Origin of the sequence: uncultured Caldilinea sp., from assembly GCF_937128415.1 — a bacterium.
GTDB lineage: Bacteria > Chloroflexota > Anaerolineae > Caldilineales > Caldilineaceae > Caldilinea.
The window spans coordinates 1-42,758 of the sequence record NZ_CAKZMJ010000094.1 but is presented as its reverse complement, the minus strand read 5'-3'; the positions used below and the strand labels follow the sequence as shown (position 1 = coordinate 42,758).

Sequence of the window (42,758 nt, the reverse complement as noted above, 5' to 3'; positions counted from 1 at the left end):
TCGCGCTCCGCCGCCGGCGCAGCGGCGGATTCCTGCAGCACCTCGTTGAGGGCGATCCGCTCCACGCGCACGCCGAACAGAGCCTGGAGGTCGTCGGCGTCGTAGGCGCAGGTGTCAAAACCGGTGGGGTGTTCTCCGACCAGTCCGATGACGGCGCCGTTGAGCGTGCGCAAAGCTCGTCCGGCGCGCGCCAGCGTGATGATCTTGGTGAGCGCCGCCGGGTCGTCGGGAGGCGCCAGCACGTAGTCGTAAGGAATGCGGCGCAACGTCAGCGCATGGCCCGCCAGGTTGACGCCACAGAGGCTGTTGAGGCGCAGCCTGCCGCCCGTGCGCGCCTCCGGCGCCGCCCACAGCAACACGGGAATGCGCCGCGCCGCCGCCATCTCGGCCAGCGCCGCCGCCATGCTGCTGTCGGCGAAACTGGCCTGCAACAGGATGAGGAGATCGCACTCCAGGCTGCGCAGTGCGTCTTGCATCTGCGCTGCGCCGTCGGCGTCCATGATCAAAGAGGTGCGGGTTCCCACCACGCACAGCCCGCTGCGTTCCAGCCGCGCCGCCGCTTCGTCGGCGACCGACTGCGCCAGTGGAACGTCGAACGTAGGCCGCGCGATCGCCGCCATCGCCACGGTCAGCGGCTCCATTGCCTCTCTCCTCATGCGCTCTCCTCCTCCAGAAACGCCGCCACGTCGATGGGCTTGCCCGTCTGCGCCGAACGGTTGGCCGCCAGCACCGTCGCCGTCGTCATCAGCCCATCGCGCAGGGTGGTGCGCACCGGCGAGCGGTCGCCTGTGCGCACGGCGGCGATGAAGGCGCGGTTGATGGCGCGATGCGGCGGCTCGGTGTTGGGCCAGCTTTCGACGCCGGTTGGAGTGTAGCGCTGCACCTGTTTGTCGGTGATGCGCACCAGACAATCGCGCACGGCGAAGTCCGCAGTCGGCGCCAGCTGAATCTCCGGAAAGAGCGCATAGGTGCCTGCGCAGACGCCCACTGCCCCGCGCCCAAAGTGCAAGGTCAACGCATAGCCATCCCAGTTGTGGAACTCCGGCTCGTGGTTGGCCTGCCGTTCGTTGTACGCGGCGTAGACCGTCTTCACCCCGCCCGCCAGCGCCGCGCCGACGTCGATCAGGTGAATGTTTTGATCGACGATCTGCCCTCCGGCCTCGCTGCGATCCCACATCCAGCGGATCGGCGGCCGCGTCCAGTACCAGCGCAGGTTGACCAGCGCAATCGCTGCGCCGTCCAACATCTCCTCTGCGCGGCGATAAGCCTCGGTGTAGCGCCAGTGAAAGCCGGTCATGGCCAGCGCGTCGCACGCTTCGGCCTTCTCCACAAAGCGCCGGGCGCGGCGCAGGTCGAGGTCGAGCGGCTTTTCGACGTACAGCGCAACGCCGTGCTCCAGGCAGTCCAGGCCGATGTTCGTGTGCGCCCGCGTGGGCGTGCAGATGTAGACGGCGTCGAGCGGCGTTGCTTCTAACATGGAGCGGTGGTCGGTGAAGGCGCGGCCACCCCATTTTTGCACGAACGCCTCCGCCCGTGCAGGGTCGATGTCGGCTGCGGCGACGATCTGCACGTCCGGCTCATCGGCGATCATGCTGGCGTGCACGGCGCCCATGCGCCCGGCGCCGATAAATCCCACTCGTAGTTTGGAGGCCATGGTGTTTAGCTCCTCAATTCAAATAGGTTTGACGCCCGCCACGCGCTCCGGCGCCACCGCCTCAACGGCAGGCACTTCGACCGGATCGGCAAGATATTGTTCGAGATAGCGCTTACTGAGCAGTAAAGATTGCAGGATTTCCCCCTCGCTGCGATCCCAGGCGGCGTCTTCATGTTCGATGCTCAGGCAGCCGGGGTATTGGACGCGGCGCAGCTCGGCGAGGATGCGCGCCCAGTTCAGCTCTCCCCAGCCGGGCAGCGTGTAGCGCCACCAACCTTCGCCGTCGATGCCCTCGCGGGCCAGTCTCGTCCGGTCGACGAGCGCGTCCTTGACGTGCACATGGCGCACGCGAGACGCATATTCGTGCAGGGCGGCGTAGGGGTCGATGAACTGCCAGACGAGATGGCTGGGGTCGAAGGCCAGCATCAGCTCCGGCAGCGCCTTGTCGAAAAGCTCCAGCCACATGGCCGGGCTGGTGGCGATATTGCCGACGGCGGGGCAATTCTCCACGGCGATGGTGACGTTGCCCGACTGCGCCAACGGCAGCACTTGCCCGGCGAACCATTCGACCACGTCGGGCAGGTTGGCGCGCAAGCTTTTGCCCGGGATGCGTCCCGTCGCCAGCACGACCAGCGGAATCCCTTCGTCGCCGGCAAAGCGCACGCGCTCGAGCACGTTGCGCTGATGCAGGGCGCGCTCCTCTGGGTCGCCCGCCAGCACGTTGCGGCCGTAGGTGAGGCAGAAAATCTGCGCGCCGATGCGGCGCGCTTCGGCGAAGTCGGCGGCCTTGAGGGGCACGGCGGGGCCGACCTCCAACCCGTCGAAGCCATTTTCCACCGCCCAGCGCGCCAGCTTGGGCAGGCTCCACGGTTGAAAGCCTGGGAAAATCGTCAAAATGTTGGTGTGAAAGGCGATGGGCGGGCGAAAACCGGTGAACAGCGTCATAATCAGTCTCTCCCTGGTGCAGATGATGCGCCTTGCGCTGGTTCGCTGTGCGGATTGGGAATCAAGATTTCGTCTTTGTATTTTACACGCTCCGGCGGCGAACTGTCATTTGCGCATAGGGATGGAGGAAGTTCTCGACCATCCCTCGACCCTCAGTTGACAAGCTTCAATCGCTTGGTCTACAGTATCTCTGAAAATCCTACAAACACCAGCGCTGAATCTCCCTGATCTTGAGGACGATGAACTGCATTTCAACCATCGAAGGAGGAGCGAACCATGTACGATATCGGCGTTGCCATCACCGGCACAGGCTTCATGGGGCCGGCGCATACGGAGGCGCTGCGGCGTCTCGGTGTGCGCGTGGTGGGCGTGCTCGGCTCTTCACCTGAAAAATCGCAGCGCTTCGCCGCTGCGCATGGCATCCCCAAAGCCTACGCCTCTTTCGACGAAATTTTGGCCGATGACGACGTGCAGGCGGTGCACATCACCACGCCGAACCGCTGGCACTACGAGACGGCGAAAGCAGCTTTGCTGGCGGGCAAACATGTGCTTTGCGAGAAGCCGCTGACCATGAACTCGCGTGAGTCGGCGGAACTGGTCGAGCTGGCGAAATCGGTCAAGCTGGCGGCGGGCGTCAACTACAACTACCGCTTCTATCCAACCAGCCTCGAGGCGCGGGCGCGCGTGCGCTCCGGGCAGATCGGCGAGGTCGTCTCCATCTTCGGCAACTACGTGCAGGACTGGCTGCTTTACCCGACGGATTACAACTGGCGCGTGCTGGCTTCCGAGGGGGGCCGGCTGCGCGCGGTCGCCGACATCGGCACGCACTGGATGGACCTGGTGCAGACGATCACCGGCCTGGAGATCGTCGAGGTCTTCGCCGACCTGCGCACCGTCTTCCCCACGCGCTATCGGCCCAAGGGCGAGGTGGAGACGTTCAGCGCCAAGACGGTCGTTCACCAGGAGACGGAGGCGATCCCGATTGAGACCGAGGACATGGGCGCAGTGCTGCTGCGCTTCAACAACGGCGCGCGAGGGGTGCTGTGGGTTTCGCAGTTGACGGCGGGCCGCAAGAACTGTCTGCGCTACGAGATCGCAGGCACGCAGCACGCCATCTGGTTCGACGGCGAGCGCCCGAACGAGCTCTGGATCGGCCACCGCAATCAGCCCAACGAACATCTTTTCAAAGACCCCAGCTTGATGGACCCATCGGTGGCGCGCTACATCGATTATCCCGGCGGCCACAACGAAGGGTATCCCGATTCCTTCAAGATGTGTTTCCGCGCGTTCTACGACTACATCGCCGCCGGCGACTTCAGCGCAGCGCCCTTCTTCCCCACCTTTGAAGAGGGCCACAAGGAGATTTTGCTCTGCGAAGCGATCCTGCGCAGCCACGACGAGCAGCGCTGGGTGAAAGTTGGAAAGTAAGAGCGTTGCGTGGGGCGTCATGCGCCGCGCAACACACGAAACACGCACCACACAACACACGAAACATTGCAGAGTGCATTTTTCGTATAGGGATTACCACTTAGGAGGCGCCAATGAAACTTGGATTTGTCAGTGCGATTTTGCCGGATCTCTCGCTGGAGGAAGTGGTGGCCTTCGCCGCCGAGACGGGCTATGGCTGCGTCGAGCTGATGTGCTGGCCCAAAGGCAAGGCCGAGCGTCGCTACGCCGGCGTGACCCACATCGACGTCGTCGGCTTCACCGCTGACGACGCAGCCAGGGTGAAGGACCTCATGGCGCAATACAACGTCAGCATCAGCGGGCTGGGGTACTATCCGAACCCGCTGGCGCCGGACGAGACGGAGGCGCAGGTTTACGTCGAGCACATCAAGGCCGTCATCAAGGCGGCGAGCTTGCTCAACGTCCCGGTCGTCAACACCTTCATCGGCCGCGATTGGACCAAATCGGTCGATGAAAACTGGCCGCGCTTCCTCAGCACCTGGAAGCCGCTGATCGCCTTTGCGGAGGACAATGGCGTCAAGATCGCCATTGAAAATTGCCCCATGCTCTTCACGCGCGATGAATGGCCCGGCGGCAAGAATCTGGCGCACTCGCCCGCCATCTGGCGTCGCATGTTTGAGGATATTCCCAGCAAAAATTTTGGCCTGAACTATGATCCTTCGCATATGATTTGGCAGCATATGGACTACCTGGCGCCGATGCGCGAGTTCAAGGATCGTCTGTTCCACATTCACGCCAAGGATGCGCGCATCGATCGACACAAGCTTGACCAGGTCGGCATCCTCGCCTTCCCCAACCACTATCATACGCCCAAACTGCCTGGCCTGGGCGATGTGGATTGGGGCAAGTTCTTCTCGGTGCTGACCGACGTCGGCTACGCGGGGCCGGTGGCGGTGGAGGTGGAGGACCGCGCCTACGAGGGTTCGCTCGAGCTGCGCAAGGCCTCGCTCACCCAGAGCCTGGCGTACCTGCGCCAGTATTTGACGGTGGATCTGTGACGGCGGTTCTGGGATGTCGTCAGGGATTTGCAGAGGACGCTGACCTTCGGGAGGGGTGCGATGAACGGTCTGATGATGAACTGGCAGCTGACCATCGATAAAATCCTGGAGCACGGCAATCGTCTCTACGCCCACAAGCGCATCACGACGATGCAGCCGGATGGCTCGCTCTTCCGTTACACCTACGCCGACCTCTACCGTCGCTCGAAGCGGCTGGCCAAGGCGTTGGTGAAGCTCGGCGTCGAGCCGGGCGACCGCATCGGCACCTTCGCATGGAACAACTATCAGCATCTGGAGCTGTACTATGCGGCGCCGGGCGCCGGGGCGGTCTGCCATACGCTGAACATCCGCTTGTTCCCTGACCAGCTCGCCTATATTGTCAATCACGCCGAAGATAAAATTGTCTTTGTCGACGGGACGCTGCTTCCCCTCTATCAGAAGGTGGCGCCGCAGACGCCCGGCGTTCAAATGTACGTCCTCTTCAACGCCCCGCGCGAGGCGAAGGACGCCTTGCCCAATGCGCTTTTCTACGAGGATTTGATCGAAGAGAGCGACGAGGACTTCGCCTGGCGCAGCACCGACGAAAACATGGCGATGGGGATGTGCTACACCAGCGGCACGACGGGCGAGCCCAAAGGCGCGCTCTACTCGCATCGCTCGATGTTCCTGCATACCATGGGGGAGAACGCCGCCAATGCGTTGGGCGTGCGCGAGTCGGACGTGGTGCTGCCGGTCGTGCCGCAATTTCACGCCATGGCCTGGGGCTTGCCCTACGCGTGCGTGGCGTCGGGCGCCGACATCGTTCTGCCCGGCCCGCATCTGCGGCCGCAAGCCCTGGCCGACCTGATCGCCAACGAGCGCGTCACCATTGCGGCCGGCGTGCCGACCATTTGGAACGGCCTCTACCATGAGCTGAAGCAGAACCCTCGCGACATCTCCTGCATCCGCGCGCTGGTCGTCGGCGGCTCGGCGATGCCGCGTTCGCTCATCAAAGCCTACGAAAGCGAGTTGGGCGTCAACGTCCTGCACGCATGGGGCATGACCGAAATGTCGCCGCTTGGGACCGTGTCGATCCCGCTTAAGGCCCACGAGGCGCTCGACGATGAGGCGCGTTGGGACATCAAGGCCAAACAGGGGTATCCGGTGCTGGGCGTGGAGATGCGCATCGTCGACGAGGTGGGGCGAGAGCTGCCCTGGGACGGCAAGACGATGGGCGAGCTGCAGGTGCGCGGCCCCTGGATCATCCGGCAGTACTTCAAGCGCGAGCCGACGCCGGACTACATGACCGCCGATGGTTGGTTCCGCACCGGCGACGTCGCAACGATTTCGCCGGACGGCTACATGACTATCACCGACCGCACCAAAGACCTGGTCAAGAGCGGCGGTGAGTGGATTTCCACCGTGGAGCTGGAAAACGCCATCATCGATCACCCGAAGGTGCTCGAGGCGGCGGTGATTGCCATCCCCGATGAAAAGTGGTCGGAGCGGCCGCTGGCGTGCGTGGTGCGCACGAAGGAGGGATGGGATCTGACGGCGGAGGAGCTGCAGGCTTACCTCGCCACGCGCGTCGCCAAGTTCTGGATTCCAGAGCGGATCGTCTTCATCGATGAGGTGCCCAAGACCAGCGTGGGCAAGTTCGACAAAAAGGAGCTGCGGCGCCGGTACGCCGAGGGACGGTTGACATAAATGGAGAGCAGTGACGAGTTTTCATCCCGAGAGGCTCGGAGGACGCAGAGAAAATTGAGCAACTATCGTGGCGCAATCGTCAAGTCGGTGCAACGGCGACTTTTCTGGATGGTTCTTTGTCTTGTCCTATCCATCGGCGCAACGACGCGTTTTGCAGCGGCGCAGACGACCGACGTCCATGTCGTGGCCCCCGGCGAGACGTTGACTGCCATCGCCCGGCGCTATGGCACCGACGTCAACACGCTCATGCGCCTCAACGGCATTCAAAATCCGGAGTTGATTCGGGTTGGTCAGCGGCTGGCGGTGCCGTCGCACGCAGCGGGCAGCGGCGTAGGGCGCGCTTCATTGCAAGGGTCAAGCCCACAGCCATCGATTACGTTAGGCCTTGAAAACACGCGCATCTATTTTGCGCTGCCGGGCGACACGCTCTCTAGCGTCGCCGCCCGGTTTCACACCACGCCGGCGCACCTGGCGGAAATGAACCTGCGTTCACCCTCCGCACCGCTGCTGCCGGGCGAGGCGCTGCGCGTTCCCGTCAACGATGGCGCTGCGCCGATCTTCACGGCCAGGAACATGGTTCCGCTGTCGGGCAGGTCCTATGTCCACGTCGTCCGAGAGGGCGAGACGCCGGCCTCGATTGCCAGGGACTATGGGACGTCGCTCCGCCGCATCCTGGAGTTGAACAAAATTGCCGACGCCAGGCAGGTCAAAGCCGGTCAGCGTCTGATTGTGCCGCCGCCTTCCCTCGCCGAACTCTTCGCCGCCGCGCCGATGGGCGCCGACGGCGTGCCCCTCTATCCGGTCGTCCCCACCGAAGGCAAGTGGATCTCTGTCGATCTCGACCATCAGCGCGCCTACGCCTGGGAAGGCAACAAGCTCATCAAGCGCTTTGTCATTTCATCGGGCAAGGCGAAAACGCCCACCGTCACCGGCGTCTTCCGCATTTGGGCGAAGGTCTCCTCACAGGTCATGCAGGGCGGCAGTCGAGCGGCGGGGGATTACTATTACCTTCCCAACGTGCAGTGGGTGCAGTATTTCTATCGGGACTATGCCTTCCACGGCGCGTACTGGCACAACAATTTCGGGACGCCCATGAGCCGCGGCTGCATCAACATGACCAACAGCGACGCCAAATGGCTCTGGGACTGGACGACGCCGACGGTCGGCCCTGGCTGGCATGTGTTGGATGAATCCAACCCGGGCACGCTGGTGATCGTTCATCGATAATGGTGGATAGATTCTTGAACAAAGTTCTTTTTATGGAACGCCTTATCGTGAATTGAGGAGAACTTATGGTGTATCAAGCAGATGCGCAACGTTACGATGGTCGGATGGTCTATCGCCGCACGGGGCGCAGCGGCCTGTTGCTGCCGGCTGTTTCCCTGGGACTGTGGCACAACTTTGGCGGCGTCGATGTGTATGAGAACGCTCGCGCCATGGTGCTGCGCGCCTTCGATCTGGGCATCACCCATTTCGATCTCGCCAACAATTACGGCCCGCCTCCCGGATCGGCGGAGGAGAACTTCGGGCGCATTCTGGCGCAAGATTTGCGACCTTATCGCGATGAGCTGATTATCTCCACCAAGGCGGGCTACTATATGTGGCCCGGCCCTTATGGAGAATGGGGGTCGCGCAAGTATCTGATCGCCAGCCTCGATCAGAGCCTCAAACGCATGGGGTTGGAGTATGTTGACATCTTCTACAGCCACCGGCCTGACCCCAACACCCCAATGGAAGAGACGATGATGGCGCTCGATTACGCCGTCCGTTCGGGCCGTGCGCTCTACGTCGGCATCTCGACCTATTCGCCCGAGCAGACGCGCGAGGCTGCGGCCATCTTGCGCAGCCTGGGCACGCCTTGCCTGATCCATCAACCCGCCTACAGCATGTTCAACCGTTGGGTGGAAGATGGCCTGTTGGACACGCTTGGCGAGCTGGGCATCGGATGCATTGCTTTCTCGCCGCTGGCGCAGGGACTCCTGACGAACAAATATCTGGCGGGCGCCATCCCGCCCGATTCGCGCGCGGCCAAGCCTCATGGTTTCTTGAAGGCGAATGAAGTCAGCGCAAAGCGCATCGAACTGGCCCGACGGTTGAATCAGATCGCCGAGGCGCGCGGTCAGACGTTAGCGCAAATGGCGATCGCCTGGGTGTTGCGTCATCCTCAGATGACCTCGGCGTTAGTGGGCGCCAGCAAGGTCAGCCAGATTGAAGACAACGCGGCGGCGGTCAAAAATCTCACGTTTACGCAGGAGGAACTGGCGGCCATTGAGGCAATCTTGCGCGAAGACGACGAGCCGCCGGTGTGGTGATCGAGCGCGCCTAGAGCGTGTGATGAACTTTGAGTCATGATGAGCGTATCATGTTCACTGCTTTAAAGTGCATAATAGCCTCCAAGAGAAAGGCGCAAAGTGTGAGGAGCAAGAGAATCGGCGGCCATGTGAATTAATTGTTCCTCCATTTTGACAAAGATCGGTAGACCGATTATAAAGGTTGCGAAAATTGAATGGCCGTTAGGTGAGGCTCCTGGTTGAACACAGGCTGCTGCCCGGAAACGTCGAAAGACGCCAATGGGTAGAACAGGCCAAATCGGCTTAAGGTTTGGCATAAAGCAGCTGATCCTCTTTCGATGCAAGAGAGAATCTACGTCAACCAGTGCCAAAGCTCAACGAGAGGCGCTCATGCAGGACAGATTTGTCCTGTATTTGATGGATAAGTGTGAAGACAGCCTCTCGTGGGCTGTCTTCTTTTTTTCATTGCTTCTGCAACGCCGAACAGGCGCTCAGGGCGCAAGCTGCGAGGAAAGGGGGTGAGACGTCATGCAGGACACGGAAAGTAGTCTAGACCTCGATGCAAGAAGACGATGCGAGAGACCTTCATGGTGTCGATCTCGGGAGGTGGAACATGCTGAAGATGAAGTGGGTGTTGAACGAGCATGGACGTCTCACAGCTCGCTGGGAGAGGCTCGCAGTTGCGCCGATGCAACCGCACGCCATCGCTCAGCCTCATTTCCGAACAACTGAACAGCCTCATTCTTTGCGAGCGCGTCCAGATCACTCCATGCAGGCAGTCGGTGGGACGCTCTTGCACACTTGCGACCGGCGGCTGCAGCCGGTGACGTGAAACGCGGAGCGCGCACGCTCTGCACTATCGCCGCACTTGAAGTGATGTGCGTCGCTTTCCCCGGCGTTGGTCGCTCTCTTCGCCGGGGAGAGCCTTGCCGGCGTCCATGCGCTCTGCAAGAGCGGAGGACGTTTGTCCTGGCGTTGACGCGCCTCCTTTCGGGAAAAAAGCGGCAGGCGCCAATCAACGGGGTGAATAGCGGGAATGACTTTACAGAATGGAAAGGAACAGACCATCATGGCCAACCTGAACCATCCTTTGAAGGAAAAGCTCAATTTGCAGAAGCTGTTGAACAACGGGGAGTTGAACACGATCAAGGAGCAGCAGGCGAGTTGGTCCGTCTATGAGGTGATCAAATTGATGCAGGAGCTTCCTTCGGCGCAGCGTATCTTGCTCTTTCGATTGCTGGACAAAGATCGCGCCATCGACGTGTTCGAGCGGTTGGACACCACCCAACAAACCGACCTGGTGCAGGCGATGGCCGATCCGGAGGCGGTGCAACTGTTCGAGAAGCTCGATCCGGACCTGCGCGTGCACCTGTTCGATGAGTTGCCCGCCAAGGTCACAAAACGTCTGCTGGCTGCGCTCAGCCCCGAAGCGCGAGAATCTGTAAATGTGCTGCTGAACTATCCGCCGGAGAGTGTGGGCCGGATCATGAATCCGCGCTATCTCGCCGTGCGCAGCCACAACACGGTGCGAGAGGCGCTTGCCGTGCTTCGTTCCTCTAATTTGGAAGACGATGAGCTGCGCGTGATCTTCGTCATTGACGAGAAACGCTATTACAAGGGGGTTGTCTCGCTCACCAGGCTTGTGCGAGCGGAGCCGGATGCAAAGATCGAGACGTTGCTCGAAGGTTCAGACGTCTTCGTGCGAGCGTCGGAAAAACGCACCGTCGCCGCGCGTTTGCTGAAACAGTATGACCTGGTCGCTTTGCCCGTCGTCGACGGAGAAGGTCGTCTGGTCGGCGCAGTCTCCTTTGACGACGTGATCGATGTGTTGGAAGAAGAGGCCTCTGAGACGATGTACCAGATGGCAGGCATCGTGGATGTGCGACGTCAACGCGACATCATTCATAGCGAAAAGCTTACCCGCGGCCCGATCCTGTACGCCGTCTCTGTGCGCATCGTATTCTTGCTGGTCACCGTCGCCGGCGGCCTGGTGACCGGCGGCCTGATCGACCAGTTTGAGGAGGTGCTGGCCAAGATCCTGGCTGCGGCTGTCTTTATTCCGTTGGTCATGGATATGGGCGGCAACGTCGGCACGCAATCCACGACCATCTTTGCGCGCGGTCTGGCGTTGGGGCATATCGACCTGGCAAAATTCTGGTGGCATGTGCGCCGCGAGGTGGGCATCGGCCTGGTGATGGGGCTTCTTCTCGGGGTCGTTACTGGAGTGATCGCCTGGCAGTGGCAGGGGATCCCCAATGGGTTTCCACAGATCGGCATTGCGGTTGGCGTTTCGATTTGCGCCGTCGTGACGTTGGCCACCTTCCTGGGCTTTTTGCTGCCCTATACACTGACGAAGCTGGGCTTCGACCATGCGCCGGGAGCCGATCCTTTTATCACCACCATCAAGGATTTTACAGGTCTGGCGCTTTACTTTTCCTTGGTGAACTTCTTGCTCGCTGTTTAACAGTGAAAGAGCAGGTGGAGGTCGCAAACCACGCTTGCGACCTCCACCAAGAGAGATGGAATGCAGCGACAACCGGAAGGTGATGCATGTGCAGCGACTACAATCTGGATGCGCGAGGGCGCAGCGATCGCTTACAACGGGTGCACGCAGTTCGGATGCGTCTCATCGCCTATGTCGAGCAAGTGTATTGTCACAGAAAGTTTTTCAATCAGCTCTATCGAGACCTGGCGACGATCGCGGCGGAGCCGCATAAGCGCGACCTGCTGTTGCACCTCGCCGATCTCGAACAGCAGGGCATGGACCGATGCGTCGTCGTCCTACGCCGGCTGCAGGGGCGCGTTCCTGAATTTTGTGACAACGCGCTGCAACGGACGTGGCGCCGCATGCTTGTTTTGGCCGGTCCGCGCATCGCATGGACATGGATCGATCACATAAAGCGTACAGACATGCGGCGACGCGCGGACTTGCTGCGATGGCTCAAGGCTATGAAAATGTCCAAAGCGTGAAAGATTGACCACGGTCGCCATTCTGGCGCAATCATTTTGATGAAGCAGGAAGCTGATTTGACCGTCCACCGTCGAGGTGCGCCATGAATTACGAAGTGTTTACGGATGCGCTCAACCAGCTTGGAAAAGACTTCGCCTTAAGAATAGCGCAAACTTCTGGGGAGATCGTCGGCCCCTTTGATTCGATCCTCGTCGGACGCCTGTTGGTGGTGCTGTTGCTGTGCGGCCTGATCGGATGGGAACGCTCGCAACATGAGCGCGCCAGCGGCTTTCGTCCGCATATTCTGGTGGGACTGGGCGCCTGTTTGATGACCATGGCCGGCGCGTACGCCCTACCCGATATGGGCGTGCGCGACCCGATGCGGGTGGCCAGCTACGTGGTTTCGGGCATCGGCTTTCTCGGCGCCGGTGCAATCCTGCGCCATGGCTCAACAGTGCGCGGCCTGACTACGGCCGCCAGCATTTGGGGCGTGGCGGGAATTGGCATTGCCGTTGGGGTGGGGATGGCCGGGTTGGCGACGGCGACGACGTTGCTCATTTTGTTCACATTGGTTGTTCTGGAACGCGTGGAAGCCAGGCTTGGCCGCAATCATGAAGTCAATATGCTCAAGCTCCACCTGAAAGACAACCATCGCGCAGTTGGCAAGGCGCTGACCGCACTCGACCGGCTGGGGGCGCCGGTCAAACGCGCGACGATGTTGCCTTCGGCCGGCGAAACTGCAATCTTGCGCGTCGATCTCACTCGACCCTTGACTTCCCATCAGCTAGAACGGCTGGTGAAACAGTTGCTGGTCGTTAAATCCATTCAGCGCGTGGACGTCTCAGACGTTGAGGTGGAAGCGTCAGATGAGGCCGGACTGGCGACGAGGCAAGGTGTAGATGTCCAGCATCAAGAGCAAATGAATCTGGATGACGAAAATCTGTTGGTCGATCTCAATGAACCTGAAGGGCAGGATTCAGACGCTTCCAAACGTTAGCCTGGCCATAGCGCAGATGGCGTTGAAGCGCAGGCGCGTTCGCCTTTCCGCCAACGCCATCTGCATCCCTGGGCTTTACGCAACGTCTTGCAAATTGCTCTTCAGCCACGCCTCGATGAACATATCGATCTCGCCGTCGAGCACGGCGGTTGTGTTGCCCGTCTCCACGCCGGTGCGCAGGTCTTTGACCAACTGGTACGGATGCAACACATAGCTGCGAATCTGGCTGCCGAAGTTGGCGTCGTCCACCTTGCCCTTGAGCCTGGCTTTCTCCGCCGCCAGCCTTTCTTGTTCCAGCTCGTAGAGCTTGCCGCGCAGCACGCGCATCGCCATCTCGCGGTTCTGCGTCTGGCTGCGCTCATTCTGCGAGGTGACGACGATGCCGGTCGGCAGGTGACGAATGCGCACGGCCGTCTGGTTTTTCTGCACGTTCTGGCCGCCGGCGCCGCTGCTGAGAAAGACCTCCACTTCGATGTCTTTGGGGTCGATCTGGATTTCGATGTCTTCGTCCAGCACCGGCATCACCTCGACCTTGGCGAAGCTGGTGTGGCGGCGGTTGTTGGCGTCGAAGGGGCTGAGGCGCACGAGCCGGTGCACACCCTTTTCCGCTTTGAGCAGGCCGTAGGCGTTGGGGCCGTTGACCTCGACGGTCACGCTCTTGATGCCCGCCTCTTCGCCTTCGGTCTCGTCGGTGATAAAGGTTTTGAAGCCATGTTTCTCCGCCCAGCGCAGGTACATGCGCAGCAGCATTTGCGCCCAGTCCTGCGCTTCGGTGCCGCCGGCGCCGGCGTGAATGCTGAGGATCGCCGAACCGCTGTCGTAAGGGCCGCTGAGCGCCAGCGTGAACTCGCGCTCGTCGAGCTCCTTTTCTAACGCGTCCGCCTCCGCTTCCAGCTCGGTCAACATGGCCGGGTCGTCCTCGGCCATCTGGTAGAGCTCGAGCGCGTCGTGGGCGCGACGGGCCAGCCCCTCCCAAACTTCCACCTTGTCGCGCAGCGCGCTCAGCTCCTGCATGATCTTTTGAGCGTTCTGCGGATCATCCCAGAAGTCGGGCTGTTGGCTGCGCTGCTCCAGCTCCTGGATGCGGTTCACTTTGCCGGGGATGTCAAAGACGCCCCCGAATGGCGTCCACGCGTTCGACGATTTGGTTGAGTCTGTTTTCCAACTCGCTCATATATTCTTGTTCCTTTTGAAATCTCCATCACTCTATTCGTAGCTGCGCTTCTCCTCGCATTCTTCAAGGCCTTGCGTTCCACCGAGAATGTGCGGCTGAGAGCCGCACCTACGATGAATCCGGCGCATCCGCCTGGATAATTGTACTACAAGCTTTCTTTCTGGATGAGTTTGGCGGCGGCCGGATTGCGCAATGTTGCGATCGCGGCCCCGACCAGCGCAGAGGCCATCGCCACCCCGAACAGGGCCGTCAGCCCCCACCGCTGCAAGACGAAGCCCAACGTCCACACGCCCATGCCGTTGCCCAGGTCAAAACCAAGGTAGAAGGTGGAAACCGCCTGCCCGCGCAGCGAGGCCGGCATGTGACGCACATGCAGCGCGATCAGGAGCGGATGCAAGACGCCGCCGCCTGCAGCCACCAATGCGGTTGCTGCAAGAAAGGTGGGCAGCGACGCCGTGAACGCAAACAGGCCCAGCCCCAACGCCATGATGCTAAATCCAGAAAACAGAAGCAGCCGCTCTCGTCCTTTGTCCTGCCAGGGCGCCGTCAGCAGGCGCGTCAACACGATCGCCAGACCGTAGACGCCGTAGAGCATGCCCACCGGCTGGACATCGCGACGCAGCGCCAGCAGCGGCAAAAATTGCAGCCACACGCCAAAACCAACGCCCAGCAGCGCGGCCCAAAGCCAGGGCCGCCGAATCTCTCCAGGCAGAATCCAGAAGTGCAGGAACGCGCCGCGCCCTTGCGCCTCGACCGGACGCTCGCCGAAGCGCAGCGCCATCCACCCACACAAGCCGGCTGCCAGCGCAGCGGCGATAAAAATCTGTTCCGCCGTGGCGCGCCTCAGCGCCAGGTCGACGGCGGCGGGCGTCATCGTCATGGCCAGATTGGCGGCGATGCCGAAGCGGGCGATGGCTGCGCCTCGGTGCGCAGGAGGCGCCAGATCGGTGATGCGCGCGGTGGCCGCCGTGGTGACTGCCACGTAGCCCAACGCCTGCAAGGTGCGCGCGGCCATGAGCCAGAGCACGTGGGCGCTCGCCAGCACGGCCAGCACGCCGACGACGAAGCTCAGCACGCCGGCCCAGACGACGGTGCGACGTCCCAAGCGGTCGGCGGCCAGCCCGGCCAGCGGCCTGCCCACCAGCGCCGCCACGCCGAACGTCCCCAGCACCAGCCCCACCTGCCAGTCCGCCAGCCCCGCCTTCACCAGATAGGGAGGCAGCGGCACGAGCAACATGTAGAATGCAACAAAAAAGAGCAGGGTGGCGACGAAGACGCGGGTGGATTCGGCCATCAGCGGGATTGGACGAGGCGTCGAAAGCGAGGATGGCCAGCCTTGCCTTCGACGCCTGTCGTCTGGGTTCAATCGCCCACCAGACCGGTGACGAAGCTCACCGGATCGAAGTAGGCGAAATCGTCGATCTTCTCACCGGTGCCGACGAAACGGACGGGCACGCCCAACTCGCGTTTGATGTTGAGGATGGCGCCGCCCTTGCTGGTGCCGTCCAGCTTGGTGAGGATGATGCCGGTGACGCCGGCCGAATCTTTGAACGCCCGCGCCTGGGAAATGGCGTTCTGACCGGTGGAGGCGTCGAGCACAAGCAGCGTCTCATGGGGCGCTTTGTGCACCTGTTTGGCGGCGACCGTGCGCATCTTTTCCAGCTCTTTCATGAGGTTGTACTTGGTTTGCAAGCGCCCCGCCGTGTCCACGATCAGCAGGTCGGCCTTGCGGCTCTCCTGGCTGGCGCGAATAGCGTCGAAGACGACTGCGCCGGGGTCGGAGCCGGGCGCCTGCGCAATGACCTCAACGCCGGCGCGCTCTCCCCAGATTTTGAGCTGATCGATGGCGGCGGCGCGGAAGGTGTCGGCGGCGGCGAGCACGACCTTCTTGCCTCGACGCTTGTAGTAGGCCGCCATCTTGCCGATGCTGGTGGTTTTGCCCGAGCCGTTGACGCCGACGACGAAGACGACGGTGAGGATGCGCGGCTCCTCGATGTGCAGGGGTTCGTCGGTCTGGAGGAGCTTCACCATCTCCTGTTTGAGCACGAGATAGGCGTCTTTGGCGGCCTTGATGCGCTCTCGCTCCACACGGGCGCGCGTGGTGGCGAGCAGCTCCTGCGTGGTCGCCGCGCCGACGTCGCCCATGATCAGGATGTCCTCCAGCTCCTCCCACAGTTCTGGAGTGATCTCGTTTTCTTGAAAGATCGAGCCAATGCGTCCCAGGATGCCTGCGCGCGTCTTCTGCAGGCTCTGCTCCAGCTTGAGATCGTCCTGGGTCTTTTCTTCTTGCTTTTTGCCGAACAATTTGCTGAACACGTCTCTGCTCCACCGATTGGATGACGGTGCGTCCCTCGTAGTTTAAGCGATAGGACTGGCCTACGCCTGAAGCGCAGGCCGGTTGCTACTGACAGTGTACCACACTACCGCATCAGCAGCGGCAAATAGCTGTTCGACGGCAGTCTTTCGCCGACGAACATATCGATGCCCGCCGTCGTCTGACCGGCGCGCACCTCGACGTTCGCCGCCTGGTAGGGCTCGATCGATCTCGGTGGCAGGCCGAAGCACGCCAGCAACCCGCCAGGGAATCTTCCTCCGGGCCCGGTGCAAAGGCGATAGGAGCCTGCTCGAAGGCCCCCGAGCCGGTAATTTCCATTTTGATCTGTGGTTGCGCGCTGAATCAGTGGGAAAAGCGTGCCGTAAGCATATTCAGCGCCTGGATTCTGTAAGACATACCAGGCATACACGTTGAATCGAGCCGCCGGCCTGTTGTTGTCTGCTATAACCCGCCCTGTGATCCAGCCGCCGGGTTTGAGTTCGATATCCACATTCATTCGTTGCTGGCTTGCCTCCAAAGAGACTAACGAGGCGTCTACCGGAGAGATGCGATCGGAGTAAAATGTCGTCGCATAAATCTCCAGTGGATCGACGACGCCAATGCGATACGTTCCTTCTGTTAACCCTCCAAAAAAGTAACGGCCCTCGGCATCAGCCTGGAGCTCAACCAGCGGAAGCTCCTTATCAGACGAAGCGTACAAAGAAACCCGGGCGGATGGCAGCGGTCGCCCCTCGGCCCGAATTTGACCGCCGATCGCTCCATCAAACATTCCTGCCTCGCCTAGATCGATGTTGATGTTGTCTATCACGGCGCCGGGGGTGATCGTGATCGGGGTCGCCTGCTCTGGATCATAGCGACCTGCACCTTCACCGTAATAGGCCCCGAAAGTCATGTGATTCAATTGACCTTCGACCCGCATGCGGTAGATGCCTGGCGGAATTCCAGAGACTCGATAAGCGCCGGTCGCCGGGTCATAGTGGCTATACCCGAGGGGAAACCACCATGAAGGGGGAGGAGCGCCCAACAGTTGGATATAGGCGTTGTCGGGTTTCTCGTCTCCAAGGACGCTTAGTTTGCCGCCGATAGCGCCGCCCAGGCTTAATCTTGCATCCACATCCAGGCGCTTTTCGTACCGATTCACTGTGACCACCGTGGCGTCGGAATACGAGACCGAGTCATCGTAAAATTCGCCGAGATAGGGGCCTCCTAAGTCAATAAAGAGCAGAACATAGTTTCCTGGCCGCAACCATCGAAATTCATAGCGACCCGCTGCATCGGTTCGCGTCATAGCGCTGTATTGTGAAGATTCAGAGGAGTTTCTGCTGAACAGATGAACTAGGATGCCTTCCAACGCGGAGCCGACCGATGAGCGCACGACGCCGCCGATCGTTGCGCTGTCCCCTTCTACTCCGAACGCAAGGTCAATGTCCGTCGTGGTGAGGCCCTCGGTGACCGTGACAGGCCAGGCGTAGTCGATGGACGAATAAACGTCGGGATAGCAAAGCGTTGGATAAGATTCGGATGGTTTGTCGCCTGCGCTATCCCAAAAGACGTTATATGCGCATATTGCATAGACGCCAGGCTGAAGGCCAGGAAAGCTGTAAACGCCGGAACCTTCAATCCAGAGGGAGGCGACAGTTTGCCACTCCTCTTGAACGCGTGCAAGGACATTAATGCGACTGGACTGAACAAAACCGCTGACGAGATAGCTGATTTGGCCCTGAATGGCGCCAGCCTTGGGCATTGCTACATTCAGGTCGGTCACATTCGAGCCCGCCACGGCGATCGGCGTTGCGCTTTGTAACGTCAAAGCGTTGGAATAGAAGGTCTGAGCGTAAACGGAGGATTGGTCTCTAAAGGAAAGAGCGTATGTGCCTGCAGGCAGCACTCCAAAGCGGTAAGCCCCCTGGGTGTCTGTGCGTGTGGAGCGCCAATATGAATAATAACCATTGGAATCGCGTCGGTGGAGAGTGACATCGATGCCGGAGAGCGGCGCGCCGCTTGAATCGGTGACGCTGCCGGAGATGCTGCCGGGTGCGTCTGGGGCGAGAGGAGGAGACTGCGCAAGGGCTGAATTGAAGGCGCCCAATCCACAGAACAGGGCCAGCAAAAGGCTCGCGGTGAGAAGAAATGCGGCCGCCGGAAATATCTTGGGCTGCATAGCGCCTCCGAGAGCAGATTCCCTTGTCAACAACCTTGACAACCGGCTTGTGTACAAATCGATTCTTATCGTTGATTCAGCTCGCGCTGCGCAAGGAGCTCAAGCAGCCGCGTCAGCACCTCCTCGCGGTCGTCGCCGGTGAGCGCCAGCGCCAGTTGCGCCGTGAGCAGCCCATACTTGACGCCGACGTCGTAACGGCTGCCCGCCAGCTCGAGCGCAAGGTATTTCTCGCGCTGCGCCAGCTCCACCAGCGCTTCGGAGAGCGTGTAGCCGCGCTCCGGGTGATCGACGGGCGCGCCGGCGGCGATCTGCGCGTCGAGGATGCTCATCACCGTGGGCGTCAACACGTGCATCCCGAAGAAACAAAGATAGTAGCCGGCGCGCAGCCCGGGCACGATCAGGCGCTGCTCGGCCTGTGTGGGCGTGGGTTTTTCGATCACGGCGTCGATCTCATAGAGGCCGGCGGCTCCGGGCACGCGACGCCCGCCCACCGCGCCGTAATAGGGGAGCAGACTCTCGCGCGTCGGCTGCACGGCGGAGATGGCGCACTCCTGCGCTTCCGCCATCGCCACCAGCGCCTGTGCGCAGCGCTGTGCGCCGTTGCTCACATAGAGGTGGTCGCCCACGAGGTGCAGAAAGGGGTCGCGGCCGACGAATTCGCGTGCGCAGAAAACGGCGTGGCCATGGCCCAAAGGTTCGGGCTGATGCACGAAGACGAGCCGCCGCGCATGATCGCCCGCCACCTGCGCGTACGCCTGCTCGTCGCCCGGCCGCACCACGACGGCGATCTGGTCGATGCCGGCCGCCAACACTTCTTCGATCAAAATGGAAAGCACCGATTTCTCTGCGCCGTCGCGGTCGATCAGCGTCTGCAGCGGCAGGGTGCGCTGCCTGCGCCCTGCGGCGGTGATCACTGCTTTTTTGACGTTCATCCGTTTGCATCCTTGCTTGTTGATGGTCGGGTGAAAGGTTTGCTTCCGGTGTGTTGCGCGTCCCGTGTCGGAGAGGGAGCTGTTCGACAGTGCGCCGTGAGCGCATAGCCGCTAGGTCCGTCCCACCACCAACACGACGTTATGCCCGCCGAAACCAAAGGCGTTGACGATGGCTGCGCGTGCGTCCACGCGTTCGGCCCGATTGCCGACGATGTGCAGATCGATCGCCGGGTCGGGCGTGTAGTTGATCGTCGGTGGGACAATTCCTTCGCATAGCGTGCACACGGCGGCGACCAGCGACTGTGCGCCAGCTGCGCCGAAGCTATGGCCGATCATGCTCTTGATGCTGGTGACGTACAACCTATCTGTCCAATCGCCGAAGGCGCGGCGCAAGGCGAGCGCCTCGGCCACGTCGTTGAGCGGCGTGCCGGTGCCATGCGCATAGACGACGTCAACCTCTTCCGGGGCGATGCGCGCCTGTTGCAGCGCGCCGACGATGGCGCGCACGGCGCCGTCCGACTGTGGGTCGGGCGCCGTGACGTGATAGGCGTCGCCGGTCAATTTGCCCCCCAGCACTTCGGCGTAGATTTTCGCCCCGCGGCGTCGTGCGTGCTCTTCCGTCTCCAACACGACCGCCGCCGCCCCCTCCGCAGCCACCAGGCCGTCCCGGTCGATCGAAAAGGGGCGACAGGCGCGCTCCGGCTCGTCGGTGCGGCTTGACATGGCCCCCATGCGCCCGAACGCGGCCAGGGTGATCGGCGTAATCGAGGATTCGACGCCGCCTGCAATGAAAACGTCCGCTTCCCCCCGCTGCAGAAAGCGATACGCCTCCAGCACCGAATAGTGGCCGCTGGCGCAGGCCAGCGTGTGCGTCATCGCCGGCCCCTGCGCCCCGAGTTCAATGGCGACCGCAGCGCTGACTTCATGCGTCAGCATGTGCATCAGGCTCAGGGGCTCAAGCACATCCCATCCCTGGCGCGCCATACCCATGATGTAATGCTCCACCATCGCCAGGCCGGCGCCGCCGGTGGCCATGAAGACGCCGACGCGCTCGCAGTTGTCGGCGTCGATCGTCAGCCCGGCGTCGGCGACCGCCTGCTGCGCCACCGTGAGCGCAAATTGCGTCGCCCGCGGCCAGCGCTCGATCCCTTGTTTCGAGGGCGGAGGCGCATAGTCTTTCACCTCGCAGGCGATGGAGTAAGGCATCTCGCCGGGGTCAAAGGCCGTGACGCGCGCAGCCCCCGATTTTCCGGCCACAAGGCTTCGCCAGTAGTGCGCCACGTCGTTTCCAATCGGTGTGACGGCGCCCATCCCGGTGATGAAGACTCGCGTCATGGCTCCTCCTCGCTCAATGATGCATGCTCCATTGCGTCGGTTGCTTTGTCGGTGAATATGTGATGTATTCTACTGGTTCCATCGGTTTTCGTGAAGGTGAACATGAGGGCGAAAATGCATCTGCCATCGACCTTCATTCATACGATTTGCACTACATTTGGGGCAAAGGGTGAAGATTTTCTGCGAAACTTGTCCGCTCTTCTGGCCGAATATGCTCAACGTTGGCGACTGACGCTGGGGCCTCCTTTTGAGAATCTCTCCTATAACTACGTAGCGCCCGCCGTGCGCGCCGACGGACGCGAGGTCGTATTGAAGCTCGGCGTCCCGCATCGGGAGCTGTGGTCGGAAATCGAGGCGCTGATCTTCTTTGCCGGTCGCGGCTGCGTGCAGCTGCTAGAGGCCGACCCCGCCGGCGGCGCCTTGCTTTTGGAGCGCCTTCGCCCCGGGCGTCCGTTGCGCGCCCTGGTCGAAGAAGATGACGAGAGAGCAACCGCCCTTATCGCCGATGTGATGGCGGCGCTCTGGCGCCCTGCGCCGTCCGACCATGCGATGTTGACGATCGAGGCGTGGGCGCGCGAGTTAGAGACGCTGCGCCCCACCTTCGAGGGCGGTTGCGGACCATTTCCGCCCCATTTGGTCGATGCAGCCGAACGCCTTTTTCCGGAGCTATTGGCGTCGAGCGGCTCGACGGTGGTGTTGCATGGAGACCTTCATCACGAGAACATTCTGTCGACGGCCGAAGGCGCGTGGCTCGCCATTGACCCCAAGGGCGTCGTCGGCGAGCGCGAGTTCGAGGCGTACGCCATGCTGCGCAATCCTTTAGGATGGCCTTTGGCGCAACCCAACCCTGCGCGCGTGCTCAAACGGCGCATCGATCAGCTCGCCGAACGGCTCACGCTCGATCGCGAACGCATGCGGCTGTGGAGCATAGCGCAGTGCGTGCTCTCCGCCTGGTGGGATTACAGCGAGGACGCAGGAAGGGACTTCGGCGCTAAGAACGATGATCTTCAGGTCGCACAGATTTTGTGGGAGATGAAGGCATAAGAGATGGCGCCTGGATGCCGTTGAACGATGGATTTATAGGAGTTGCGCAGTTCACACGATAAAACGGTGCATCCGCGTACGGCGCTCCCCCTCTCCCAGCATTGGGAGAGGGGGGCGGGGGGGCTGGCGAGCATCTGCGGCTGCGAGCTGCGGCGACGGCGTTCCCCCTCTCTCCCGGTGTTGGCTGCGGCGACGGCGCTCCCCCTCTCTCCCGGTGTTAGCTGCGACGACGGCGCTCCCCCTCTCCCAGCGTTGGGAGAGGGGGTGGGGGGTGAGGGCCTTCCCCACGGCTCTTTGCACACGTCTCAGGTGGAGGGACGTCCATAAATGGCCGCCAGCGCGCTCTCGAGGGTGGGGTGTTTGAATTGGAAGCCTTCCGCCTCCAATCGCATGGAGACGCAATAGCGGCCGTAAAGGGCAAGCTCTGGATCGGTTTTCAGGATCAACGGCGCAGCCAGCTTGATCATCCAGCCCGGCGAAGGCAAACCGATCGGCGCGCCCAACGCTTTGCGCAGCGCCTTCATGAACTCGGCGTTCGAGACCGGATTGGGCGCCGTGGCAATGTACGCTCCCTGCATGGTTTCATCCCTGATGGCGCGCAGAAACAGCCGGTTCATATCTTCTTCATGCAGCCAGCTGATCCCTTGTTTCCCACTTCCAATCTTTCCACCGAGCCCGAGTCGGACGGCGAGCTCCATCCGCCGCAGGGCCCCGCCATTTCGCCCCAAAACGAAGCTTGTCCGCAAAATGACCTGGCGCATTTCGGGCAGCACGGCGCTGTGGTACGCGTCTTCCCATGCCTTGCCTACGAAAGGAGCCAGGCCATAGCCGAACGATGAGTCCTCTGTGCAGACGATCTCCGGCGGATCGCCGTAGATGTGCGCCGTCGACATCTGCACCCAGACCGGCGGAGGCTGCTTGATTCTGCGAAGCGCCCGTCCGATCAGCTGCGTCGCCTCCACTCTGGAGCGCAGAATTTCGTCGCAATGATCGGGCGTTTTGATGCAATCGACCGAGCGCCCGGCAAGGTTGACCACAGCGGCTGCGCCGTCCAGCTCGTCCGCCCAGGCGCCGAGCGTCTGGGCGTCCCAGCGCACGCACCGCCAGTCGCCCTGGTTGGAGGGCGGATGCCTTGAGATGATGCAAGCCTCGAATTCAGCGCTTTTGGAAAGGGCGCGCGCCAGGTTGAGTCCTAAGAAGCCGGAGCCGCCGACGATGACGACTTTACGCCTTGATCCGTGCATCGGTCTTTCTCCACCATACGTTTTGCTTTTATCCAAAGGCGAGCAAAATTTTGCTGTAAGAAGGCTGCACTCCAACGGCGCGCAACAAAGGGCCAGGATGGCGCAGCGCTTCCCGGATCAGCGCCAGGCGCAACTGCATGGGTGCAGCGAGAAAGACGCGGCCCATCGTCTGCATGACTTCGGCGGTGGTCAGTGTGTTGGACAAATAGCCGCCCCAGTAGCGCACCGGCAACTGAAAGAAGACGGCAAAAAATTGCTGCAACTGCGACTCATTTAGAGAGAGCAGCGTCTGCAAGCCGAAGAGATAGAGCTGATGTTTGCGCAGCCGCTCCTGCGGCCATAGGGTCTCCCAACCCGTCCGGGCGACGCCGGACGGAGAGGCGTTCGGCGCGCTCAGCGCGTGCGCAATTTGCTGCGCCAGTGGCGCGGCAAGCCGCAGCGCCGCGCCAACCTGGTAGCCGGAGGCCGGGTGCACCATACTCGCCGCGCCGCCGTAACCGAGCACCGGTTGGTCGAGATAGGGCACGGGCATGTTCATCGGGAAGAGGCAGTGCTCTTCGTGCTCCATTTCGGCTACGGCGCAGCCCATGTGAGCCAGCCGACGATGCAGGCGAGCTTTGAGCAAATCGAAGGGAACGGGGGGCGCATGCGCCAGCGAGGTCTCTTCGACGAAATAACGGCCGCCTCCCAGGTCCATTGCGTACAAAAAAGTTGGCGGCTCAACGCGTCGCTCCTCGGCGCTCAGATGCTCGGAGCGATAGTCCATCAACACCAGCTGTCCTGGTCGCACCGGCGCTTGGGTGAAGGCGCCCACCACGCCATAGGCGGCCTGATAGGCGATTGCGCTCGCAAGGGGGCGTTTGACGAAGACGGGCGTATGTCCGCTGGCATCCACCACCAGCCGCGTCTGCACGAGGCTGCCGTCCTCCAGCGTGACTTCAGCGCGTCTGGCCGTGTGCTCGACCAACCTCGCCGAGCCGCGGCGCCAGCGCATGCCCGCGCGCGTGCAGCGATCCAACAGATGCGTCTGGAGTCTGACGTTGTCGAGCAATCCATAGACCCGCTCCAGCCGCAGCGCTTGACCTCCTGCATACGAGACGCAGTCGCTCCAGCGATGACCAAGCATGGCGACGAGCTCGGGGGAAGGCAGCTCGTCTTCCCAGATGCCATAGGTGTTGCTCCACGGCGTCGCCGGGTCGGTGGGAGCGACGCCTTCGACGCAGAGACCGGCGTCGCACAGTGCTGCGGCCAGCGCCAGCCCGGCGGGCCCTGCGCCGATAATCAATACATCGGTTTTCATATTGCCTGTGCTTTAGCAAATCCTCCAGGGGCAACCCGATGCCTCTGGCAACTGGGTGATTGTCGCCTGTCTGAGGAATACCCTACCCGGCCTCGATGGCCCTGTCAAGTGGATTGTGCGCAGACAGCTCCTGCTGAAGCGTCAGCGCAGGCGCAAAGCTCGGCGCCAACTCCAACGCGCGCGCCAGCGCCTCCCGCGCGGCCTCGGCGTCCCCCACTGCCAGGAACGCGCGCGCCCGCCAGTAGAACAGCTCCTCGACGCTCTCCGTCTCCTCAAAGACGGCGTCGGTCAGCGCCAGTGCGTCCTGGGGGCGCCCTTCGGCGATATACGCCTCCAGCGGCGTGAATTGATACCAGAGCATGCGCTCCGGCAGGCCGATCTCCCGTGCACGGTCGAACGCAGCGGCGGCCTCGGCGGTGCGCCCCTGTCGCGTCAGGCTGCTCCCCAGGTTAAACCACGCAAAGACATCGTTGGGGGCAATTTCCAGCTCACTGCGCGCGCGGGCCTCAGCCTCTCTCCACATGTGTTCCGGCGCAAAGCCGTGCGCCGCCAGGATCGCTCGGACTTGCGGCGTCTGCTCGACGGGATGCACAAGCAGGAAGGTGCGATTGAAGACTTTCCAGAACCGGTCGAGGCGGTCGTAGCTCATGCGGATGCCGGCGTAGGGTTGCGCCGAGATCAGCCCCGTATAGTCGAGCGAGTCGTAGAGCGTCCACTGGCCGGCGGCGTCATCATAGCCCACCGCCAGTCGATAGTGGCCGATGCCGTCCCCGGGCGCGCGTTCATGCCAGGTTTCGAGCAACACGGGGAAACCGTTGCTGATCAACGTTTTCAGGAGATTGGCGTTGCCGTTGACGTAAAGGTCGGCGGCGTATCCCTGCGCCCGGGCAAAATCGACGAGCTCGTGAGGGCTGACGTTTTTGTCGTCGGGCGAAGTGCGCAGGACTGCGCCGATCGCCGCCTGATCGAGCGGGCTGCCGTAGTAGCTCAGGTTCATTGCCAGCGTGGCCGGGCCGCAATTGTTCCAGGTCTGCCATTCGTGGCGGAGGCCGCTGAGCAAGGCGGACGGCTGCGCCGGCGCGATGAGGAAGGACGGCGTCGGAACAGGCGTCGCCGTGGGCGTGGATGTCGGCGTCGATAGGGGCGTGGCTCCAGGCGGAGAAACCGGCTCAATGGACTGCACAGGAGTGGAGGCTGAACGTTCGACGAGAGATGCATCGAGGATAGGCGTCGAGGCGGGCAATGCGAGAACGGCAGGCTGCAGTGCGCCGGTGCGCGGCGGGGGAAATGGATCGTTGAACCACAAGCCAAGACCGATCACCGCCGCCGCCGCTGTTGCGGTCATGAGCATTGCCCATGTCAGCGCATTGAACGTGGGCGCATCGAATGGGGCAACTTTGCCTTTTCGTTTTCTTCCCTGAAATTGTGGTTGGTTCTTCACTCCTCGATCCGGAATGTCGCAAGCTCGACCAGCTCCGCGCCGTCCATTGTCCGAATTCGCGGCAACCCTTCGATCGTCGGATCGTACAAGACGGCGATCAAACGATAGCCGCCGGGAGGAAGTTCCGCCGGCAACCGCAAGCCATAGTTGCGCGTCATCGTGCGCCCATCGCCTCGACGCCATTCCGTCAGCGGCAGATCTTGTTGCGTCGCCAGCGCGCCGTCGTCGTTGAGCAGCTGCACCGACAGTTTCAGTGCGCCGACGTCGCCAGGCGGGCGCATCCCGACGAGCGTAAAGGTGAGCAGGCCGCCCGGAACGAGCTGTTGCCCTTCTAGCCCGGAGACGCCGTGCAGCAGAAAACCGTTTTCAAACAAGGCGTTCATCTCCGCCTCCACGCGCGGAGAAGGTTGACCGGCGTAGAGGAGCAACGGCCAGACGCCGACGCGTTCTTCGTCCACCCGATCATACGGACTTTGCGCCAACGCTGCCACCGCAAGGTCGCGGTCGTCCCAGTTGGCTGCCGGCTGCAACGGCAGCAGGATACGGCGCACGCCCGCTTTCGCCAGCGCATCGACCGCAGCGCGTGCACCCGCTTCGTCATGCGGGCCGGGCGGCAACACAATGTGCTCGACCGCGCCTCGATAATAGTACCACAATGTGGGATCGGGAAAATTTTGTGCAATGCGCACCTGTTCGGCGGGCAGGCCGGCGGAGAAACGCTCCAGCGCGGCGGCCAGATCTCGCCAGCCGCGCGTCTTGCTGTAGGCGGGGTCTGCATAGTGGCGATAGAGCGAGAGCGTCATGCCGGCGAGCAGCGCCGCCAACAGGAGCAACGCTGCGCCGCGCAAAAGCGGCTCGCGCGGGCCGGAGAAGCGGCGCCCGTCGAAGGCTGCGGCGATCAACAGGGCGAAGGCCGGCGCGCTGACGGCGAGATAGCGCTCATTGAAGATCGGTCGCTCCCAGGCGCTCCACCAGATGATGAGCACGGGCAAGGCGAAATAGCAAATCAGCAGCCAGAGAGTGCGGCGGTCGGTCGGCGAGCCTGCGCCGAGGCGGAGGACGGCGATCGCCAGCAGCAGCCCTCCCGCGACCGCCCATGCCGTGCGCTGTTCGGCCGGTGCCGTTTCCCCCACTGCAAAAACGCTCAAGGAACGCTGCGCCATCGACCAGAAGTCGGGCGAATCGCCGTTGCCGCCATAGCTGCCGATGATTCCCGCAACGCTGAGCAGCCAGGGCAGATAGAGCGCAGCGACGATCGTCTGCCACATGAGCCAGCGCGCCAGGCTGCTGCGTGCATTGGGGACAAAGAGCGCCCGCGTCGCCACGAAGAACGTGAGCGCAGCCAGTGCAAAGGCGGCGTAATAGTGTGTGTGCAGCGCCAGCCAGGCGACGGCGACGTACGCCAGCCCCCAGCGGCTGCGCTGCCGCTGCAAGGTCTCGACGCCCAGCCACACTGCGGCGACCGTCAGCGCCATGCTCATGCTGTACATGCGCGCATCCTGACTATGCCAGGCGGCGTAGGGGCTGAGCGCCAGCAGCAGCGTCGCCAACAACGCCGTCGCTCGCCGGAAGCCCAGGCGCAGCGCCAATCGCAGCGTCAATGCGACGGCCAGAACTCCGAACCAGACCGATGGAAAACGCAGGGCAAACTCACCGTCGCCCGCCAGGCTCAGCCATGGCTTCAACACAAAGTAGCTGCCCACCGGATGCGGCTCCGCCAGCGCAACGGTGGCCTCGATCATGCCGGCGTAGGTGCGCTGCACGAAAAAATAGCCGAACGCCTCATCTCCGCGCAGCTCCTGGTGGTCGAGCCGATAGGCGCGCAGCAAAAAGGCCAGCAAAAGCGCGCCAAGCGCAATCAGGCGCAGCAGGTTCTTTGATGAGTGCAGCTCGCCGCTGCGCATCGCTCGTTGAGCCTTCATCCTTGATTACTTCGCCTCCGCAGCGCGTCGAACGCGCCGGCGAGCAGAAGCGCAGCCAGCGTCCCTGCGCCGATCCAAAGGCCGTGGCGCACGCTCTCCGGCTGATAGTGCAGATCGATGACGCTCCTCCCCGCCGGAAGGGGGACGCCGAGAAAGCTGAGGTTGACGCGCAGCGCTTCAGTGGGCGGAGTTGGAGCACCCCGAGGCCATTCCACGACCCTCACGCGCCAGCCTGGCATCCAATTTTCGCTCACAACCAGCAGGCCGGGCGCCTCACTCTCCGCAGCGATTTCGACCCGGCCAGGCGCCCGTTGCACGAGCTGGACATCAGATGAGGCCTCACCACGATTCAGCGCCTGAGTTGGCTCGAACCGGCCTGTTGCAGCGTGCTCCGGCGGCAAGACCGCCTTGCGGTCGAGATCGAAGGCGTGATCGGCCAGCAATTTCACGCTCTCTTCGTCGTCGGCGACCACCGTTTCATACACGATCCACGCGCGCGGGTTGCGTTGCTCTAAACGGTGCAAATAGGTTGTATCCGCGCTCTGAGGGAATTCCGCCAACAGCGTGGAGGGGACGAACAGATCGCGACGCCATGTCAACACATGTTCGACGCCGGTCAGCCGCCACATGCGGTCCAACGGAAAGGCATCGAAGAGACGCGCATAAGTGGCCAGCCGCAGCGGGCTGGCGCCCCAGACGTCCTCCACGTTCACGCGCATGCCGTAGTCTTCATAGACGCGAAATTCGTTGTAGACGCGGCCCGGCGGCGTCGTTGTCTCGCCAAGCGATGGGGTGAAGGCACGATTGGATGCAACTGCCTGGACCGCTTCCACCTCCGGCGCCAGCAGCGTCTTGCGGGAAGGGCTGAAACGATCGAGATTGGTCGTGAAATTGGCCCAGAAAAGCGAGGCGAAGATCAGCAGAAGTAGCAACTGCGTGCGTTGGCGGCTCCACCCCGGCAGCCGCAGCAACAGTGCAAAGCCCGCCGCCATCCCGATCGCCAGCGCAGCCAACAGCAGAAAGCGCCAGGGGCCAATCGCCGTGCGCCCCGGCAGTTGCCAGAGCAGACCGAAGATATAAACTCCGCCGGTGACCACCCCTGCGTAGAGCGTCGCCAGCCAGGCGCGCACCGCCTGCGGCGCCAGATGCACCGCCAGCAGCCCGTAGCCGGCGAGCACGCTCAATCCAAACGCCACAAGGAAGGCGGCCCGCTCCTGTCCTCGAAACAGGTTGAAGCCCGGCGCCAGGTGATAGAAAAGCGGATACAGAAAGCCGTTGCCGCCGAAAGAGAGCAAAAGCGCAATCCCGGCCAGGCCCAGGAAAAAGAACGCGCCCCAACGGTGACGCAGCGGCAAGGCGACGTCCACTTCTCCTGCGCGCCAGTGGCTGCGCATCGCCGCCGCGCCGACCGCCACGAACGCCAACCCAAGCCCCACCACGCCGACGTACAGGGGCGAATAGTAGGTCAGCACGCCGGGCAGCAGCAACTGCCAGCTATCTTGCAACGGAAAACCGCCGCTGACGAAGGCGTAGTCCACGTCGGCGCGCACGCTCAGCCGCATATACTCCAGGCCCGGCAGGAGCTGGGGCGCACTCAATCCCGCGGCGACCGCCGCAGCCAGCAGCGCGCCCGCAGCGATCGCGCCCCCTTCCCTGACGCGGCGCGTCTGAAGCCAGCGCGCTGCGCTCAGCAGGAGCAGCCACGCCCCGGCCGCATAGAGCGTATACAGAAAAGTTTGGGCATGGCCGCCCAGAAAGCTCACCGCCGCCGCACCCCCTGCGGCGCTCCACCGCCGCCAGCATCGAGGCGACTCCAGGGCGCGCAAGAGCAGCCACAAGAGCAGCGGCAGCCAGATCGCCGTGCGCAACACGGCAAGCTGCGCCACCGGATAGCCTGTCAGGTAGCCCGAAAAGGCGAAGCTAACGCCCGCAGCCAGACCGGCGTCCTGGCGTCGCGTTAGTCGCTCCACCAGCAGATAGGTGAAAAAGCCGGCCAGCGCCACCTGCAAAATGGCCTCGACCTGTAAAAAATAGAGTCGCGCGGCCGCACCGTCGAAGGGCAACGTCAGCGCCAGCAGCAGGCTGCCGACCGGATAGAAGACGGCCGCCTGCACGTCGGCCAGAAAAGGGTGGCCGCTGTAGGTGTAGGGATTCCACACCGGCAGCCGTGCGTTTTGCATCTCTTGTTGAAGAAAGAGGCTAAAAGGCAAGAAATGATGGGTGAAATCGCCGTCAGGGAAGGTGCGCAGCCCCAGCAGCACCGGCGCATAGAAAAACGCCGCCAGGCCCAAAAAAAGGAGCAGCGCCTGGATTTTACGCCGATGCAGGAAACGCGAAGCCGAGAACATGGCTTTCACAGACTAGGGCTGCCTCACGACGCGCACGGCGCCTAACAAGACGAAATCGGGTCCATCGATAGTGACCAGGCGGGCCCCCTCATCGTCGGGATTGTAGAGGCCCGCAATAAGTGAATAGTCGCCTTCGGGCATATTTTCTGGCACCAGCACGCCCGCTCGCTCGATGAGGTTTTCACCTGCGGGCAAAGCGCTGAAGACCGTGTAGTTGTCGTCGGGGCCGGTGTCGAGCAGGGCGAGCGGGATGTTTTGCCCGCTGAGCAGCTGCACAAACCAGCGCAGATTTTGGTCGGTCGGCGCTTCCAGGCGATAGCGAATTTCGATCGGGATCGGCTTGCCGGCGAGCGCCACCGAGGGTGAGCGCACGGAAAGGATGGTGACCTGCTCGGCGCGACGACCGAGCAGCGCCTGGTTGATCGGTCGCTCCTCGACGCCGCCCAGGCGCACACCGGTGGCGTACTGCACCAGGCGATAGTCTTCATACCATGTGTCGATGGCCTTGAAAGCATGGTCGGCCAGCCATCGCTCCAGCGTGTTGTCCGGATCGTTCGGTTGAACGCCGCTCGTTACAAACCAGATGCGGTCATGCTGTTGGCTCAGCCGAGTCATCACGCGCTCCGTCTCCGGATGGCGCAGGCTGTCCAACGCGTAGCCGTAGGTGGGGATGTCGATCTTGCACTCGCCGGGCATCCAGTTCATCGGAATCTGATAGCTGTTGGGCGCTACGTTGACGAAGACATCCGTGGGCGAGACCGTGCGGCAGATGTCGCGAATGATGGCGCGATAGCCAACGTCTTTCCGTCCGTAGTGCGGCTGGCGCCCCACTTCTCCGGCCCAGGTGGCGATGACAAGCGCCGGTGCAAGCACGACGAGGGCGAACGTCGGCGCAGCGATGCTGTCGGTCGGCCTCTGCGGGGCAGCCGCCATCCGCCACCATACCGCCAGGAAGCCGATCAGCGTAATCACCGCCGCGCCGCCGATCAGCAGCACCAGCCACAGTACGACAGTTTGCGGCGGCTCGCCCTCCGCCCACAGCCAGCCCAGATCGCTGTTGACGACGAAGCCCTGCGCCATCAGCTTGAATTGACCGAAGACCGGGCTGTTGAAGAAATCGGTCAGGCTTTGCGCCGGCGGGCCGTAGCGCAGCGGGTCGTTCCAGTCGGTTGGGTAGAGGCTGCGCAATTGAATTTCATAGTTGACAAAATTGACGCTCACCGCAGCGAGCTGCACGATGAATGAGAACAACGCCAAAACGCCAGTGAGCCAGACGAGCGCACTGCGCATAGACGAGGGCCGCTTGTCCGCCTCTGGAGGCTCTTCCAGGGTCGAGGCGATCTCCGACTCTGCGCCGGAGGGATGCATCAGGCGCGCCTGTTTTTTCTTCGCCAAGGATGCGCTTTGCCTCGTCAGTGGCTCGATGACAATCGCCAACGGCAACACCCAGAAGGGCGTCAGCGGCGTGAGAAAGCGCGGCCCCCAGGCGAAGCCGCCCCACCACATCCACCACAGGCTATACATCGTCACCAGCGCCACGCTGAGCAGGGCGACCAGCGCAGCTTCGCTGCGGTGACGCTGCGCAAAGGGAACGAAGGCGGCCAGGCTGGCAATGAAAAGCGGCGTATGCCAGAACACCCCGCGATAGGGGCTGAGCAACAGTCCCCACAGGCCGGAAAGCAGCGGATTGGTGAAGCCTTCGCCCGCGTCGAAGTGATAGCCGGTGTCGAAAGGGTTCCCGAAGCGCACGAAATTGTAGAGCATCAGCAGCGCGGCTGCAAGCAGAATCGGCGCTGCGAGGGCCGCCGCCGGCGCCAGCCGCTGGAGGATGTTGTTCTTCGGCATCCCTTCGCTCGGCGCGAGGCGGCGGTGCAGCCACCAATCGAGAGCCGCCCAGCCGACGAGGATCAGAATAAGCACTGCATGCGCTGCGACGGTGGCGAGCGCCACGCCGGCGCCGACGCCGGCCAACGCCATCCACCACCAATCGCCGCTGCGCCTCCAGGTCAGCAAGCCGTAAAAGAGGGTGAGCAGGCTGAGCGCGCTCAACGGCTCGCCGAAAAACTGGTTGGCGTAAGGCCAGGCGATCGTCGCCAGCCCAAAGAGCAAACCGAGCGCCATGCCGGTGCGGTCGGAATAACCGAGCCGTCGCGCCGTCAGCCACAGCAGCGCAGCCGTGACCGCAGTGACGACCCCGTTCCAGAGCAGCGTCGCCTGGAGCTGGCCAAGGCTGATGTTGAACTCGGTGAAGATGTGAAAGAGCAGATACCAGGGAACCGCCAGAAAGGCGGGCGCCGGCCCCTTCTTGCTGTAGACGTCTCCCTCCGGGCCAAAGGCGCCCAGCACTTCGCCGGGGCTGTTGACCCACTGCGTCCACGCAATGGCGTTGGTGTCGATCGCTCCGCGCAGCGCCTGCGATTCGGTGACGGCGAAGAGGCTGACTTCATCGATAATGTGGAAGCGGCTGGAGTTGGTCAAGGTGTAGACCGTGACCAGCAGCGCCATGAGAACCAGGAGGCCGAAGGTGCGAGTGCGTTGCATGGGAAGCCTTGCGATGCGTTACGTGCGCAGCCCAAAGATGCGCAGCCTCAGAACGGCGGCGGTGTACTGTTGGAAGATCGACCAGAAGCCGGTCTTGCTGTCGCCGTGGCGGCGCAGGATGTAAAAGACCGGCACTTCGAGAATTTTCCAGTCCTGGCGCCACGCCGCCAGAAGGAGCCGAATAAAATAATCGCCATAGCCGTAGAAAATCGCCGGAAAGAGCGGCGCCAGCGAATAAAGCTTCTCGCGACGGATGGCGAAATAGCCGCTCAGGTTGTCCTGGATCTGCGTGTGCAACAGCGCGCGAATGAAAACGTTGTAGAGCTGGCTGAGACGATACCGGAGGCGATCTTCCATGCCGCCGCGCATGACGAAACGGCTGCCGATCACGAGGTCGTAATAGCGCAACAGATCGACCATCTGCGGAATCATCGCCGGATCGTGGTTGAAGTCGGTGTCCATGACGACCAGCGTGCGGCCATGCGCCAACAGCAAGCCATCGCGAATCGATTGGGCCAGCCCTTTGTCTTGCGTGCGCACGAAGAGCCGGACGCTCGCCGACGTTTTCCCGGACAAGCGGCCTGTGTCGGCGCCATTCAGGTTGTAGCGCCGGCGCACCACGTCCGCAGTGCCGTCCGGGCTGTTGTCATCGACCACCAGGACTTCAAACGCATAGCCTGTCGGCGCCAGCTCGCGTTGAATGGCGTCGATCAGATCACAGATGTTGTCGCGCTCGTTGAACGTCGGCAGCACGATGGAAACGTCGACTGTTCCCTGCGGCTGCTCCGCCAGAAATTCTTGCATCGTCACAACGTCCCATTGTAGCGAAGAGATGGGTGAAACTCGAAACGGAGGGCGTTTTAGAAAACCGTCACCGCCGGCCCAACGCGCAGAGAACGTCGCAGATGTAGTCGATCTGCGCGTCCGTCAGCGCGGGCGAGCTAGGCAGGTTGAGGCCGCAGCGGCTGAGATGCAGCGCCACCGGGCGCGGGGCGTCGCTGCGATAGGGGGGCAGCGTGTCCATCGGATGAAAGAAGGGGCGACTGTCGATGCCTCGTTCGCGTAGGGCCGAAATCAGTTCATCGCGGCTCAGCGCATAGGGCGGCTCGACCAGGATCGAGACCATCCAGTAAACGTTCGTATAGCCAGGACGCTCCGCAGCGAACGTGACGCCGGGAACGCCCGCCAACTGCTCCCGATAGCGCGCAGCGATCTCCCGTTTGCGCTCCAGGAAACGCTCGATGCGCTCCATCTGCGCTACGCCCACCGCCGCCTGCAGGTTGGTCATGCGGTAGTTGAAGCCGACCTCCTCGTGCCAGTAGCGGCGATGGGGCGGCATGGCATGGTCGCGCAACGTGCGGCAGCGGGCGGCCAGGGCTTCGTCGTCTGTCGTAAGCATGCCGCCTTCCCCCGTCGTAATAATCTTGTTGGCGTAAAAGCTGAACGCAGCGATGCGCCCCCATCCTCCGACGCGACGGCCATGAATGGCCGCGCCGTGCGCCTCGGCCGCATCCTCGATCAGGATCAGATGGTGCTTGTCGGCAAGCTCCTGAAGCGCAGGCATGGGCGCCGGATGGCCGTACAGATGCACCGGGAGGATGGCGCGCGTGCGCGGCGTGATGCGTCGCTCCACGTCCTCTGGGTCGATGCACCAGGTCGTCGGGTCCACATCGGCGAAGACAGGCGTTGCGCCGGTGTAATGGACGGCATTGGCGGTGGCGACAAAGGTCAGGCTGGGGACGATCACCTCGTCGCCGGGGCCGACGCCCAGGGCGTGCAGCGCCAGATGCAGCGCCACCGTGCCGTTGCTCACGCTGATGGCGTGCTGTACGCCGCAAAAGCGGGCGAACTCCTGCTCGAAGCGCGTGACGTAACTGCCCAGGCTGCTGATCCAGCCGCTGCGCACGGCGTCGAGCACGTATTTTTCCTCGCGGCCGTCGAGCAATGGGGTGTAGACCGGGATAAAATCCGGCGGTCGCTCCGACTCCTGCGCTTCCAGATATGGAAATAAAGGGAGTTGCTGAATCATCGTTTCTCTCGCCATGAGCGCAATTTTTCGCTCTGGTTGCTCCTTCGGTTAATTTGCCAAAGGAAGATTGTACTCGAAATCGGATGCGCCGACCAACTGTACTCCGTGAAAATAGATTCAATCCAAGGCTGCAAAGACGCCGGAACGCAAAGAAAAGCGGGAGAGCGTCTTGTGCGCAGTTCTTGGCGTCGCCGGGCACGACGACCCTTCCCGAGAAGGGCGAAAGTTTGTTGGACGCACGGCCTTGATCATGATACACTTGCGCTCATCAATTTCCTGAGCATCCCATACACTCTTCAGGTGCAAAATGACAGCCGCCTCCACCTACGGCCTGAACCCAACATTCTTTCCTTCTCAACCGGCGCGTAGCTTTCAGGAGGCCGAAGCGCGCATTCAAGCGTTGCAGGCCAGAGATGACGAATCCGTGCGCCTGGACAGCGGCATGCGCTTCTTCTCCCATGGGAAAAAGGTGAAGCGCTCGTTGGTCTTTTTTCACGGCTACACCAACGCGCCGCCGCAATTCGATCGTCTGAGCGCAACGCTTTTCGAGCAAGGATATAATGTTCTGGCGCCCCGCCTTCCCTATCATGGCCTGACCGATCCGATGACGACCGAGCAGCAGCGGCTCACGGCGGAAGATTTGGTGCGCACTATTCAAGAGAGCGTGGATATCGCCGTCGGCCTGGGCGAGCAGGTCAGCGTCTGCGGCATCTCCGCCGGCGGGGTGATGACCGCCTGGGCGGCGCAATATCGCTCCGACGTCGATCTGGCGCTGGCGATTGCTCCCTCCGCCGGCTTGCCCTTTGTCCCGATATGGGTCAGTTCGCTCTTTCGCAATCTTGCCCTGCGCATTCAAAACATCTACATCTGGTGGGACCCGCGCGCCAAAGAGCAGATCGTTGGCCCGCCCTATGCGTACCCGCGCTTCAGCACGCACAGCCTGGCGCAAATTTTCCGGCTTGGCCGTCATCTCTATGAAACGGCGGCGAACACGCCCCCGCGCGCCAGGCGTCTCAAGCTCATCACCAGCGCATTCGACGCGGCGGTGAAAAATCAGATCGCCTACGATACGGTGGAGCGCTGGGAGCGCCACGGCGTCAAAGTGGAGCGCTACACCTTCCCGCCGGAGCAGAGAGTCTGGCACGATATGATCGACCCTCATCAGACCTTTCAACAGGTCGATTTGACCTACCCCGTCATCTTGCGCATGTTAACTGAATAGCGCAAAGGGGTGCGTCAAATTTCGATTGCAAAATTGCCAAGGATCGAACAAAATATCCATAGAAGAAGGTGAGAGAAGAGGAAGCGCTGCTCGCAGCAGCGCCATCGATTGTCAGAATCATTTGTCATTGATTTTCAGGTGTTTGGAGAGGAGTTCTATGCCAGAGGACGGAGGTCTGTACGAGTTCGTTCACATCTCTGAAATCGCATCCACCACGCGCGACCTGATGTCGCTGAACCTGAAGCACCGCACGCAGCTCGGTGGTCGCAGCGAGGGCGTTTCCTCGCGCAGCGACCAGCAGGTCGAGCACATTGTGCTGCAGCAGGCGCGCGATTTCGTCGGTCGGGCGAGGGAGGGCTTCATGCTCAGCGTGCGCCAGTCCGACGTGCCCACCAAAGGCGAGCTGCGGTATCTGCTGGAGCGCGTCCTGTTGGATTGGTCGTCGCTCAGTCGGGAGCTTGGCCTTGAAGAGGGGCGCGCTCCCGCCGATGAGCTGAGCTCTGCGGAGACGTTGCGCCTGGTGCGCCGCCAGTTGTTGGCCTTCGGCATGGCGGCGACGGCGCTCGGCGCGCTTCCGCGCACGCCTGCAGAAGAGGTCACCTTCCCCTACAGCTATGGCAAGCCGCCCACCTACTGCGACATCCCCGCCCCCTCCTCGCCGGCGGAGATGCTGCACCGCCTGGAAGAGGTGGAGTCGATGCTTTGGAAGTTGATGTCGATGGAGTGGCAGGAGCTCGTCAACCATCACTACGGGCCGTTGCGCCGCACCTACGGCTTCTTCGAGGCCAACGCCCGGCTGGCGCATCAGGAGGCGGAGCGTTTCGGCGTGAAGCCTGCGCGTCGCACGTTGCAGTTGCCGGCGTAGGCAAAGCATGCAACCTTCCAGAAAGCTCCGGACTTCCTGGAAGGTTGCATTTTACGGGAACGCTTCGCCTGGCTGCGTTTATGCGACCGCCTCGACGCAGCCAACCTCCGCCATGAGACGGCGCAACGCCTGCGCTGCATAGGCCATCCCCTCCGGCCCGCTGAAGCCGCTGCTGTGTCCGGCGATCGCCAGATGCGGCTCCAGCGCGAGAATCCCCTGGTAGCCCGCCTCGCGCAGCCGCATGAGCAGCTCCGGCACCTGGCCATCGCCCTCGCCGGCCGCACAGACGGAGCCGTCGCTCAGGTGAGCGTCTTTGATATGCACATAGCCGACGTATGGACCCAGCAGCGACCATCCGCGCTCCGTCACCCGCTCCTCGCCCACCTGCACGAAGTTGGCCGGATCCCACACAAAGCAGACGTTGCTCTGATCGAGCTGTTGCATGATGCGCGCACAGCGCGCAACGGTGTCGCCCACGATCTCCTTTTCATTTTCGAGCATGAGTTGATAGCCATGGGCTGCGGCGCGCTCGGCGAGGCGCGCCAGCCGCTCGACGGCAGGTTCGACGTACCGGTCATAGTGCGCATTGGTCGATGTGTCGGGCGGATAGTAGGAAAAGACGCGGATGCGCCGCGCGCCGACGATTTCCGCTGTGCGCATGATGCGATCCAGCTTGCGGAATTCCTCCTCCATGGCGCCGTCGAGCGGCGATTTGCCGATGGGGCTGCCGATGGCGTTGACGCGCACGCCTGCAGAGGCGCACAGTTCCGCCACCTTGCGCGCCTCCTCGTCATCCAGGTCGAGCACATTTTTGCCCCAGACCGTGCGCAGCTCCAGGCCGGGGATGCGCAGCTCATTGAGCACGCGCAGCTGATCGTGCAGCTTGACGGCGATTTCGTCGCCGAACGCGCTGAGGGTGAAGGTCGCTTCCGCCATGATGCATTCTCCTCTCTTAGTGGTGGGTTTGAGCGTCGGCCTGCAGTTGGGCCAGCAGCGCCGCGTATTCGCCCCGATCGACCGGAAACTCGACGGCCTGCTCCTTGCGGCTCGAGAGCGTGATGGCGTTGGCCAGCTCCAACGACATGCGCGCCGATTCGCCGTCGGCCAGCAGCGCTGCACCCTCGCGGATGGCGGCGTAGACGTTGGCGTAGATGTCGTTGTGGCTGCCCGTCCATCCGGAAGGCAACGTCACTTCCACTGCCTGCTGGCCAGGTCCATTGTAGATTTCCTCCGTCGTGGGGAAGAAGTCGCGCAGGTCTTGCTCGAAGCGCTCAAAGCGCAGGCCGCCCTGCGTAATCTCCAGTCGGCCGGCGGTGCCGAGAATTTCGATGCGCTCCGGCTGGCCCGATTCGGCGGTGCTGACGTGCAGCGATCCGATGGCGCCGTTCGGCCACTCGAACATCGCCTGCACCGTGTCCTCGGTTTCGATGGGGTGCAGCGTCGTGCGCGTCCATGCGACCGTGCGCTTGGGCAGGCCAAGGAGATAGCAGATCAGGTCGAGGTTATGCGGCGCTTGATTGAGCAGGACGCCGCCCCCTTCGCCGTTCCAGGTGCCCCGCCAGGTGGACATGCGGAAGTATTTGTGCGAGCGCGGCCAGACCGCGATCATGTTGAGATGTTGCAGCTTGCCCAGCGCGCCGTTTTGAAGCAGCTCATACGCGGCGCGGATTTCGGGCCGCGAGCGGTGTTGAAAATTGACCGCCAGCAGACGCTTTGCGCGACGCGCCGCTTCGATCATGGCGTCGGCGTCCGCCACCTGGATCGCCATCGGCTTTTCGACCAACACGTGGGCGCCTGCCTCCAACGCGTCGATGGCGATCGATGGATGCGAGGGGTGGGGGGTCATGATCACCACCAGCTCCGGCGCAACCGCGGCCAACAGCGAGCGGTGATCGGTGAAAAAGGGGACGCCGTGGGCGTCGGCGCGCGCCTTGGCGCCGGGGTCGATATCCGCCATGCCGACCAGTGTGAAACGCTCCGGCGTCGCCGCGCGTTCGTGGAGAGGATAGATGCTGGCGCCGTTGCCAACAAAAGCGGTGCGAATCGGTTGTGAAAAAGTGTGTGAATGCATAATCGTTTCCGCTCTGGTTATTGAATCGATTGTTCGATGTTGCGTAAGAACTTCAGATTTTCCCGAAGCGCCGTGCGCGAGTCATAGCGCTGGCTGAAATCTTCGACGACAATCCATCCATCATATCCGACGCTGCGCAGCGCCTGAAACAGCGCATGGAAATCGACCACGCCATCGTGCAGCGGCGACCAGCGCGGCCGCCACACGCCTCCACCCGGTGGACGCTCAAAGGCGGCGTTTTTGACATGGACATGGCCCAGGTAAGGCCCCAGGATTTCCAGGCCGCGGCGATACTCTTCGTAGCCTTCAAAGACCATGTTGCCGCAGTCGTAGATCACGCCGATGCAGGCCGGGTCGAACCCGTCCACCAGCCGTCGCGCGGCGGAGGCGCTGGCTGCAATCGTGCCGTGGTGCATCTCGATCAGCGCCTTGACGCCGTAGCGCTGCGCCAATGCCTGCACCTCGTGCAGAAAAGCGAAGCTGCGTTGGAAAAGCGCCGGAAAGGCCTCCGGTGAATTGGTGCGCGCCACGCCCACGCGGATCGCAGGAGCGGCGGCGGTGGCTGCAAATTGCAGGGTCATTTCGACGGCGGCCAGATCGCCTACGTCAATGTACGCTCCCAGGTTAGGGATCGTCAGCCCCGCCGCTTCCGCCAGCGCACGCGCGCGCGTTGCCTCCGCCAGGGTGGGCGCCAGCGTGCAAAGGTTGTTGCGCCAAAAGGAAGGGGATTCGTTCTTCATCGCTGGGGGCGTCGCCGCGACGCGCCACTCCACCCCCTCATAGCCCGCCTCTCGGATTGCGGTCGCCGCCTCCTCCGGAGTCAGGTCAGGCAGCATGACGGTGAAAACTCCATATTTCATGGATGACTCTCTTTCGTTGGATAGGTGGCTTGTAGCCTCATGGTGCGCAGAAGACGCTTGCTCTTTTTGTGCAACCGGGTTTCTCCAATCGCTTGCTTTTGTCCCTCGTCACTCGCTTCCCCTCCACCGCCGATCAGGCGGTCAGGCGCTTAGAATATCCCCACAAAGGCGCAAAGACGCCGAGAAATACTGGTGTTTTTCCCTCTCTTTTGAGCCTCCTTTGTGTCTTAGCGCCTTGGTGGTGAACTATCTCGCTCTGACTTTCGCAGCCTCTTCGGCGGTCGGAGACGCAAGCCCTGACGCCGACCGAATTGTCGGACTGCGCAACGTGAGTTATAGCGTTCTTTCCGCAGAGTCGCTGCACTCGGCGCTCTCTGCGGTGAATCTCGCCGTGAGTTCATGTAATCCAATCCAGCACCCGAAACCAGGTGGACACCAACGGCAGGTAGAGCCGATCGTAGGGCACGAACGCATAGCGCGGGTGCTTGATCTGCGCAAAAAGCGTGGAGGTGCGCTTCCCGGCCAACACTTCACCCATCTCCTTACCCAATAAACTGGCGATGGAGACGCCATGGCCAGCGTAGGCGTACGCGTAATGGACGCCGTTGACGCGACCAGCGTGCGGCATCAGGTCCAGCGCAATGCCCAGGTTGCCGCTCCAGGTGTGGGAGATCGAGACGCCCGCCAGCTGCGGGAAGACTTCCAGCATGCGCGCCTGCATCTTGCGCGCACTGTCGATGAGGTCGAGCGAAGTCGAAAGGTTGTGGCGTCCGCCGAAGAGCATGCGCCCATCGGGCGTCAGTCGGAAATAGTTGAGGAAGTGTTTGCTGTCGAAGAACATGCGCCCGCGCGGACTCAGCTCCTCTTGCAAGGAAAGCGGCAGCGGTTCGGTGGTGATGATGTAACTGCCTACAGGAAAGACGCCCTGGCGCAGCGGGCGGATGACGTTCGTGGTGTAGCCGTTGGTGGCGACCAACACTTCGCGTGCGTTCAACGTTCCTCGGTTGGTGATCACCAGAAAGCCGGTGCGCGTCCGCTTGACGTCCATCAGCGCCGTGCGCTCCACCAGCAGCGCGCCTTTGCGCGCCGCCGCCTGCGCCAGGCCGAAGACGTAGCGGGCCGGATGCAGCCCTGCGCTTCTGGGATCGATCAGGCCGCCGTGATAGGCGGCGGAGCCGATCTCGCTGTGCAGTTCGGCCTTGCTCACGACCCAGAGGTCGGTGTAGCCGAGCTGTTCACGGAACCAGCGCGCTTCCTCTACAAATTGGGCGAAGTGCTGCGGCTTGAAGGCGAGCAGCAGATGGCCGCTGCGCACGAAGTTGCAGTCGATCTTTTCTTCGACCGTCAATTGCTCGACATAGTCCACTGCATCCAGCGACCACTGCCAGAAGGCCCGGCCCATCTCTGCGCCATAGCGCTTGAAGACCACCGGCATGCTCTCTTTGAGGCCGGTCAACGCCATGCCGCCGTTGCGACTGCTGGCGCCCCAGCCGATGGTCTCTTTTTCCAGCACGGCCACCGATGCGCCGGCCTTGCGCAGGGCGAGCGCTGCGTTGAGGCCGGTGTAGCCGCCGCCGATGATGGCGACGTCGGTGACTTCGGGCAATGGGCTGATGGGAAGGTTGGCGGGGCGAGGACAATCTTCGGTCCAGTATACAGAGGTTTTCATGGATGCGCTTCAGATTGCTTGTCGATGATCGGTTGATGGCTTTAATCAAGGTTGATGGCTTCAATCAAGAATGTACTCGAATTGAGGCAAAGATTCAAATACCTTCGCTATCCGAGACACTTCCACAGCCATTGCATGTTTTGCAACCGAAAGCGGCGTCCGGTGCACTCTCTTTTGTAAATTCCGTGTTGCGCCCCTGGCTCGTCAGACATCCCACCAGCCTTCACCTCAAGGCGATGGGCGCAACGAACCTCGCAATTATTGCGGCAGCCGCCGCACGACATATAATGCACAGAGGATAACGCACAGAGGATGACGACCTGAACGTCGAATCGACTTGGGTTGGGCGCAAGGTTCATCCTTCGCTTGCACGCTTTTGGGGTGAATATGGAACGCACTTTCTTTCTCATTGCAGCTTTGCTGGGCGGTCTGTCGGTGGCGTTGGGGGCGTTTGGCGCCCATGCGCTGCGCGGCCGCATCGAAGAAACCCTGCTGGCGAACTACCAGACCGGCGTCAGCTATATGTTCTACCATGCGCTGGCGCTGTTTGCCGTGACGCTGGCCCTGGGGAAGTGGCCGGCCAGCGCGCTGCCTGTCTGGGCGGGCTGGCTCTTCATCGTGGGAATTGTTTTCTTTTCCGGCAGTCTGTTTGTGATGGCGTTGACCGGCATGCGCTGGCTCGGCGCTATTACGCCGATCGGCGGCGCGGCCTTCATCGTCGGCTGGCTGTTGCTGGCGGCCGCCGCCTGGCGCGCATAAAGGGGGAGCTGATGAATCTAGCTGAATTTCGCGCCTCTCTGGCGCAGGCGACGCCGCCGACAGGCGTCAGCCCTGCGTTGCAGGCGCTCTGGTATGCTGCCAAGGGCGATTGGGATCGCGCCCATGAGATTACCCAACCGGGCGGCCCGGCGCTCGACTGGGTGCACGCCTATCTCCACCGCGTGGAGGGCGACCTGGGCAACGCCGCCTACTGGTATCGTCGCGCAGGCAAGCCTGTGGCCACCGGATCGCTTGAGGAAGAATGGGCGGCGCTGGTCGTCGCCTTTCTGGCAGCGCAAGATCGGTCATGACCGAAAGGCCGATGCAGAAGCACCGGGCGAAATAGAACGGTTTTTGCGCTTTGTGATGAGCGTTCTCTTTTTCTATTCAGGCAGCAAGGTCTCATCCAAGAAATTAAGGTTCTGATGCACGACGACGAACGGCGAGGCATGGGGTTTGCCATCGCCTGTTACACAATCTGGGGCGCTTTTCCCCTCTATTTTCGGCTGCTGGCGCCA

The 42,758-nt window shown here is 62.2% G+C and carries 33 protein-coding genes, 1 pseudogene and 1 riboswitch; of the genes and pseudogenes, 13 read left to right on the top strand and 21 right to left on the bottom strand.

The genetic code is table 11. The features are described 5' to 3' along the window. From Q0367_RS17745 to Q0367_RS17735, 3 genes and pseudogenes are all read right to left on the bottom strand, one after another. Positions 1-641 (bottom strand): annotated as a pseudogene (locus tag Q0367_RS17745) (fucose isomerase); the annotation flags it as partial. An 11-nt stretch (positions 642-652) separates the two neighbouring features. Continuing rightward, positions 653-1,654, bottom strand: a complete 1,002-nt coding sequence (locus Q0367_RS17740; RefSeq protein WP_297632670.1) for a Gfo/Idh/MocA family protein — start codon at positions 1,652-1,654, stop codon at positions 653-655. Positions 1,655-1,672: 18 nt separating this feature from the next. Then, a complete protein-coding gene (locus Q0367_RS17735) occupies positions 1,673-2,599 on the bottom strand; it encodes a sugar phosphate isomerase/epimerase (protein ID WP_297632666.1) in 927 nt (308 codons plus the stop codon). Between the two features lie 276 nt (positions 2,600-2,875). On the opposite strand from Q0367_RS17735, the gene Q0367_RS17730 reads away from it, so the two are divergent. From Q0367_RS17730 to Q0367_RS17695, 8 genes are all read left to right on the top strand, one after another. Next, a complete protein-coding gene (locus tag Q0367_RS17730; RefSeq protein ID WP_297632663.1) occupies positions 2,876-4,027 on the top strand; it encodes a Gfo/Idh/MocA family protein in 1,152 nt (383 codons plus the stop codon). A gap of 113 nt (positions 4,028-4,140) precedes the next feature. Beyond that, positions 4,141-5,064, top strand: coding sequence for a sugar phosphate isomerase/epimerase (locus Q0367_RS17725; protein ID WP_297632660.1), 924 nt, complete (start codon positions 4,141-4,143; stop codon positions 5,062-5,064). Between the two features lie 60 nt (positions 5,065-5,124). Beyond that, positions 5,125-6,750 (top strand): long-chain fatty acid--CoA ligase, encoded by a 1,626-nt coding sequence (locus Q0367_RS17720; RefSeq protein ID WP_298983865.1) that lies wholly within the window; start codon positions 5,125-5,127, stop codon positions 6,748-6,750. Between the two features lie 54 nt (positions 6,751-6,804). Continuing rightward, entirely contained in the window at positions 6,805-7,977 is a 1,173-nt protein-coding gene (locus Q0367_RS17715) for a LysM peptidoglycan-binding domain-containing protein (RefSeq protein ID WP_298983863.1), read from the top strand. A gap of 65 nt (positions 7,978-8,042) precedes the next feature. Next, the gene (gene mgrA / locus Q0367_RS17710; RefSeq protein WP_297632651.1) at positions 8,043-9,062 is read left to right on the top strand and encodes an L-glyceraldehyde 3-phosphate reductase; all 1,020 of its coding nucleotides are present in this window, start codon (positions 8,043-8,045) and stop codon (positions 9,060-9,062) included. Positions 9,063-9,252: 190 nt separating this feature from the next. After that, positions 9,253-9,434: riboswitch (M-box (ykoK) riboswitch) on the top strand. A gap of 676 nt (positions 9,435-10,110) precedes the next feature. Continuing rightward, a complete protein-coding gene (gene mgtE / locus Q0367_RS17705; RefSeq protein ID WP_298983861.1) occupies positions 10,111-11,505 on the top strand; it encodes a magnesium transporter in 1,395 nt (464 codons plus the stop codon). Between the two features lie 86 nt (positions 11,506-11,591). Then, on the top strand, positions 11,592-12,011 hold the full coding sequence (locus Q0367_RS17700) for a hypothetical protein (protein ID WP_298983860.1): 420 nt from the start codon (positions 11,592-11,594) through the stop codon (positions 12,009-12,011). Positions 12,012-12,094: 83 nt separating this feature from the next. After that, positions 12,095-12,988: an MgtC/SapB family protein gene (locus tag Q0367_RS17695; RefSeq protein WP_298983858.1), complete on the top strand. Its 894-nt coding sequence runs from the start codon at positions 12,095-12,097 to the stop codon at positions 12,986-12,988. A 75-nt stretch (positions 12,989-13,063) separates the two neighbouring features. Here Q0367_RS17695 and prfB read toward each other — a convergent pair. From prfB to Q0367_RS17665, 6 genes are all read right to left on the bottom strand, one after another. Further along, a protein-coding gene (gene prfB / locus Q0367_RS17690) for a peptide chain release factor 2 (protein ID WP_297632638.1) occupies positions 13,064-14,162 on the bottom strand; the annotation gives its coding sequence in 2 pieces (ribosomal slippage) (positions 13,064-14,104 and positions 14,106-14,162; 1,098 coding nt in all). 145 nt (positions 14,163-14,307) lie between these two features. Next, on the bottom strand, positions 14,308-15,456 hold the full coding sequence (locus tag Q0367_RS17685; RefSeq protein ID WP_298983856.1) for an MFS transporter: 1,149 nt from the start codon (positions 15,454-15,456) through the stop codon (positions 14,308-14,310). A gap of 68 nt (positions 15,457-15,524) precedes the next feature. Continuing rightward, positions 15,525-16,478, bottom strand: coding sequence for a signal recognition particle-docking protein FtsY (gene ftsY / locus Q0367_RS17680; protein ID WP_298983854.1), 954 nt, complete (start codon positions 16,476-16,478; stop codon positions 15,525-15,527). Between the two features lie 104 nt (positions 16,479-16,582). Continuing rightward, complete coding sequence (locus tag Q0367_RS17675; RefSeq protein ID WP_298983852.1) at positions 16,583-18,658, bottom strand: collagen binding domain-containing protein; 2,076 nt, start codon at positions 18,656-18,658, stop codon at positions 16,583-16,585. Between the two features lie 65 nt (positions 18,659-18,723). Next, a complete protein-coding gene (locus Q0367_RS17670) occupies positions 18,724-19,590 on the bottom strand; it encodes a sugar phosphate nucleotidyltransferase (RefSeq protein ID WP_297632626.1) in 867 nt (288 codons plus the stop codon). Positions 19,591-19,701: 111 nt separating this feature from the next. Next, the gene (locus Q0367_RS17665) at positions 19,702-20,925 is read right to left on the bottom strand and encodes a beta-ketoacyl synthase (RefSeq protein WP_298983851.1); all 1,224 of its coding nucleotides are present in this window, start codon (positions 20,923-20,925) and stop codon (positions 19,702-19,704) included. Between the two features lie 189 nt (positions 20,926-21,114). Here Q0367_RS17665 and Q0367_RS17660 point away from each other — a divergent pair, with 189 nt between their 5' ends. Then, positions 21,115-21,969 (top strand): aminoglycoside phosphotransferase family protein, encoded by an 855-nt coding sequence (locus tag Q0367_RS17660; RefSeq protein ID WP_298983849.1) that lies wholly within the window; start codon positions 21,115-21,117, stop codon positions 21,967-21,969. A 305-nt stretch (positions 21,970-22,274) separates the two neighbouring features. Here Q0367_RS17660 and Q0367_RS17655 read toward each other — a convergent pair whose 3' ends face one another. The 8 genes from Q0367_RS17655 to Q0367_RS17620 form a co-directional block, all read right to left on the bottom strand. Beyond that, positions 22,275-23,213: a TIGR01777 family oxidoreductase gene (locus Q0367_RS17655; RefSeq protein ID WP_298983847.1), complete on the bottom strand. Its 939-nt coding sequence runs from the start codon at positions 23,211-23,213 to the stop codon at positions 22,275-22,277. 28 nt (positions 23,214-23,241) lie between these two features. Then, positions 23,242-24,513: a lycopene beta cyclase gene (gene crtL / locus Q0367_RS17650; protein WP_298983845.1), complete on the bottom strand. Its 1,272-nt coding sequence runs from the start codon at positions 24,511-24,513 to the stop codon at positions 23,242-23,244. Between the two features lie 82 nt (positions 24,514-24,595). Continuing rightward, positions 24,596-25,858, bottom strand: coding sequence for a C39 family peptidase (locus Q0367_RS17645; protein ID WP_298983841.1), 1,263 nt, complete (start codon positions 25,856-25,858; stop codon positions 24,596-24,598). A gap of 92 nt (positions 25,859-25,950) precedes the next feature. Then, positions 25,951-27,876: a glycosyltransferase family 39 protein gene (locus Q0367_RS17640; RefSeq protein WP_298983839.1), complete on the bottom strand. Its 1,926-nt coding sequence runs from the start codon at positions 27,874-27,876 to the stop codon at positions 25,951-25,953. Continuing rightward, positions 27,873-30,233 carry a hypothetical protein gene (locus tag Q0367_RS17635; RefSeq protein ID WP_298983837.1) on the bottom strand — a complete coding sequence of 787 codons (2,361 nt, stop codon included), beginning with the start codon at positions 30,231-30,233 and terminating at the stop codon, positions 27,873-27,875. The genes Q0367_RS17640 and Q0367_RS17635 overlap by 4 nt, the downstream gene beginning before the upstream one ends. 3 nt (positions 30,234-30,236) lie before the next feature. Next, positions 30,237-32,765: a glycosyltransferase family 39 protein gene (locus tag Q0367_RS17630; RefSeq protein ID WP_298983835.1), complete on the bottom strand. Its 2,529-nt coding sequence runs from the start codon at positions 32,763-32,765 to the stop codon at positions 30,237-30,239. Between the two features lie 18 nt (positions 32,766-32,783). Next, positions 32,784-33,569 carry a glycosyltransferase gene (locus tag Q0367_RS17625; RefSeq protein ID WP_297633005.1) on the bottom strand — a complete coding sequence of 262 codons (786 nt, stop codon included), beginning with the start codon at positions 33,567-33,569 and terminating at the stop codon, positions 32,784-32,786. Between the two features lie 67 nt (positions 33,570-33,636). Then, entirely contained in the window at positions 33,637-34,794 is a 1,158-nt protein-coding gene (locus Q0367_RS17620) for a DegT/DnrJ/EryC1/StrS aminotransferase family protein (RefSeq protein ID WP_297632589.1), read from the bottom strand. Between the two features lie 307 nt (positions 34,795-35,101). On the opposite strand from Q0367_RS17620, the gene Q0367_RS17615 reads away from it, so the two are divergent. Further along, positions 35,102-36,016, top strand: coding sequence for a carboxylesterase (locus Q0367_RS17615; protein ID WP_297632586.1), 915 nt, complete (start codon positions 35,102-35,104; stop codon positions 36,014-36,016). 157 nt (positions 36,017-36,173) lie between these two features. Beyond that, complete coding sequence (locus Q0367_RS17610; RefSeq protein ID WP_297632583.1) at positions 36,174-36,881, top strand: hypothetical protein; 708 nt, start codon at positions 36,174-36,176, stop codon at positions 36,879-36,881. Positions 36,882-36,959: 78 nt separating this feature from the next. Here the strand turns inward: Q0367_RS17610 and Q0367_RS17605 are convergent, their stop codons facing one another. The 4 genes from Q0367_RS17605 to Q0367_RS17590 all read right to left on the bottom strand — a co-directional run bounded on the left by Q0367_RS17605 (position 36,960) and on the right by Q0367_RS17590 (position 41,481). Next, positions 36,960-37,817, bottom strand: coding sequence for a sugar phosphate isomerase/epimerase (locus Q0367_RS17605; RefSeq protein WP_297632580.1), 858 nt, complete (start codon positions 37,815-37,817; stop codon positions 36,960-36,962). A 16-nt stretch (positions 37,818-37,833) separates the two neighbouring features. Beyond that, entirely contained in the window at positions 37,834-38,952 is a 1,119-nt protein-coding gene (locus Q0367_RS17600) for a Gfo/Idh/MocA family protein (RefSeq protein ID WP_297632577.1), read from the bottom strand. Between the two features lie 17 nt (positions 38,953-38,969). Then, positions 38,970-39,812: a sugar phosphate isomerase/epimerase gene (locus Q0367_RS17595; protein ID WP_298983832.1), complete on the bottom strand. Its 843-nt coding sequence runs from the start codon at positions 39,810-39,812 to the stop codon at positions 38,970-38,972. A gap of 397 nt (positions 39,813-40,209) precedes the next feature. Then, positions 40,210-41,481, bottom strand: a complete 1,272-nt coding sequence (locus Q0367_RS17590; protein WP_297632572.1) for an FAD-binding oxidoreductase — start codon at positions 41,479-41,481, stop codon at positions 40,210-40,212. Positions 41,482-41,868: 387 nt separating this feature from the next. Here Q0367_RS17590 and Q0367_RS17585 point away from each other — a divergent pair, with 387 nt between their 5' ends. After that, on the top strand, positions 41,869-42,240 hold the full coding sequence (locus Q0367_RS17585) for a DUF423 domain-containing protein (protein WP_297632569.1): 372 nt from the start codon (positions 41,869-41,871) through the stop codon (positions 42,238-42,240). An 11-nt stretch (positions 42,241-42,251) separates the two neighbouring features. Beyond that, positions 42,252-42,551 (top strand): hypothetical protein, encoded by a 300-nt coding sequence (locus tag Q0367_RS17580; RefSeq protein WP_298983831.1) that lies wholly within the window; start codon positions 42,252-42,254, stop codon positions 42,549-42,551. The last annotated feature ends 207 nt before the right edge of the window (positions 42,552-42,758 follow it).

Coding starts and splice junctions, on each gene's coding strand:
- Q0367_RS17740 (WP_297632670.1), bottom strand. CDS start 1,654: ATGGCCTCCAAACTACGAGTGGGATTTATCGGCGCCGGGCGCATGGGC.
- Q0367_RS17735 (WP_297632666.1), bottom strand. CDS start 2,599: ATGACGCTGTTCACCGGTTTTCGCCCGCCCATCGCCTTTCACACCAAC.
- Q0367_RS17730 (WP_297632663.1), top strand. CDS start 2,876: ATGTACGATATCGGCGTTGCCATCACCGGCACAGGCTTCATGGGGCCG.
- Q0367_RS17725 (WP_297632660.1), top strand. CDS start 4,141: ATGAAACTTGGATTTGTCAGTGCGATTTTGCCGGATCTCTCGCTGGAG.
- Q0367_RS17720 (WP_298983865.1), top strand. CDS start 5,125: ATGAACGGTCTGATGATGAACTGGCAGCTGACCATCGATAAAATCCTG.
- mgrA (WP_297632651.1), top strand. CDS start 8,043: ATGGTGTATCAAGCAGATGCGCAACGTTACGATGGTCGGATGGTCTAT.
- mgtE (WP_298983861.1), top strand. CDS start 10,111: ATGGCCAACCTGAACCATCCTTTGAAGGAAAAGCTCAATTTGCAGAAG.
- Q0367_RS17700 (WP_298983860.1), top strand. CDS start 11,592: ATGTGCAGCGACTACAATCTGGATGCGCGAGGGCGCAGCGATCGCTTA.
- Q0367_RS17695 (WP_298983858.1), top strand. CDS start 12,095: ATGAATTACGAAGTGTTTACGGATGCGCTCAACCAGCTTGGAAAAGAC.
- Q0367_RS17685 (WP_298983856.1), bottom strand. CDS start 15,456: ATGGCCGAATCCACCCGCGTCTTCGTCGCCACCCTGCTCTTTTTTGTT.
- Q0367_RS17675 (WP_298983852.1), bottom strand. CDS start 18,658: ATGCAGCCCAAGATATTTCCGGCGGCCGCATTTCTTCTCACCGCGAGC.
- Q0367_RS17670 (WP_297632626.1), bottom strand. CDS start 19,590: ATGAACGTCAAAAAAGCAGTGATCACCGCCGCAGGGCGCAGGCAGCGC.
- Q0367_RS17665 (WP_298983851.1), bottom strand. CDS start 20,925: ATGACGCGAGTCTTCATCACCGGGATGGGCGCCGTCACACCGATTGGA.
- Q0367_RS17655 (WP_298983847.1), bottom strand. CDS start 23,213: ATGCACGGATCAAGGCGTAAAGTCGTCATCGTCGGCGGCTCCGGCTTC.
- crtL (WP_298983845.1), bottom strand. CDS start 24,513: ATGAAAACCGATGTATTGATTATCGGCGCAGGGCCCGCCGGGCTGGCG.
- Q0367_RS17645 (WP_298983841.1), bottom strand. CDS start 25,858: ATGACCGCAACAGCGGCGGCGGCGGTGATCGGTCTTGGCTTGTGGTTC.
- Q0367_RS17640 (WP_298983839.1), bottom strand. CDS start 27,876: ATGAAGGCTCAACGAGCGATGCGCAGCGGCGAGCTGCACTCATCAAAG.
- Q0367_RS17630 (WP_298983835.1), bottom strand. CDS start 32,765: ATGCAACGCACTCGCACCTTCGGCCTCCTGGTTCTCATGGCGCTGCTG.
- Q0367_RS17625 (WP_297633005.1), bottom strand. CDS start 33,569: ATGCAAGAATTTCTGGCGGAGCAGCCGCAGGGAACAGTCGACGTTTCC.
- Q0367_RS17620 (WP_297632589.1), bottom strand. CDS start 34,794: ATGATTCAGCAACTCCCTTTATTTCCATATCTGGAAGCGCAGGAGTCG.
- Q0367_RS17615 (WP_297632586.1), top strand. CDS start 35,102: ATGACAGCCGCCTCCACCTACGGCCTGAACCCAACATTCTTTCCTTCT.
- Q0367_RS17610 (WP_297632583.1), top strand. CDS start 36,174: ATGCCAGAGGACGGAGGTCTGTACGAGTTCGTTCACATCTCTGAAATC.
- Q0367_RS17605 (WP_297632580.1), bottom strand. CDS start 37,817: ATGGCGGAAGCGACCTTCACCCTCAGCGCGTTCGGCGACGAAATCGCC.
- Q0367_RS17600 (WP_297632577.1), bottom strand. CDS start 38,952: ATGCATTCACACACTTTTTCACAACCGATTCGCACCGCTTTTGTTGGC.
- Q0367_RS17595 (WP_298983832.1), bottom strand. CDS start 39,812: ATGAAATATGGAGTTTTCACCGTCATGCTGCCTGACCTGACTCCGGAG.
- Q0367_RS17590 (WP_297632572.1), bottom strand. CDS start 41,481: ATGAAAACCTCTGTATACTGGACCGAAGATTGTCCTCGCCCCGCCAAC.
- Q0367_RS17585 (WP_297632569.1), top strand. CDS start 41,869: ATGGAACGCACTTTCTTTCTCATTGCAGCTTTGCTGGGCGGTCTGTCG.
- Q0367_RS17580 (WP_298983831.1), top strand. CDS start 42,252: ATGAATCTAGCTGAATTTCGCGCCTCTCTGGCGCAGGCGACGCCGCCG.